The 56,232-nt window shown below is 60.8% G+C and carries 53 protein-coding genes (2 of these 53 running past the window's edge); 36 read left to right on the top strand and 17 right to left on the bottom strand.

The window, feature by feature from the left end; all coding sequences use genetic code 11:
- From Q4S41_RS23675 to Q4S41_RS23635, 9 genes are all read left to right on the top strand, one after another.
- Positions 1-438: the 3' portion of a hypothetical protein gene (locus tag Q4S41_RS23675; RefSeq protein WP_305033596.1), read on the top strand. The gene continues 93 nt to the left of window position 1, outside the view; the window shows 438 of its 531 coding nt (coding positions 94-531); its start codon lies off the left edge, out of view; its stop codon occupies positions 436-438.
- A gap of 107 nt (positions 439-545) precedes the next feature.
- Positions 546-2,210, top strand: a complete 1,665-nt coding sequence (locus tag Q4S41_RS23670; RefSeq protein ID WP_305033595.1) for a site-specific DNA-methyltransferase — start codon at positions 546-548, stop codon at positions 2,208-2,210.
- Positions 2,211-2,222: 12 nt separating this feature from the next.
- The gene (locus Q4S41_RS23665) at positions 2,223-4,883 is read left to right on the top strand and encodes a DEAD/DEAH box helicase (protein ID WP_305033594.1); all 2,661 of its coding nucleotides are present in this window, start codon (positions 2,223-2,225) and stop codon (positions 4,881-4,883) included.
- A gap of 204 nt (positions 4,884-5,087) precedes the next feature.
- Entirely contained in the window at positions 5,088-5,342 is a 255-nt protein-coding gene (locus Q4S41_RS23660) for a hypothetical protein (RefSeq protein ID WP_305033593.1), read from the top strand.
- On the top strand, positions 5,339-6,397 hold the full coding sequence (locus Q4S41_RS23655) for a type II toxin-antitoxin system antitoxin SocA domain-containing protein (protein WP_305033592.1): 1,059 nt from the start codon (positions 5,339-5,341) through the stop codon (positions 6,395-6,397). The genes Q4S41_RS23660 and Q4S41_RS23655 overlap by 4 nt, the downstream gene beginning before the upstream one ends.
- A gap of 279 nt (positions 6,398-6,676) precedes the next feature.
- Complete coding sequence (locus Q4S41_RS23650) at positions 6,677-6,898, top strand: DUF2188 domain-containing protein (protein ID WP_070747130.1); 222 nt, start codon at positions 6,677-6,679, stop codon at positions 6,896-6,898.
- Positions 6,899-7,080: 182 nt separating this feature from the next.
- Positions 7,081-7,752, top strand: coding sequence for a multiubiquitin domain-containing protein (locus Q4S41_RS23645; protein ID WP_305033590.1), 672 nt, complete (start codon positions 7,081-7,083; stop codon positions 7,750-7,752).
- Entirely contained in the window at positions 7,727-8,929 is a 1,203-nt protein-coding gene (locus Q4S41_RS23640) for a ThiF family adenylyltransferase (RefSeq protein ID WP_305033589.1), read from the top strand. The genes Q4S41_RS23645 and Q4S41_RS23640 overlap by 26 nt, the downstream gene beginning before the upstream one ends.
- The gene (locus Q4S41_RS23635) at positions 8,926-9,390 is read left to right on the top strand and encodes a DUF6527 family protein (protein WP_305033588.1); all 465 of its coding nucleotides are present in this window, start codon (positions 8,926-8,928) and stop codon (positions 9,388-9,390) included. The genes Q4S41_RS23640 and Q4S41_RS23635 overlap by 4 nt, the downstream gene beginning before the upstream one ends.
- 141 nt (positions 9,391-9,531) lie before the next feature.
- Here Q4S41_RS23635 and Q4S41_RS23630 read toward each other — a convergent pair whose 3' ends face one another.
- From Q4S41_RS23630 to Q4S41_RS23595, 8 genes are all read right to left on the bottom strand, one after another.
- Positions 9,532-9,894: a hypothetical protein gene (locus Q4S41_RS23630; RefSeq protein WP_305033587.1), complete on the bottom strand. Its 363-nt coding sequence runs from the start codon at positions 9,892-9,894 to the stop codon at positions 9,532-9,534.
- Positions 9,864-12,188 (bottom strand): type I DNA topoisomerase, encoded by a 2,325-nt coding sequence (gene topA, locus Q4S41_RS23625; RefSeq protein ID WP_305033586.1) that lies wholly within the window; start codon positions 12,186-12,188, stop codon positions 9,864-9,866. Before topA ends, Q4S41_RS23630 begins: the two co-directional genes overlap by 31 nt.
- Before the next feature lie 151 nt (positions 12,189-12,339).
- The gene (locus tag Q4S41_RS23620; RefSeq protein WP_213019121.1) at positions 12,340-12,627 is read right to left on the bottom strand and encodes a hypothetical protein; all 288 of its coding nucleotides are present in this window, start codon (positions 12,625-12,627) and stop codon (positions 12,340-12,342) included.
- 83 nt (positions 12,628-12,710) lie between these two features.
- Complete coding sequence (locus Q4S41_RS23615; RefSeq protein WP_305033585.1) at positions 12,711-13,205, bottom strand: hypothetical protein; 495 nt, start codon at positions 13,203-13,205, stop codon at positions 12,711-12,713.
- A 72-nt stretch (positions 13,206-13,277) separates the two neighbouring features.
- Positions 13,278-13,613 carry a hypothetical protein gene (locus tag Q4S41_RS23610; protein WP_305033584.1) on the bottom strand — a complete coding sequence of 112 codons (336 nt, stop codon included), beginning with the start codon at positions 13,611-13,613 and terminating at the stop codon, positions 13,278-13,280.
- 28 nt (positions 13,614-13,641) lie between these two features.
- Positions 13,642-13,977, bottom strand: a complete 336-nt coding sequence (locus tag Q4S41_RS23605) for a hypothetical protein (protein ID WP_305033583.1) — start codon at positions 13,975-13,977, stop codon at positions 13,642-13,644.
- Positions 13,978-13,987: 10 nt separating this feature from the next.
- Positions 13,988-14,278, bottom strand: a complete 291-nt coding sequence (locus tag Q4S41_RS23600; protein WP_305033582.1) for a hypothetical protein — start codon at positions 14,276-14,278, stop codon at positions 13,988-13,990.
- A 10-nt stretch (positions 14,279-14,288) separates the two neighbouring features.
- Positions 14,289-14,633: a hypothetical protein gene (locus Q4S41_RS23595; protein ID WP_196294820.1), complete on the bottom strand. Its 345-nt coding sequence runs from the start codon at positions 14,631-14,633 to the stop codon at positions 14,289-14,291.
- Positions 14,634-15,824: 1,191 nt separating this feature from the next.
- Between Q4S41_RS23595 and Q4S41_RS23590 the strand changes: the two genes are divergently transcribed.
- From Q4S41_RS23590 to Q4S41_RS23580, 3 genes are all read left to right on the top strand, one after another.
- Positions 15,825-16,799 carry a replication initiation protein gene (locus Q4S41_RS23590; protein WP_044518262.1) on the top strand — a complete coding sequence of 325 codons (975 nt, stop codon included), beginning with the start codon at positions 15,825-15,827 and terminating at the stop codon, positions 16,797-16,799.
- 508 nt (positions 16,800-17,307) lie between these two features.
- The gene (locus Q4S41_RS23585) at positions 17,308-18,171 is read left to right on the top strand and encodes a sigma-70 family RNA polymerase sigma factor (protein ID WP_305033581.1); all 864 of its coding nucleotides are present in this window, start codon (positions 17,308-17,310) and stop codon (positions 18,169-18,171) included.
- A gap of 252 nt (positions 18,172-18,423) precedes the next feature.
- Entirely contained in the window at positions 18,424-18,750 is a 327-nt protein-coding gene (locus Q4S41_RS23580; RefSeq protein ID WP_044518266.1) for a DMT family transporter, read from the top strand.
- A gap of 11 nt (positions 18,751-18,761) precedes the next feature.
- On the opposite strand, the gene Q4S41_RS23575 is transcribed toward Q4S41_RS23580, so the two are convergent.
- A complete protein-coding gene (locus Q4S41_RS23575; RefSeq protein WP_048826613.1) occupies positions 18,762-19,337 on the bottom strand; it encodes a Crp/Fnr family transcriptional regulator in 576 nt (191 codons plus the stop codon).
- Positions 19,338-19,413: 76 nt separating this feature from the next.
- On the opposite strand from Q4S41_RS23575, the gene Q4S41_RS23570 reads away from it, so the two are divergent.
- From Q4S41_RS23570 to Q4S41_RS23560, 3 genes are read left to right on the top strand one after another with little or no spacing between them, the layout of a single operon-like run.
- Positions 19,414-19,944, top strand: coding sequence for a GNAT family N-acetyltransferase (locus Q4S41_RS23570; RefSeq protein ID WP_044518268.1), 531 nt, complete (start codon positions 19,414-19,416; stop codon positions 19,942-19,944).
- A gap of 11 nt (positions 19,945-19,955) precedes the next feature.
- A complete protein-coding gene (locus Q4S41_RS23565) occupies positions 19,956-20,885 on the top strand; it encodes a DMT family transporter (protein ID WP_305033580.1) in 930 nt (309 codons plus the stop codon).
- A 10-nt stretch (positions 20,886-20,895) separates the two neighbouring features.
- Positions 20,896-21,402: a GNAT family N-acetyltransferase gene (locus tag Q4S41_RS23560; protein ID WP_048826615.1), complete on the top strand. Its 507-nt coding sequence runs from the start codon at positions 20,896-20,898 to the stop codon at positions 21,400-21,402.
- A 452-nt stretch (positions 21,403-21,854) separates the two neighbouring features.
- Here Q4S41_RS23560 and Q4S41_RS23555 read toward each other — a convergent pair whose 3' ends face one another.
- The 5 genes from Q4S41_RS23555 to Q4S41_RS23535 all read right to left on the bottom strand — a co-directional run bounded on the left by Q4S41_RS23555 (position 21,855) and on the right by Q4S41_RS23535 (position 25,586).
- Positions 21,855-22,541 (bottom strand): hypothetical protein, encoded by a 687-nt coding sequence (locus Q4S41_RS23555; RefSeq protein ID WP_305033579.1) that lies wholly within the window; start codon positions 22,539-22,541, stop codon positions 21,855-21,857.
- Positions 22,542-22,568: 27 nt separating this feature from the next.
- Positions 22,569-23,792, bottom strand: a complete 1,224-nt coding sequence (locus Q4S41_RS23550) for a hypothetical protein (RefSeq protein WP_305033578.1) — start codon at positions 23,790-23,792, stop codon at positions 22,569-22,571.
- Positions 23,793-23,832: 40 nt separating this feature from the next.
- Positions 23,833-24,252, bottom strand: coding sequence for a hypothetical protein (locus tag Q4S41_RS23545; protein WP_305033577.1), 420 nt, complete (start codon positions 24,250-24,252; stop codon positions 23,833-23,835).
- A 36-nt stretch (positions 24,253-24,288) separates the two neighbouring features.
- Entirely contained in the window at positions 24,289-24,426 is a 138-nt protein-coding gene (locus Q4S41_RS23540) for a hypothetical protein (RefSeq protein ID WP_156126578.1), read from the bottom strand.
- A 248-nt stretch (positions 24,427-24,674) separates the two neighbouring features.
- On the bottom strand, positions 24,675-25,586 hold the full coding sequence (locus Q4S41_RS23535; protein WP_198076891.1) for an ArdC family protein: 912 nt from the start codon (positions 25,584-25,586) through the stop codon (positions 24,675-24,677).
- A gap of 425 nt (positions 25,587-26,011) precedes the next feature.
- Between Q4S41_RS23535 and Q4S41_RS23530 the strand changes: the two genes are divergently transcribed.
- The 12 genes from Q4S41_RS23530 to Q4S41_RS23475 all read left to right on the top strand — a co-directional run bounded on the left by Q4S41_RS23530 (position 26,012) and on the right by Q4S41_RS23475 (position 40,623).
- On the top strand, positions 26,012-26,314 hold the full coding sequence (locus Q4S41_RS23530; RefSeq protein WP_044518280.1) for a hypothetical protein: 303 nt from the start codon (positions 26,012-26,014) through the stop codon (positions 26,312-26,314).
- Entirely contained in the window at positions 26,311-27,090 is a 780-nt protein-coding gene (locus Q4S41_RS23525) for a Fic family protein (RefSeq protein ID WP_305033576.1), read from the top strand. Before Q4S41_RS23530 ends, Q4S41_RS23525 begins: the two co-directional genes overlap by 4 nt.
- Positions 27,091-27,179: 89 nt before the next feature.
- Entirely contained in the window at positions 27,180-27,506 is a 327-nt protein-coding gene (locus Q4S41_RS23520; protein WP_044518284.1) for a DUF6660 family protein, read from the top strand.
- Positions 27,507-27,682: 176 nt separating this feature from the next.
- Entirely contained in the window at positions 27,683-32,131 is a 4,449-nt protein-coding gene (locus tag Q4S41_RS23515) for a CusA/CzcA family heavy metal efflux RND transporter (RefSeq protein WP_305033575.1), read from the top strand.
- A gap of 48 nt (positions 32,132-32,179) precedes the next feature.
- The gene (locus Q4S41_RS23510; protein WP_305033574.1) at positions 32,180-33,358 is read left to right on the top strand and encodes an efflux RND transporter periplasmic adaptor subunit; all 1,179 of its coding nucleotides are present in this window, start codon (positions 32,180-32,182) and stop codon (positions 33,356-33,358) included.
- A gap of 21 nt (positions 33,359-33,379) precedes the next feature.
- Positions 33,380-33,712 carry a YnfA family protein gene (locus tag Q4S41_RS23505; protein ID WP_198070578.1) on the top strand — a complete coding sequence of 111 codons (333 nt, stop codon included), beginning with the start codon at positions 33,380-33,382 and terminating at the stop codon, positions 33,710-33,712.
- Positions 33,713-33,749: 37 nt separating this feature from the next.
- Complete coding sequence (locus Q4S41_RS23500) at positions 33,750-35,864, top strand: heavy metal translocating P-type ATPase (RefSeq protein WP_305033573.1); 2,115 nt, start codon at positions 33,750-33,752, stop codon at positions 35,862-35,864.
- Positions 35,861-38,032 (top strand): CHAT domain-containing protein, encoded by a 2,172-nt coding sequence (locus tag Q4S41_RS23495; RefSeq protein WP_305033572.1) that lies wholly within the window; start codon positions 35,861-35,863, stop codon positions 38,030-38,032. Before Q4S41_RS23500 ends, Q4S41_RS23495 begins: the two co-directional genes overlap by 4 nt.
- Before the next feature lie 81 nt (positions 38,033-38,113).
- A complete protein-coding gene (locus tag Q4S41_RS23490) occupies positions 38,114-38,761 on the top strand; it encodes a DUF305 domain-containing protein (RefSeq protein WP_305033571.1) in 648 nt (215 codons plus the stop codon).
- A gap of 20 nt (positions 38,762-38,781) precedes the next feature.
- Positions 38,782-39,585: a ZIP family metal transporter gene (locus tag Q4S41_RS23485; RefSeq protein ID WP_305033570.1), complete on the top strand. Its 804-nt coding sequence runs from the start codon at positions 38,782-38,784 to the stop codon at positions 39,583-39,585.
- A 25-nt stretch (positions 39,586-39,610) separates the two neighbouring features.
- The gene (locus Q4S41_RS23480; protein WP_305033569.1) at positions 39,611-39,877 is read left to right on the top strand and encodes a hypothetical protein; all 267 of its coding nucleotides are present in this window, start codon (positions 39,611-39,613) and stop codon (positions 39,875-39,877) included.
- A 164-nt stretch (positions 39,878-40,041) separates the two neighbouring features.
- Complete coding sequence (locus Q4S41_RS23475) at positions 40,042-40,623, top strand: DUF305 domain-containing protein (protein WP_305033568.1); 582 nt, start codon at positions 40,042-40,044, stop codon at positions 40,621-40,623.
- A gap of 61 nt (positions 40,624-40,684) precedes the next feature.
- On the opposite strand, the gene Q4S41_RS23470 is transcribed toward Q4S41_RS23475, so the two are convergent.
- Positions 40,685-40,855 (bottom strand): hypothetical protein, encoded by a 171-nt coding sequence (locus Q4S41_RS23470; RefSeq protein WP_198070568.1) that lies wholly within the window; start codon positions 40,853-40,855, stop codon positions 40,685-40,687.
- 640 nt (positions 40,856-41,495) lie between these two features.
- On the opposite strand from Q4S41_RS23470, the gene Q4S41_RS23465 reads away from it, so the two are divergent.
- The 8 genes from Q4S41_RS23465 to Q4S41_RS23430 all read left to right on the top strand — a co-directional run bounded on the left by Q4S41_RS23465 (position 41,496) and on the right by Q4S41_RS23430 (position 50,031).
- A complete protein-coding gene (locus Q4S41_RS23465; protein WP_305033567.1) occupies positions 41,496-41,891 on the top strand; it encodes an HYC_CC_PP family protein in 396 nt (131 codons plus the stop codon).
- 157 nt (positions 41,892-42,048) lie between these two features.
- The gene (locus Q4S41_RS23460; RefSeq protein ID WP_198070566.1) at positions 42,049-43,401 is read left to right on the top strand and encodes an efflux RND transporter permease subunit; all 1,353 of its coding nucleotides are present in this window, start codon (positions 42,049-42,051) and stop codon (positions 43,399-43,401) included.
- Positions 43,394-45,286: an efflux RND transporter permease subunit gene (locus tag Q4S41_RS23455; protein ID WP_305033566.1), complete on the top strand. Its 1,893-nt coding sequence runs from the start codon at positions 43,394-43,396 to the stop codon at positions 45,284-45,286. Before Q4S41_RS23460 ends, Q4S41_RS23455 begins: the two co-directional genes overlap by 8 nt.
- Positions 45,287-45,298: 12 nt before the next feature.
- On the top strand, positions 45,299-46,555 hold the full coding sequence (locus Q4S41_RS23450; protein ID WP_305033565.1) for a TolC family protein: 1,257 nt from the start codon (positions 45,299-45,301) through the stop codon (positions 46,553-46,555).
- Positions 46,533-47,936, top strand: a complete 1,404-nt coding sequence (locus Q4S41_RS23445; protein WP_305033564.1) for an efflux RND transporter periplasmic adaptor subunit — start codon at positions 46,533-46,535, stop codon at positions 47,934-47,936. Before Q4S41_RS23450 ends, Q4S41_RS23445 begins: the two co-directional genes overlap by 23 nt.
- Entirely contained in the window at positions 47,929-49,317 is a 1,389-nt protein-coding gene (locus tag Q4S41_RS23440; RefSeq protein ID WP_305033563.1) for an efflux RND transporter periplasmic adaptor subunit, read from the top strand. Before Q4S41_RS23445 ends, Q4S41_RS23440 begins: the two co-directional genes overlap by 8 nt.
- 73 nt (positions 49,318-49,390) lie before the next feature.
- Positions 49,391-49,645: a heavy metal-binding domain-containing protein gene (locus tag Q4S41_RS23435; protein WP_305033562.1), complete on the top strand. Its 255-nt coding sequence runs from the start codon at positions 49,391-49,393 to the stop codon at positions 49,643-49,645.
- A gap of 56 nt (positions 49,646-49,701) precedes the next feature.
- A complete protein-coding gene (locus Q4S41_RS23430) occupies positions 49,702-50,031 on the top strand; it encodes a four-helix bundle copper-binding protein (RefSeq protein ID WP_305033561.1) in 330 nt (109 codons plus the stop codon).
- Positions 50,032-50,330: 299 nt separating this feature from the next.
- Here Q4S41_RS23430 and Q4S41_RS23425 read toward each other — a convergent pair whose 3' ends face one another.
- Complete coding sequence (locus Q4S41_RS23425) at positions 50,331-52,406, bottom strand: toprim domain-containing protein (protein WP_305033560.1); 2,076 nt, start codon at positions 52,404-52,406, stop codon at positions 50,331-50,333.
- 103 nt (positions 52,407-52,509) lie between these two features.
- The gene (locus Q4S41_RS23420) at positions 52,510-54,720 is read right to left on the bottom strand and encodes a DUF3945 domain-containing protein (RefSeq protein WP_305033559.1); all 2,211 of its coding nucleotides are present in this window, start codon (positions 54,718-54,720) and stop codon (positions 52,510-52,512) included.
- Between the two features lie 480 nt (positions 54,721-55,200).
- On the opposite strand from Q4S41_RS23420, the gene Q4S41_RS23415 reads away from it, so the two are divergent.
- A protein-coding gene (locus tag Q4S41_RS23415) for a KAP family P-loop NTPase fold protein (protein WP_305033558.1) crosses the window boundary here: on the top strand, positions 55,201-56,232 show its 5' portion. The gene runs 876 nt beyond the window's last position; only the first 1,032 of its 1,908 coding nucleotides appear in the window; it begins with the start codon at positions 55,201-55,203; its stop codon lies beyond the right edge, outside the window.

The raw sequence follows: 56,232 nt of genomic DNA, 5'->3' as shown, positions 1-56,232 counted from the left end.
ATGCTGGGCGGGCGGCGCGAGCGGAGCAAGTTTCGGCAGGACCTGCTGTTGCAGAACTACAATTCGATGGAGGACTTTTATGTGAGCCTACTGGAAATGCTGCACGAAGGCATTCGCTACACCGAATCACGGCTGAACTACGACGAGCATTATCGGGCTATGTCGCCGCTGCTGTCGCGGGCCATGCTGAAAGCGCCCGAAGAGGTACTGGAGCATCTGCAATTGGCCTGCGACGCCCTATCGGCTTGGTCATCAGAATACCGACAAGGCTTGCCCGCCAAGATTGGTGATACGGGCTATGCCATGGTATCGACGCAGGATTTTCCGCACCAGGAAAAGGCTCGGGAGCTGCGGCCACTGCTGAATGATGAGATGCACAAGCTGAACGCTGTGATGAAAAAAGACCTCGACATCCGCCGCAAGCAGCTGCGCACCTAGCCCTACCCTTGCCACGTGGACGTGGCCACCATCCTCCCCCGCATTTACAAAGACCAGCGCCCGCCTTCGGGCGGCTTTCTTTGCCTCACTTCCCTTACGCTCGCCGCATGCCCACCCTCCACTGGATTGGTAAAGACAAAGTCATCAACCACCACCAGGACGTTCCGTTTCGCCTCCTCGACCACCAGTACGGGGCTCTGGCCGACGGCACCCAAACCACCGAGCCTACCGGCAGCGGCAACCAGATTATCCACGGCGACAACCTCGAAGCCCTGAAAGCGCTGCTGCCCGAGTACGAGGGCCGGGTGAAGTGCATATATATCGACCCGCCCTACAATACCGGTAAAGAAGGGTGGACTTATAACGACAACGTATCGGACCCTAAACTCCGGAAATGGCTGGAGGTTACGCTACAAGCAAAGTCGACGGGCAAAGATGCCGGTATCGGAGTTGATGACCTCTCGCGTCATGATAAGTGGCTCTGCATGATGTACCCACGCTTAAAACTGCTGCATAAGCTGTTGAGTGATGATGGGAGCTTGTGGGTTTCGATTGATGATACCGAGTGCTTCAATCTAAAGATGGCGCTTGATGAGATATTTGGCCTCGATAATTTTATCGCTGACATCATCTGGAAGAAGCGGGATAGTCCACCGAATGACCGGACTATTGGCTCTATTCATGAGCATATCTTGGTGTACGGGAAAGCAAAATCAGGACCAGGTAAAAAGACATTGGCGGAAGAGCAATTCAATTTGCTGCAACGCACGGAGAAGTCGAACGCTGACTACAAAGTATTCACTGAACCCAACGGTCCAGACCCAAAAGGTCCTTTCCGCAAAATTGATACGACTGCCAATGGAAAAGGCGGGCGCTTTGTAGCAAGCCTTTTTTATGGCATTATCAATCCCTACACTAAGGAAGAAGTCTTCCCACGGCAGGGCACTTGCTGGCGTCATAACCAGGAAGACATGAAGCAGTTGGAAAAGGAGAATCGGCTGTACTGGGGAGTAAAAGGTGAGGCGAAAACGCCTATGCGTAAGCTTTACCTGTTCGAAACTCGCCAAGGCATGACCATTCCATCTATTTGGTATGACATTGCGCTTAACCAGCATGGCTCAGGGGACATTGAGAAGATATTTGGCGAAAAGGCAGCCTTTGACACACCCAAACCAGTCGACCTAATTCAACAGATTGTTCATATCGCCACTGACAAAAACGCCATCGTTCTCGACAGCTTTGCTGGCAGCGGCACCACGGCCCACGCTGTGCTTAAGCTCAATAAAGAGCAGACGGACAGTAACCGTAAGTTCATCGTGATTGAGATGGAAGACTACGCCGAGCACATCACGGCGGAGCGGGTGAAGCGCGTGATGCAGGGCTACAGCGGCCAGCCCGGCACTGGCGGCAGCTTCGACTACTTCACGCTGGGCGAGCCGGTGTTTACCGATAGTGGCGAGCTGAATGAGCGGGCCGGCCTACCGGGCCTGCGCCAGTATATCTACTACGCCGAAACCAAACAGGCCCTCCCCTTCCTAGCCGAGGCCGAGGCTGACAACGCGGCATTTCTGGCCCTCTGCGACGATACGGCCTATTACTTCCACTACGAGCCCGATGCTGTGACCACGCTCAGCCACGACTTCCTGGCCACCATGCGCACCCGCGCCGGGCAGTACATCATCTACGCCGACAACTGCCTGCTACCAGCTGAGTTTCTGACCCAGCACGGCATCATTTTCAAAAAAATCCCCCGCGACATTTCGCGCTTCTAGCCCCTGGCCGATATGGAGCTTAAACCCTACCAGCAAGAGGTTATCACGGACCTCGCTCGTTTTCTGGACTGCGTGCAGGCCACTAAGCGCCTGCCCGATGCCTTCCACGACTTCTGGGCCGCGCACCCGCGCACGCCTTTGCAGCCGTTTCCAGGCACGGCCATCGAGCCTTACAAAAACACGGTGCCGGGCGTGCCGCACGTCACCATCAAGGTGCCCACGGCCGGCGGCAAAACCTTCCTGGCGGCCAACGCGCTGCGCACCATCTTCGCCGCCTTCCCGGTGGGCCGGCCCAAGGCCGTGGTGTGGCTGGTCCCCTCCATCACCATCCTCGACCAGACACTGCGCAACCTGAAAGACGCCGGCCACCCCTACCGGCAGAAAATCAACACCCATTTCGCCGGCCGCGTGGAGGTGTACGACAAAGCGGCCCTGCTGCAAGGCAGCGGCTTTTCGGCCAGCAGCGTGCAGGAGCAGCTGAGCCTGGTGGTGTTGAGCTTCGACAGCCTGCGGGCCAAAAACAAGGAAGACCGCAAGGTGTACCAGGAAAACGGCAACCTACAGTCCTTCGGCACCCTGCTGGGCGACGACGAGGATATCACGCTCATGCGCGTGATTCAGGCCCTGAACCCGGTGGTGGTGGTGGACGAGAGCCATAATGCAGAAAGCGACCTGAGCGTGGACATGCTCAAGAATCTCAACCCCTCGTTCATCCTCGACCTGACGGCCACGCCCCGCAAAAACAGCAACATCATCAGCTTCGTGGACGCGCTGGCGCTCAAAAAGGAGCACATGGTGAAGCTGCCCGTCATCGTCTACAACCACAACGACCGCACGGAAGTCATCAACTCGGCCCTGCAGCTGCAGCGCAACCTGGAGCTGCAAGCCAAGCAGGAGCAGAAAGCCGGCGGGCGCTACATCCGGCCCATCGTGCTGTTTCAGGCCCAGCCCAAAACGGCCGACGATAACACCACCTTCGAGCTGCTGAAAAAGAAGCTCATCGACCTCAAAATTCCCGAAAGCCACATCCGTATCAAAACGGCCGGGCTCAACGAGCTGAAGAACGAGGACCTGGCTTCGCCCAAGTGCGAAGTGCGCTACATCATCACGGTGAATGCCCTGAAAGAGGGCTGGGACGCGCCTTTTGCCTACATTCTGGCTTCGCTGGCCGATAAGTCGTCGGCCGTGGACGTGGAGCAGATTCTGGGCCGGGTGCTGCGCCAGCCCTACGTGGCCCCGCACGCCGCGCCCATGCTCAACATGAGCTACGTGCTGACGGCCTCCGGCAAGTTTCTGGAAACGCTCGATAAAATCGTGGTGGGCCTCAACAAAGCCGGTTTCAGCGCCCGCGACTACAAAGTGGCCGACGCCGCCACTCTGGCCGCGCCCGACCCGCTGGCCACCTTCGTGCAGGCCCCGCTCAACTTCGACGCGCCCACGCCAAGCCCGGCCGCCGATGACCTGGCCGACATCGACACGAGCCGCATTGCGCCGCTAGCCCCCGCCACCGACGAAGCCGCCGCGGCCGTGTCAGTTGCCGACCCGCTGGCCAGCCTGCCGGCCGCCGTCGGCTCGGTGCAGGCCATTGCTGAAGCGGCCCTGGCCCAACAGGCCGAGTTTGAAAAAACCGTGGCCGCCAGCACCGCCGGCGGGGCCACGCCCCTACCCACCGTGCTCCAATCGCTCGTGAAGACCTACCCCATCAAGGAAATATTCCGCGAGCAGGCCGCCGCCCTGGTCTTGCCGCAGTTCTTCTGGAAAAAGCCCGCCGCCAGCCTTTTCGATAGCGGCGAGGGCAGTCAGGCCGTGCTGCTGGAAAAGGAATACCTGCTCGAAGGCTTCCCGCTGGGCAAGGCCGATACCAACATCAAGTTCGACGGTGTGTCGGCCGAGCTCTACCGCGTGGACCTCGACGAAACCAAGAAGGAAGCCACGCCTACCTTCACTCGCATCGACGGCGACGCGAAGGAGCGCATCATGGCGTTCATTCTGGACCCTAGCCGCAAAGACAGCCGGGTGAAGAACTTCACGCGCCGCATCCTCGACCTCATCGGCAACCTCTACCCCATTGCCGACAAGGAGATTGAGCGCTACGTGAAGCGCATTCTGGAAGACTTTAGCGACGAGCAGTTCACCGACTTTGCCAACCACGAGTATACCTACACCGGCAAAATCAAGGACAAGATTAAGCTGCTATCGGAGGAGTACGCCTACAAGCAATTCCGCAACTTCCTTGACCAAGACAAGGCATTCATCCAGCCCGCTTACGTCTTCCCCACCCAGATTTCGCCCGGCGACACTAGTAAGGACATCACCAAGTCGCTGTATGAACAAGAGGGGAAAATCAACGGCTTCGAGGAGAAGGTCATCAACGAAATAGCCAACCTGCCCAACATCGCCTTCTGGACCCGCAACCCGGAGCGCGGCAAAGGCTTTCGCATCAACGGCTTCCTGAACCACTACCCCGACTTCATCATCCAAACCAAAAGCGGCAAAACGCTGGTGGTCGAAACCAAGGGCGACCACCTCGATGCGGAGCAGAAAATCAAGCTGGGGGCCACCTGGGCCCAAAAAGCCGGCAACGCTTTCCGCTACTTCATGGTGTATGAGCGCCGCGTGGTAGACGGGGCCTACAAGCTGGATGACTTCCTGAATACCCTACGGGAGATATAGCCACTGAATCCTTTCCTTCCATTTCGTTAATTCAACTTTAAAGTTGAATTTCGGCAGGCTTTACTACCTTTGAAGAACTTTACCGCAACATCTGCCGTTACGAGTGCAGGCATCTTTCTGACCGAGTTCAAAGCCCGGCTGGTAACGCCGCTGGTCTTCTTCTGTACTGCCCCCGTTTGCAAAGGGTTAAAAGCCTTGTGTAAATTGGGTTTCACTAACCATAACCTCACCGAGCACCTGCTCGCCCTCGAACCCACCGACTTTGTGCAAGGCCCCACCCCCGTCGCCGATGATATGCCGCCCCTCTGGGTGTTCGGGCGTAACATCTACACGTCGGAGCTGCGCGTCGAAGTATCCCTGGGCCCCATTCACCACCCGTATGCCGGCATCGCCTACAGCGTATCAGAACGCCCCATGACGTACCCCCTGCGCCAGCTTGCCCCGAAACGCAAACCATGATACCCCAGCAAATAGACAGCCCCACGGGCCCGGCATTGCTGCGGACTGAAACCGCTACGGAAATTTTCCGCAAAGAATCGTTTACCTACACCAAGCACTTTTACGAATGCAAAAAAACGCATAAGCAGTACCACACGGCCGAAGTTGAGAACCTGAATATCACGCAGATTTACAACCAGTACCGCGCAGAGCACCGCATCCTTTTTCCGGAGCAGATACGGCAATTACGTCAGCAATACGACCTAAGCGCCAGCAAAATGTCGATGCTGATGGACTTCGGGACCAACCAGTACCGGCAGTATGAGGACGGAGAAATCCCCAGCACCTCGAACGCTGCGCACCTGCGCCTAGCCCGCGACCCACGCATCTTCTGCCAGTTGGTACAGGACAAGCAGGATGAATTGAAGCCCAACGAATACGAGCGCCTCATCAAACGGACCGAGGAGCTAAAGCGAGAGCAGAAGGCCACCACCGGTTTCATCATCTCCAAGCTGCTGCAACGCAACCTCTGGAACCAAGATGAGATACCCTCGGCCCTGACCGGCTTCGCGGTGCCGCGTTTCGACAAGTTTGCGCAGATGGTGCTCTACTTCTACCACCATCTGGACCACGTGTTCACGGTGCGCCTGATGAAGCTGCTGTTCTACGCTGATTTTCTGCATTTCAGCCGCACCGGCTGCTCCATCTCCGGCAATAAGTACAAGGCCATCACCTACGGCCCGGTACCGCAGGAGTACCAGATGCAGCTGGGCATGCTGATTGACGAAGGCTACCTCAGCCAGGACCTTGACCACACCAAACGACGCTCCGACACCAACGAGCCCGTTGTTGTGTACGAGCCTCTCAAGAAGCGTGAAAAAGAATTACTAACCGATGCCGAGTGGGAAACGCTTGATGCAGTTGCCACTTACCTCGGCCGGCTCAAAACCAACGACTTGATTGACCTGAGCCACCAGGAAGAAGCATGGAAGAAGAACGAAGCCGACCGCAACCTAATTGATTATCAGAAATACGCCTTTCAACTATATGCGGCGACTAAAATCCCTCACCACTAAGCTTATACCTATAATGTAGAAGTGTCTTTAAAACCAAAAAGCAGCCGCCACTAGGTGACGGCCGCTTAGGAACTGAGAAGCGAGCATGTAACGAATTGAGCCCCGTACCGTGCCGCGCTCTTCCGAGTGGACCTGGAGTTAGCCACCGGGTCACACTGCTTACAGGAAAAATTCTGTGCGAAAGTAGCTGCTTTTTTATTAGCGGCGAATGAGTGCGTGGTTTTCCGGCTCGGTCGGCCTCACGGTTTGAGGCCACAAGCTTACCAAAATACCACGACCATGGGCAAAAACGTCCACATCGTCTCCCGGCCAAACGGCTGGGCAGTCAAGACGGCCGGCGCCGAGCGCGCGGCCACTATTGTTCCTACCCAGGCTGCCGCGGCAGCCATCGGCCGCCAGATGGCGATTAACCGGGGGAGCGAACTGCTCATTCATGGGCGCAACGGCCAGATTCGGGAGAAAAACAGCTACGGCAACGACCCCGAGTCCTCGAAAGGCTAATTCATTTTCTAATTGGAATGCGCCTCGCTAGTAGTAGCGAGGCGCACCTCCGCTTGCTGCCTTTTGCCCGTCCGGCGAATGGAGAACGGGGCTGCTCATGCAGTTTTCGCAGCAAACCAAGATTGAATTATGCTGGCCTGCGCCTGTCACTTTCACACACCTAAAACCAACATTCCAGTAACATGGACACTAGTAACAAAGGCTCGAATAAAGAGCCCGAAACAAAAAACACCCCCCCCGCCAACGGTAACGCGGGAAACGCTGCCGGCAACGGTAATAATGGCAACGGCAATTCCGGCAATGGAAACGCGGGGGCTGGAAATCCTAACCCCGGTAACGGCAACCCTGGCGCTGGTAACAGCGGCGGTAACGGAAACGGTAATTCTGGCGAAAATCCGAGCAACGGCAATGCTGGCAACTCCGGCAACGGAGGCGGTACTCCGGGCAACGGCGGCGCAGGAAACGGCGATTCGGGTGCAAACCCAGGTAACGGAAATTCTGGCAACGGCAACTCCGGGTCAGGTAACTCTGGCAGCGGTGGTGCCGGTAATGGCAATTCCGGTGAAAATCCTGGGAACGGCAATCCGGGCAGTGGCAACAATGGCAGCGGCAATGGAGGTCCTAAAGACATCACCATTATCGTAAACGGGACTCCGCATGTGGTGGCGAAGGAGGAAATGACGTTCCGAGAAATCATCGCGTTGGCCGAACTGGCCAGCGGACCGAACGTGAGCTACACGCTTACTTACCGCAGGGGCCACGGCAATAAGCCGGAGGGCAGCCTGGTAGAAGGAGATGTTGTTAAGGTTAAAGACGGAATGATTTTCAATGCAACAGCAACTGATAAGTCTTAGTCCCGACCTGCAGCGCCTTCGAAACGAAGGCTATGACGTGGAAATCAGAGCTGGTTTCCTGCTCGCCAAAGGCATTCCGTACGTGAATTCGAGCCGAGCAATTGGCTTCGGAACATTGGTAACGCACTTATCAATGGCAGGGAATATCGCCACGAAACCGGCGACGCACGTGGCTTATTTCACGGGTGGGTATCCTTGTGATAAGGATGGCACCCCATTGAGCAAGCTCGTCATCGGAAGCCAGCCCCAGCAGCCATTGGCTGCTGGGGTACTGGTTGACCATACGTTTTCCAGCAAGCCCTTTCCTCTTCAAGCGGGCTACTCGGACTACTACCAGCTAGTGACAACGTACGTTGCCATTATTGCGAGTGCGGCTGAGGCGCTCGACACTTCCGTCACCGCCAAATCATTCCCAGTGATTGAGCCAACGACCGACGAGTCGGTTTTCCATTATTACGACACGGCCTCCACCAGGGCGCGGATTTCGATGGTTACCGATAAGCTAGCGTCTGGTAAAGTAGCCATCGTGGGCCTGGGTGGCACGGGAACCTATGTGTTGGATTTAGTGGCCAAAACACCGGTGCAGCAGATTCATCTCTTCGACGGCGACGTATTTTCCCAACACAATGCGTTTCGCTCACCAGGGGCTCCGTCGGTGGCGGCACTACAAGGCAAGCCGCAAAAAGTCAATTACTTTGCGAGCTTGTATGGCAACATGCACCGTCACATTTTCCCGCATGACGGCTACCTGGATGCCACCAATGTCGAGCAGCTGCGGAGCATGAACTTCGTATTTTTGTGCCTCGATAAGGGTAGTGCAAAGCGGGCAATCGTCGCGGCTTTGGAAGCATTCGCCATTCCCTTTATTGATGTGGGTATGGGCATTTACCTGAATGAGAAAACCAACTCTTTGGGTGGTATTGTGCGGGTAACAGCTAGTAGCGCTCAGCAACGCGCGCATGTGCATGACAAGCAGCGCATTTCCTTCGGTGATGGTGACGAGGGCAATGAGTACCGGCAGAACATTCAAATCGCTGACCTGAATGCCCTGAACGGAGCGTTGGCGGTGGTAAAGTGGAAGAAAATGGCCGGGTTTTATCAGGACTTGGAGCACGAGCTGCATAGCACCTACACTATCGACGGCAACATCTTGCAGAATGAGGACCAGCCAGCATGAAGAGCGCCGTCCTCAACCACGAATTTGTAGAGTTCATCCCCAAGGTGTTGGAAGATGGCATTCTCTATGTGTCGATGACCTACGCCACAGCAGCACACAATTGCTGCTGTGGCTGCGGCAACAAGGTTATTACGCCGCTGACGCCGACCGATTGGAAGCTCATCTATGATGGCGAATCAATCTCCATTACCCCTTCGATAGGAAACTGGAGCTTTCCGTGCCAGTCACATTACTGGATAAAGCACGGGAAAATCAAGTGGTCGGGCCAATGGTCATCGGGAGAAATTGCCGCAGGCAGAACTAGGGACCGATTGGCCAAGAAGAAGCAGTTCAAGAGTGTTGAAACTGCCATTGTTGATGAGGTAATTGTAGCTCCTGAGCCATTGCTACCAGTGAAGCCCCCCAAAGGGTTCTGGCGTAGAATGTGGGATAAACTGACCTTTTCAAATGAAGCGGATTAATCAAAATCCGCTTCGGCTGCTGTCAGCGAGCACCAATCTCTCAATGTAATCTCACTTTTAAGGCTCGCAGTCCGTTTCAACAAACGGACTGCGAGCCTTATTTTTTTGTCCAAAAACCGCAATACTGGATAGTAAGTAGCTTCAACAAGTCTCTTTGAAATAAGCCATCTGAGTCTGGAAGGTGGCCAGCGCCTCCCCGTCCGGCAGCAAAAACCGCTGGCTGGGGCTATCCGGCGGAAACTGCAGCAGCTCGTTGGGCACGTCGAGGCTGCGCAACAAGCGATGTAGCAGCCGAGGCTCCTCCTTCTTCAGGTTGCCATTTTTGAGGTTGATGATGGTGGTATAGGGAAACCTGTGCGCCTCGCAAAACGGCAGCAGCCCACCGCGCGCAATCATCTTCAACCGGTTCTGGGCGTAGAGCAGCGCGTCCTGATAGGGCAGGGCCAGGCTTAGGTCGGGAAAGGTCAGGGGCGCTACTTCCGGCCCGCGTTTTTCTTCTTCCATGCTTTGTAGCTTTTAATCATTTCGGCGGCCTGTTCGGCCGTGGTGGCCCGGGCCTGCTCCTCCGTACAGTCGGGCTTAAACTTAGCTTTTACCTCCCCATCGGTGACATAAAGGCCCCACTCGTTGCGGCCGATGGTGTACTTGCCCACGGTGGCCAGCACGTTTTTGGCAGCCTCCGCCTGGGCTTTGATGAGGTAATTGACGGCCAGCGCCGGGGTAACGGCCGTGGCCGATATGCCGGCCGGCACGTTGAAATACTGCTCGCGCCACTTCAGGTACACGCCTTTCGGCCCCTGTCCCACCACCACCGGCTTGCCCTCGTGCTGGCCCACCTCGCGGGGAGCCGACGCCCGGCGCTGGGTAATGAGGTCCTGGGCCTGTGCCTCGCTCAGCTGCGCGGGGCTGATGCTTTCGGGAATGTTGTAGTATTTCTCGGCGTGCAGGATATAGGGGCCGTTTTTACCGGTTCCCACCAGCATCTCTGCCCCTTCAAAGTGGCCGACGAGGCGCTTTTGCAACTCAGCCCGGTCCGGGGTGAGCTGGTCGGCGGCGGCCACCCAGCCCAGCAGGTTCTTATCGAACATCGGCACGAACTGCTGGTAGGTCTGCTGACCCCGGGCAATCTTATCGAACACGGCCTCGCAGCCGGCGGTGAACTTGTAGTCCATCACCTTGGGGAAGTTGCGCTCCAGAAACTCCGTGACCTCTGTACCAGTGGCCGTGGGCAGCAGCTTATCCTTATCCGCGCCCAGCGTCTCGCTTCGTTGGCTGGTGGTCAGCTGGCCGCCCTGCCAGGTCAGCACCTGCGCGGTAAGCTTCTTGCCCGCCACGCTACCGGTGCCGATGTACTTCCGGGCGAAAATCGTGCGCAGGATTGACGCGTAGGTGCTCGGCCGGCCAATGCCCTGCTTTTCTAGGTCCGCGACCAGGGTGGCCTCGTTGTAGCGCTTGGCGGGCCGGGCAAAGCTCTGCCGCGCCTCCAGCTTGACCAGCGTCAGCGCCTCGCCCTCCTGCACCGGATGCTGGAGGGTCGTTTTCGCCTCATCGTCGGGCTCCTCCCCTTCTTCCTCGGCGTCCTGGTACACGGCCAGGTAGCCGGCGCGGGTGAGCACGCGGGTGGAACTGGTGTAGGTGTCAGCGGCATCGGCCGCCGGCGCGAGGATTATCGTGGTCTGGTCGTACCGCGCGGCCAGCATCTGCGAAGCCAGGGCGCGGGTGTAAATCAGCCGGTAGAGGGCTTGCTCGTCGGGCGTGTCGCCGGCGTGGGCCTGCTCCCAGTGGGTGGGGCGGATGGCTTCGTGGGCTTCCTGCGCGCCGTCCTTGTTTTTGGTCTGGCGGGCCTGGAACTGGCCGGCTCCGAACTGCGCCGTAATCTGCGCCTGGGCCTGCTGGGTAGCCTCCTCTCCCAGGTTCACGCTGTCAGTGCGGATATAGGTGATGTGGCCGCCCTCGAACAGCTTCTGGGCCAGGTCCGACACCTTCTGCACGGTGAACCGAAGCTTTTTCACGCCTTCCTGCTGCAGTGTCGAGGTCGAAAAAGCCGGCGCGGGCTGGCGCTCCACCGGCTTTTTCTCCACGGCCAGCACGCCAAAGCCCGCACCGCGGCCGACCTGCAGCAAGTAGGCCTGCGCCTGGTCGAGCGCGGCGAAGGGCAGGGCCGTGCGACGGGCCCGCAGCTGCTCGCCGTGGCTGGTCTGCAGCGTGGCCACCACCGGCACGGTGAATGCGTCGCTGAACTGCTGAATCTGCCGCTCCCGCTCCACCACCAGGCGCACGGCCACCGACTGCACCCGGCCCGCCGAGAGGCCGGCCGCCAGCTTGCGGTTGAGCACGGGGCTGATGGTGAAGCCCACCAGCCTATCCACGGCCCGGCGGCCCTCCTGGGCGTGCACCAGGTGCAGGTCCACCGTGGTGGGCGCAGCCAGCGCGGCCCTGATGGCCTTCTCGGTGATTTCCTGAAAGGCAATACGCTTGGTTGTGCGCGGGTCGAGGCCCAGCACCTCGCAGAGGTGAAAGGCAATGGCCTCGCCCTCCCGGTCGGGGTCGGTAGCCAGGTACACGCCCTGGGGGCCGGCGGCTTTGGCCAGGCGGCGCAGATTGGCCACCACGGCCTTCTTGTCGTCGCTGACGACGTATTTCAGGGCGTGGCCGTGCTCGCGGTCAATCCCAATGTCGCCCCCGCCCACGGGCAAATCCCGAATGTGGCCCACGGAGGCGGCCACCTCGTAATCGGGGCCCGCATAGCCCTTGATTTTCTTAATCTTGTTGGGGCTTTCGACGATAATAAGCTTCATGCTGGGTAGCTAGTACGCAGCGAAACTACCCAGCCCGATTAGCCCTCTGGAGAAAAAAGGATGAGTGGTAAAAAGTCGCGGGTGAAGTGCAGAAACTGGCTACGAATGGTAGTGCAGCTGCTGCCTGAGCTAGGCGTTTGCTGACTAAAAGCTAGCTGGCGTCTGGCTGGTTCTTCTTGAAGCGCGGGCGGCCCAGCGCCGGCGCGGGCGGCTCCACGGGGTTGTCCATCTGTTTCTGGGCCAGCCTGGTCATGGTGAGCAGGTCGGACTTGGCCAGCTCGGCCACTTTCACCAACTCATCCAGCGTGAAGCTGCCGGGCTTGGCCATGCGCACGTTCAGGGTGTTGTGCGAGATGCCGATGTGCCGGGCCGTGTCGCTGCGCATACCCAGGGCATGAATGAGTTCGGCCAGCGAATTATAGGAACTTGGTTTGAGCATAGCCGGGGCTGCAAAGAGGTCTAACACGAGCAAAGATTAGTCAATTTTTGCAACATTACGGCCCCCGCCGCCCCGTAGTTCGGCTATTCAAAAAAGCTGGGTGCCTGGTAACGGAGTATCTCCGCCCCGTCCGGCTCGGTGATGCGGTCGAGGTAAACCAGCACGTTGCCCTCGCGGGCTTGGCGCTCCTCGGCCCGCTGCCAGACAGCGTATAACTCGGCGTAGGGGAAAAAATTCATCTGGTCAAAGCCGCTGGCGAAGCCTTGCACCATTTCCTCCACCTGCTCGCGCTGTTCGTGGGAAACCTCGTTGTACACCCAGCGCAGGAACTCGTCCGAGTCGGCTGGCAGGTCGAAGTAGGCCACCGTCTGCGGTACGGTGTGGCTGCCCATGTAAAGCAGCAGCTCCCAGAGCCGGTAGTGGCTTTTCTCTCGCTGCCAGTATTCCACGATGTCCCGGCGGCCGGTTCCCATGGCCTGCCCGCCAAACTTCATGGTGCCGGGGTCGGCTGCGAGCGCTTTGCGGAAGCCGTAGTCGGTGACCCAGTCCTTTTTTGTGAGGCTCTGAAAGTTGTACATGGGGGGCGTAGTCAGGGTTGGAGAGGCAAGTTAAGGCAAAGCCGGAACTGAAAAACCACTTTTTATAAGTGGCTATTCCGGCCTCGGGGCCTGTTGCGGGCTGTTCCATTCGCGGTAGGCGGTGGTGTAGCGGTCGGCCACGATGGCCAGGCGCTCGGGCTGGTCGTCGCGCTTTATCCAGATGTGCGAGCTGCCGCAGTGCACCTGGTAGCCGGGGCCTAACAACTGGCGGGTGGGCTCGGCGAACCCGCGCAGGTCGGCCGTATCGGGGGCAGCCTCGATAAGCTGCCGCAGCTGCTCCAGGCGCTGCGCTTCGGTGGAATCGGCCGGTTGTTGCTCAACGGCCAGATAGGCCAGCTGCGGGGCGAAAATGGGGCAATTCAGGGGGTATTGAGCAGTCGGGGGCATGGCAAAAAGAACAAAAGGGCGAGAATGACTACTTCGTGGGCGGGCCGGGCCTAGCCAGTTCCCGGGCGAGCAGCAGCACCTGAGCGTTGTGGAAGGCCTGGCCGAACACGCCGTGCTGGTAGTCGCGGGCCAGCTGACCCACGTTGGCAAACTCGTAGCGCAGGCCCGTATCGCCTAAAGGCTGCAAAAACCGGTCGGCCTCCTCGGCGCTGAAGCCGCTCAGGTCGCGGCCGTCACTGAGTAGCAGCTGCACACCCGGGCGCTCGTGGCGGCCCCGCTCGTAGGTGGTGTAAATCAGGCCTACCGCCCGCTCCCGGGCGTAATACACGGCATCGCCAACAACTAAATCCTGGGCCTGGGGCATGGCATTGGGGTTAAAGAAGCAGGAGGGAAAACTGGCCGCCCTGGTCCTCACGGGTGGCCCGCAGCGCTTCGAGGCCGATGGGGCGCACGGCCCGCACTAGGGCACTGAGCACGTCGAAATCGGCCTGGGTATCGATGCGCAGCCCGAGCCGTTGGGCCACTTCGGCGGTCAGACCGTCGCTGTCCAAGCCTTTGCCCAACTGCTGCATCAGCATTTCCACGTCGGTAATGGCGGCGATAACCCGGCGGCGGTACTGGTTCCAGCCCGGATGGATGATGATGGGGGCTTCGCTGGCTTGCATCCGGCAGGCGCTAAAGGTGGGTATCGTAGCCCGTGACCGAGGTGAAGAGGGCGGGCAAATCCTCCCCGTACACCATTTCAAACGTCTGCTGGTTGGTGATAACCGGCTCCCAGTCGACCAGCTTCTGGTGGTAAAACTCCACTTTGTAGGTGTCAGTGGGCATGAGCGTAATTTTCAGCCGGTTCACCTGGGCTTGGTTGCGGCGCAGGTCCATGCGTAGCCAGGGGTTCGGGTTGCTGGCCGTCCGGCCGGCGGCCATGAGCTTGTCGGCCCCGGTCATCACTAGGAAGCGGCGGCCTCCCAGCTGGGACAAGATGGTGTAAGCTTCCTCTACGACTTCGGGTTTAGCGCTCATAAGCAAAAGGCTGTTTTATTGCGTTCCTGACAGTTATTAAACGCAAAATAGCCTGTTAATGTTTCAATTTTATTTAAATTATATTGTCAATTATTGACTAATTAGAGGTGTAAGGAGGCTCTCTGAATAGCTTTTCCCCTCTCGTTTTTTCGGAAATCCACTGTGGTACTGGCCACCGGTCTGGTGCTTACGTGCTCAGCCGGATTTGCCTCACTGCTTCTAACCCCTGGTCTATGCTATCTTGAGCAGAGCTTTAGTGGCCTGTTGCCTGTCTTTGCTCTGGGAACAGCCTAGTTGATGCCCCGCGAGTATGTTCACGAGGCTCATGCTCGTCTTGGGATTTGATATGGGCCTGGAAAAATGGATTTCCTGTCACGCAAGGAAAGCAGGCGGCTGGTAAAGTCCGGAATATCTTCGTCTATGGCGTTCAAACAGCACTTTTGGCTTATAAAACCTTTCCCTTAGCATAGTAAAAGCTGGGCGAAAAGCTGAGCAAATGCTTGCAATCGGCTTATAAAACCTTTCTTTTAGCTTGCTCAAATGTTAGTGAAAGCCTATTAGTGGGCTTATAAAACCTTTCCTTTGGAATCCGGTCCGCGTCTGATGCCCCAGATGCGCCGGAATTTGCGGCTGTGAGTAATGTCTCAATGAGGTGGCAACAGACTTATAAAACCTTTCCTTTCGTCATCGCTAGCTCTTTTAGGTAGTTGATACACTTACAGCGGGTTGGGAGTCGTGACAGAAAGGTTATTTGAAGGATAAAGGGGGGTATCCTGAGTTTATATTACATTTAATATTAGTAAAGTGCAATCACTGTTTTTAATGAGTGCCCATACCCTTTTGTTGTTTTCTGTTTTGGGTTGCCGGTCCACCCGAAATCAGACCTTCTAAAAGCCTTTTTTTGTTCTCATCACAAGCTTGTGAGATTTGTTAGTTATTTGTCTTATTTGTAAGGCCTGTAACGTGTTGATTTTCATTGTCTAGGAAGGTACTTAGGAAAGGTTTTATAAGTCAAAGGAAAGGTTTTATAAGTCTAAAGGGAAGGGATTATAAGCGAAGGGAAAGGTTTTATAAGTCCAGTGGAAAGGTTTTATAAGTGAAAAGAAAGAACCTAGAGGGAAAACTTTCTTTTGAGCTTTCCTTTTGTTTTCCACTTGTTATCTTCGCCTATACTACTGCCTTCCCACCCCTATGCAAGTTCTTGACAATGCGGCTACTATAGCCAATTCCACTGGCCTCGAAATCCGGCAGCACAACGCCATCACGACGGCGCGCTACGAGATGACGGCCTGCGAGATGGACATTGTGTTCTATCTGCTCTCGTTGCTGAAGAAGGAAGACCGCATCGGCACCTTCTACCGGGTGAAAGTGCTGGACCTGCAGCACCTAACGGGTCGGCAGTGGAACTACCAGCAGTTCCTGGAGGCCACTTCGGCGCTGCGAACTCGGGAATACGTGATTGAGGATAACAAGCGCATCCTGCAGGTCGGCCTGCTGGCTTCGGCCGAGTACATGAAGGGTGAGGGTGTTATTGAGTTGGAAATCTCGGAGAAGATTCGACCCTATCTTATCGACTTAAAGCGCAACTTCACCTCGTTTCGCCTGCAGGCGGCCTTCAGCTTGAGCAGCAAGTACGCCAAGCGCATCTACCAGATTGCTTCGCAGTGGAAGGACAAGGCTGAAACCCGCACTTTCAGCCTGCACGACTTGAAGGTGATGCTGGCCCTGAAAGACCCCAAGGGGGTCGAGCCGGAGCAGTACACCAAGGTGTCCATGTTTCAGAAGTACGTGCTCGACGTGGCGGTGACTCAAATCAACCAGAATACGGACCTGCACATCGGCTACGAGCTCATCAAAAAGGGCCGCTCTTTCGAGAGTATCCGCTTTCAAATCAAGCAGCAGGAGCCTCATCAGCTGCCCCTGCCGTTTGAGCAGCCCCTGGATGACTCCCGGCTACAGATGGCGCGGCAGCGGCTGGCGGAACTCGATATCCGGGATACCCGGCTGATTGAACAGATTCTTGGCGAAGCCCGCATGGTCGATGAGCTTTTCTCCTTCTGCTACAAACTCAAAACCGGTAAGATGAAGGCTTCTACCAACCCCGGGGGCTTGTTTTTGACCGTAGTGGGACTGCGTAAAGCACAGGCTGCACCGGCCAAAAAGTAACCTCGACAGTATAAGTTTTAGTATAAAGGAGGTGAGGGTTTGTGAAGCTCATCATTGGGTGTTCTCAACAGTAGAAAAAGGTACAAATTCTGAACGGTTTTTGTGCCTTTTTATGCTGATAACAGGTGTTTTATTAACTTGGTACTGTTGAGTTAATTCTTCTTGACCGGAGCTATTATCAGACCCGGCTCGGAGTGCTGCTTCATGCGTGAGTAGCAGTACTAGAGTCCCGCTGGCGGTGGCCGCGATGCCTGCCACAAAGCTGCACTTTTTGAAATAGGACGCCCCGGCAACTAGGCCCGCACCTCCACGCACGCACTGGGCAGCCCCCCGCTGATTCAGTGACCTACCGACGCCGGCAGCTACCAGCCGGGATGGGACTTTGCCCCTTGCCGTGAACCTTTCCGCCGGCCAGCATCTTGATACTCATTGGACCCAGCCGCAGCGCCAAGTGCCAGGGGTGGGTTCTTCCTCGTTTAGAAACCAAAACAAGTAGTAGCGTTACCGCATGAGACAGCTCAAAATCAGCAAGCAGATTACCAACCGCGAAAGCCAGTCCCTGGATAAGTACCTCCAGGAAATTGGCAAAGTGAGCCTGGTGTCGATAGACGAGGAAGTAGAACTCGCCCAGCGCATCCGCGAGGGTGACCAGATGGCCCTCGAAAAGCTGACCAAAGCCAACCTGCGTTTCGTGGTTTCGGTGTCCAAGCAGTACCAGAACCAGGGCCTGACCCTGGGCGACCTCATCAACGAGGGCAACCTGGGGCTGATTAAAGCGGCCAAGCGCTTCGATGAAACCAAGGGCTTCAAGTTTATTTCCTACGCCGTGTGGTGGATTCGCCAGAGCATCCTGCAGGCCCTGGCCGAGCAGAGCCGCATCGTGCGCCTGCCCCTGAATCGGGTGGGCTCGCTCAACAAAATCAGCCGCTCGTTCTCCGAGCTGGAGCAGAAGTTCGAGCGCGAGCCCTCGCCCGACGAGATTGCCGAGTTGCTGGAGCTGAGCACTTCCGAAGTGACAGACACGCTGAAAATTTCGGGCCACCACGTCTCGATGGATGCGCCCTTCGTGCAGGGCGAAGAAAACCGGCTGCTCGACGTAATGGAGAATGAGGATGCCGAAAGCCCGGATGCCGGCCTACTGAACGACTCCCTGCGTCGGGAGGTCCAGCGGGCCCTCTCGACCCTCACGATGCGCGAAGCCGATGTTGTGACGCTCCATTTTGGGCTGAATGGAAACGCAGCGCGGACGCTGGAAGAGATTGGCGAGCAGTTCAGCCTGACCCGTGAGCGGGTGCGGCAGATAAAGGAAAAAGCCATTCGACGCCTCAAGCACACCACCCGCTCGAAGGCTCTGAAACCGTACCTGGGCTAGCGGTTCCGGTCTGTTATATGGCCCACTTAAGTCATTAGAGATTAGATAACACCCTGGTTTCTCCTTCTGTCGCCGGCCACCGGTGCCCGAGCAAAAGCGCCCCGGTCAATTGACCGGGGCGCTTTCGTTTAGGCCTTCTTATAACCGCGGGGAGATAAAATTACGCTAAGCGCTTTGTAGCGTTTTTAACATTGGTAAAAAGAAGCGCGTGTGCTGGACCGGACCTTTGTGCCAGTACCTTTCTTATTCGTCATGCAGTGGTTGTTGTTGGTCCTGGCCGGGTTGGCCGAAGTCGCGTTTGCCTTTTGTCTCGGCAAGGCGAAGCTGGCGATTGGAGCCGAAGCGGTCGGGTGGTACGCCGCCTTTGGGGGGTGTGCGGTTCTGAGCTTTTACTTGCTCAACCTGAGCCTCGTGCAGATACCCTTGGGCACGGCCTACGCCGTCTGGACCGGCATCGGGGCGGTAGGTACGGCGGTGGTCGGTGTCGTCGCATTTGGGGACCCGCTGACCGCGCCGCGCCTGTTTTTCCTCACCACCCTCATCGGGTCGGTGCTGGGCCTGAAAGCCGTAGCGCACTAGCGATGTGGTGCCTACTTGAGTTTGGCGCGCACGCGGCTTAATGTGACCTGGGTAATGCCCAAGTACGACGCCAGGTGTCCCAGCGCCACGCGGTGTAGCAGGTGCGGGCTGTGGCGCAGCAGGTCGGCGTAGCGTTCCTCAGCGGTGCGAAACTGCCGGGCAATGAGTTGCTGCTCGGTTTGCTGCCACACGCGCTCGACGAGCACCCGCCCCCAGTTGGCCAAGTGGAGGTCCTCCCGGTACAGGGCGTGCAGCGCCCGCATGTTAAGGCGAAACAGGCCGCTGTCTTCCAGCAGCTCCATCGTCTCGTAGCTCACGGCCTGCTCCGTATAGCCCCGAATTGAAGCTAAGACCGACCCCTCTTCGGAAAACCAAAACGTAACCTCCCGGTCCGCTCGGCGGGCATACACCCGCGCCAGGCCCCGCTGCACCACATAGACGTGGTGGGCCAGCACGTCGTCCCGAAACAAGACGGCCCCCTTCGGCAACTCCACATACTCGGCCAGCGCCAGCAGCTTCTCCAGCGAAGCGGGCGGCAACGGGTACGTGGCCAGCAGAATCTCGGAAAGGGTCAGGTTGGGGGTCACGCCCGCAAGATAACCGCTGCTTTTTCTGGTAGGGCTCCGCCTTGCCGCCTTTTTTACCATTCAACAACTCCTCCCTATGGAACCCATCACCCTCCGCCAAGTTACTCCCGCTGACGTTCGCCAGTTGCAGCACATCGGCCGCCAAACGTTTTTCGAGACGTTCGCCGCCAGTAATTCCGAAGAAAACATGCGCGCCTACCTGGAAGAAGGCTTTGCGGCCGAAAAGCTAACGGCCGAACTGCAAGAGCCGCACTCCACCTTTTACTTCGCCGAGCAGGCCGGCCGCGTTATCGGTTACCTGAAAGTGAACACCGGCCCGGCGCAAACCGAGCAGCACACTCCCCATGCCCTGGAAGTCGAACGCATTTACGTGCTGCAGGAATTTCACGGCCAGCGGGTGGGGCAGCTGCTCTACGAGCAAGCGCTGCACCTGGCCACGCAGGCGCGGGCCGAGTGCCTATGGCTCGGGGTGTGGGAAGAAAACCCGCGCGCCATCCGCTTCTATGAGAAAAACGGCTTTGTGGCTTTCGACAAGCATGTGTTCAAGCTCGGCGAGGACGAGCAGACCGATATTATGATGAAGCTGCCCCTGCTCAGCAACCAGTAGCGATAAGGGCTATGCCAAAGAAACCGCTTTTTCTGGGCCTGCTGCTGCTGGGCACGGCTTTTTGGGGCATCTCCTATTCGGTGGTGAAGGCCGGCGTAGGCTACGCCGACCCCTACAGCTTTCAGACCTACAAATTTTTGATGGCCGCGGCTGCGGTGGCCCTGCTCTTTCCCCGCCAACTCGCCCGCCTGACGTGGCGCGCGGCCGGGTGGGGGCTGCTGCTGGCCCTGCCGCAGTTTCTGGGCAGCACCCTGCAAACCATCGGCCTGCAAACCACCAGCGCCGCCAATGGGGCTTTTCTTACCGGGCTCAGCGTGTTGCTGGTGCCGCTGGGCAAGGCCCTGCTCTACCGGCAATCCGTGGCGCCTAAGATGTGGGCAGCGTGCGTGCTGGCCCTGGTTGGCCTCTACGTGGTGGCCGTGCCGGGGGGCTGGCACCTGCACGCGGGAGATGGCTGGATACTCGCTTGCGCCGTGGCCTTTGCCGGGTACGTGTTGCTGGGCGGGCGGACGGCCCGGGAGCCGCACTTGATGGCGATGCTGGTGGTGCAGCTGCTGGGCTGCGCAGGGCTGGCCCGGCTCTCGGGCTGGGGCGCGGGCTACGCGCTGGCCGTGCCCACGGCCGGCGCATTCTGGCAGGCCGTGGGTTTTACGGCGCTGCTGGCCACGGCCTATGGGTACGGGGTGCAGCACTATGCCCAGCACTACCTGAGCGAAGAAAAAGTGGCCCTCACCCACTTAGGCGAACCCCTTTTCGCGGCCCTCGCGGGGGCCGTGTTGCTGCACGAGGCGTTTACGCCCCGCACGGTACTGGGGGGACTGCTTATTTTCGGGGCGATGGTGCTGGCGGAGGTACAGCTGCGCGGCTGGGGTCGTCGCCCAAAGACCGCCAAAGCGTCCGTTCCGCCCCTTCCAAATGCTACCCTACCCTCCTACCCGTAACCTGCCCAGCATGCCTACTTCCCTTTTCCGCGTGGACTTGGCCACGGCCGCCGACATTCCCGCCCTCTTACCGCTGATGGAGGGACTAGCCGACTTTGAGCGCTACCGCGACACCTTCGCCATCACGCCTGAAATACTCTACCAGCAGGGTTTTGCCCAGCAGCCGCCCGATTTCTACTGCCTGGTGGCCCGGCACGTAGATGGGCAACTGGGGGGCATGCTGGTGTATTACTTCCTCCCCTTTACGGCCAGCACCAAGCCGACCCTCTTCATCAAAGAGCTATTCGTGGCCGAAGCGTATCGAGGCCATCGATTGGGCGAGGAATTAATGCGTGCCGCGGCGCAGGCCGCCGTAACGCACGGCTGCGGCGCGATACGCTGGGCCGTGGCGGCCTGGAACGAAGCCGGACGACGCTTCTATGAGCGCTTAGGTGCGCAGGCCAACCCCGTTTGGATGGACTATAGTCTCAGTGGCGACGCGTTGCTGTCTCTCAGCGGCTCACCATCTGGTAGCTAGACGGCCTTCTAAGAGCAGCGGGGGATACTATTGCGCATAACCCTTTGGGCAGTCGTGCTATTAGGTAAGCACGGCCTGCGTGTCGGTGAAGATGCTCAACAGCCCGTCGCCCAAGCGCCGGGCCGTTACGCGGAAGTAGTTGTCAAAGCCGTCGGCGTCGTATTAAAACGCAAACCGCTGGGGCTCCTGGGTTAGCTAGGCGCGGCGGTGAAAGTCCCAGGCCCCGTTCTCGTCGGTGGTCGGCGTCCATCCAAAACGCCTGCACTTGGCCGTTAATATTGCTGAACTCGCGGATGGGCACCGCCGCGTCGGCGTTCCGGGTACTCATGTGAACGTAAGCGCCGACGCGAAAACCTTTGGCAGCGGCCTGAGCCGTGATTTCCTGGGGGTTGAGGTAAGCTATAACAAAAGGGAGAAATGAGCTGCTGGTTTTGCAATTGTAAAACGATAGGCTACGCGGCTAGCTCTGCTGGCGCGGCCGTGGTGTTGGCCTCGCTTATGGGGCGGTGAGTACCTTGGGCTCCTTCGTAGAAATAGTGCCACTGCGTCTTGCAATAGTTCAGCCGGTCCTTGTACAAAGCCAGCCCGCTAATCGTGTGGGTCGTATGGGGGCTGAAAAAATGCACTTGGTATCCCACCAGAAACCTGGGGGCCGGGTGCTGCTTGCCAGAGCCGGTGCTCACGTAAGCGAGCTGGCCAACGATGCTGCCCACGGCCTGCCCACGCCAACGCAGCTCGTCCACCGGGCCGGCCGCGGCCCGCTGCTTCAGGTACTCGACTTCGTGGGCTTGGTCGCGCAGACCGATGGTGGCCGCGAGCAAGGCAATGGCCTGCTCGGCGGTGTCGGCAAAATATATCCGGTCGCCCTCCCCCGGCAGCAGCACCTCAAACTGGCCGCTTAGCACCTGCTGGGTATTCGGATTGACGTAGTTAAAGCCCTGATGGGTATTTTCAGAAAGTAGCTCGTACTGGCCCGCGTCGTCGCTGTGGCGGTCGTTTACCTTGATGGCGTAGTGATAGCCGTTCCAGTAAATGGCGGTCACTAGGCCCTGCACGTCGCGGTAGCGGGTGCTGCGGACGGTAGCTCCAATGGCAATGCGGCCGGCGTGGGTTTCGATGGCGGGGAGGTTCGGTAGCATAAGATTTTGCAATTGTAAAAAGTGTGGTTAGTCGCGCTGCTCGTCGGCCGGGTATTCCGGGTACTCGGTGCTGTCCTGGTTGTCGGCCGACTCGTCGCCCTCCTGGGGCGGGTACTCGGGAATCCAGTCGCCGTGCTCGGCCGGCGCGGGCTCCTGGCCGTTGGGGGTGAAGTCGAAGGCATACCGCGCCTGCACCTGGGCCAGCGTTAGCGGGGTCAGGGTGGGGTAATTCGGGCCGTAGTGAAAGCGGGGCTCGATTTCCACGTAGTACTGCCCGCTGGGCTGCTGCCACAGCGTAACGCGCCCGTTGCCCTCCCCTTCTTCGGCCGTGGCCCGCCGGCCCGAAATGTAAGCGTAGCTGTCCAGCGGCAGCTGGCCCAAATCAAGCTCTACCCGCTCCCACGGGCATTCCCCGCTGCCCCCCATTTCTTCCTCAAACGCTACCCACGTCCGCCACTCGTTTTTCTCCACGATGCGGCCCCGGTACTGCTGGCCCTGCTCCTTCATGGCCTCGGCCAGGTCCCTCACCGTGTCGTACTGGTCGAATGAGTAGGGCACAGCGGCGGGGATGCGGAACGGGCCGGGGAACTGCTCGGTCAGGTAGTCCACCTGGTCCGCCGTGCCGGCGCGAAGGGCAAAAAGCTGTGGCCCCTTGCGCTCGTGGCTGGCCTCGTGCACTTCCAGATAATGGTGCTCGGGAATCTCCTGCCAGTTGACCAGGTCAGCCAGCTGGGCCTCGTCCTGGCGGTCCGTGCCGACGAAGTGGTCCACATCATAAAAGCCGTAGTAGTCAGCCAGCCCGCCGTACACCACCGTAATGCGGCCGGTGTGCAGGTTGCGGTAGTACAGCGGGGCCGGAATAACTCGGTACTCCTGCGAGCTGATTTCTACCACTTCGGGCACCTGGGCCGGCGCGGCGGGGCCGGGCGTGTAGGGCTCCAACTCACGGCCGAAAAAATGGCCTAGCGTTACGCCGTGCTTCGCCAGATGCTCGGGCATCTTGTCTGGCTGGCAAAGCACCCCTACATAGCCCTCCGCGTGAAAGTACGCTTTCACCTCGGCCGGGCCGATGCTGTTCATGTAGATGTGAACGCGGGAACCAATGGCGGGCACCTCACCGCTGCCCGACCATTGGAGGCCGGCCGGTAAGCCGGTGCGGGTGGGAAATCCTACCCACTGCGGGCACTGCTGCGGGTCGCCGGCCCAATCGATGGGGCTGATTTGGGGCTGCTTGGGGGCGGGGGTTATCATATTGAAGGGGAAAGGAAATAGTGAGAAGATGAGCCTGGCGCTAGGCGGCAAGGGCCAGCTGGCTGCCGAATACCACGCCGGCCCGGGGGCTGATGCGCTTGCGGCGGCTGGCGGTCTTGGCGTGGTGGGTGGTTTCGGTCACCAGTCCCAGAAAGCCGGCGGCGTGGGTGTAGCCCTTCACCTCGGCCCGCTCCTGTTGGCCGTCGCGGTTCACCGTTACCGTGGTCCCTACCGCTGGCACGGGCTGCTGAGCCGACCAATGCAGCCCACCGGGAAGCATCGTTAAGCGGGGCGCGGCCGCGAACTCGGGCACCGGATTGGTCAGCTGCTCAGCGGCATCTTGGTTGGCTTGCCAGGCATCCTCGCGGGCCTGACGCTGGGCGGCATTGGCAGCGCGGAGCCGAACTAAGCGGGCGGCGGGAATGCGGCGGGCAGGGCGAGTGGCAGGAGCGTTTTTCATACTGCGGCAAGGGGGATGAAGTGAGAAATGAATCGGCTAGAACCAAGGGGCGGCTTCCCAAGCGGCCAGCTCGGCGGCGGACACTGCCGGCAGGGTGGCAAGCGCTTCGTCGGCGGGGTCAAACCGGTCGGCCCACACCTCGCCGGGCGCTAAATCAAAAGCTTCGTCAACCATGAATAAAGGGTTGTTTTATCGTTCGTTGCTTATACTTATTAAACGCCAAAACAAGTATTAATGTTTCAATTTTGTTTAAATTAAAGTTGTAATTATTGACTATTTAAGCAGCCGCTAAGGGTATTGCCACGGACGGATTTTTCCCTTTTGTACAACTTTAGCAGCTGTCTTTTTGCAATTGCAATTTCCTTTTGTGGCCCGCCCCGGTGGCCGCCCGACGGAATGGCTCCATCGGGCGGCCGCTGGCCTTACTGCGGAGTGGCTTCGGTGCCGGGGACTTCCTCCGCTTCGTAGCTGGGTACGATGCCCAGAATGTGGTTGGCGGCTTTCTGGCCTTGGCTGGCGGCGGAAATTATCAGCTGTTTGTCGTTGCGCAGGGCTTGCAGCCAGTTGGCGATATAGCTGGCACTGCTGGGCTCGGTGCGGGTCAGGTCCAGCCCGGCCGCGTGGCTCAGGAACGAGGCCCCCAACTCGGCCACCAGCTCCTCCTTGGCGTAGGTTTCACTGCCAAAGGCGGCTAATTCGGTGAGCGTGGCCCGGTCCAGCCGCTTGGCGTGGCCGGTGGAGTGGGTCAGCTCGTGAAACAGGGTGTGGTAATAGTCTTCGGCCGTGTGGAAGTTGCTGGCCTCGGGCATGGTCACCGTGTCGATGCTGGTGCGGTACATGGCTTCGCTGCCCTTGTGCAGCACCCGGGGGCCACCCACGTAGCCGGCCAGCACCTGCTCGGCGGCCTGCTCGGGCGTATGCTCGCGGCTGGGCAGCTCGGGGAACGTCCACGCTACGCCGTCAATCTGGGCCACGTTAAACACCGTGGAGTATTTCAGGAAGGCTTTTTTCTTCTCCTCGCCCTTGCCGTCATCCTTCTTGGTCACGGTGAAGAACACCACCGGCATCCCCTTCTCGCCCCGGCGCACCTGCCCGCCCAGCTCCTTGGCTTGGTTGTAGGTCAGGAAATACGGGTGCTCATACTCCAGCATCCCCAGCAGCAGGGCATTTACACCCTGATACACGTGCTTGCTGCGGTAGTTGCGGGGCGCGCCGTGGGCGGCGTTCCACGGCTGCTTCCACGGGGTCACGCCGTTCTCCAACGCCAGAATAATGCGGTTGGTAATGATTTCGTACACGTCGGGACGGGGAGCGAAGGGAGCGGGCTTTTTCATGGCTTAACAGGTTGGTTTTATGCTTGCTGCTTATATTATTTAAACGCAAAAATCCGCATTAATGTTTCAATAATATGTAAATTAAAGTGTCAATTATTGAGTATTATTTTGTGCCATTTGGCACGGATTCTGATTTTTCCCTTTTGTACTTTATTCGCCCCGCTCAGGCATTATCCGCCCGATGCCCACTGAGTTCGCCATGAATTGGCCTCCCGGCTTTTTCCTGTGGTTCGCGAAAGGGATGGGAGGGGTTTAGTCCGCAGGACCGCAGGCAACGCCGGAGCCCCGCACAGCCCGGCCCGGAGGGGTTCGCCCCCGTGTCCTCCTCCGCCCTGGCGGCAACCGCATCGCCCGGCATAGGCATTAGCCGTGGATTTGCTACTTTTGGTAACGCTTTAAGCCGTGTGCTCATTTTCCTTCAATCCATGACTTCTGCCAGCCAAGCTGCTTATCAGGCCCTGCGGGACTACCTGAACTCGCTGCTCAGCCCCACCCACCCCGACCAGGCGCTGGTGGAGGTGCCGGCGGCGCTGCGGCCGAGTCTGGAAGCTTTCATGCGCGGTAAAACCGAGTACCAGGACGAGGCCGGGCGGCGCATGATTTACGCCCACGACCTGGCGGCCTGGGCCGGCGATTTGATTCACGGCGCGGGCCTGGCCACGCCCCTGCCCCTGGCCACGGTGGACGTAGCGGCGCTGCGGGCGGCCACCCTGCGCCAGGCCGCATGACCTGGACCGAGATTGAGCGCCTGACCGAACTGGTGCAGGAGTTGCCCCCGGTGCGCCAGCAATCCAGCCAGCAGCTCAGCCAGGTGATGGTTTCGGCCCACTCCACCATGATTGAGGGCTCCCGCGTGACGGTGCTCGAAGCCATGGATTTTCTCCTGGGCGAGGCCCCCGTGCTGGGACCGGGCAAGCCGTTGGAGGGCTACGACATGCTGGGCGACCATGCCCGCGCCCTCGACCTTGCGTTGGAGCGAGCCGACGCGCGGCAGCTGCCCGGCCCGGCCTTCCTGCGGGAGCTGGCGGCGGCTGTCATGCGCAGCACCGGCCGGCTCACCAATACGGCCCTGGGCACCGTGGACCCCACGCAAGGCGACCTACGCCGCAACAACGTGTTCATCGTCGGGGCCAGCTCGTTTCCCAACGCGCAAAAGGTGCCGGCCCTGGTCGCGGCCCTGGTCGGGGAGCTGCGCGAGCGGATGCCCGCGGCGGCCACCCTGCGCGAGCAGCTGGAGCTGGCCTTTGAAGCCCACCAGCGGCTGGTGAGCATTCACCCCTTCAACGACGGCAACGGGCGCACCTCCCGGCTGCTCATGAACTACGTGCAGCGCTACTACGGCCAGCCGCTGACCATCGTGTTCCGCGAGGACCGCCAGGCGTATTTCGAGGCCCTGGAGCAGAGCCGGGTGGCGGAGGACCTGGCGGTGTTTATGGACTTCATGCGGGGTCAGCACGGAAAATCTCTGACGTATCAGCTGTCCGCATCGGTTCCCCGTATCTAGCGGTGAGCCCCCCTTTGGAGACGTTGCGCGGTAAGTGAGCGGCCCCAGAATTCCGGCTCGTTACCCGGATTCGCTACCTTTGCCAGCACATGCGCCTGCTAGCCCTGTTTTTTGCTTTCTACTTTGCCTGCCTCTCGTGCCTTTCCTGCACGGACGAGGCGACCGTGTGCAAAGACCAGCAGCAGACAACCGTGGCCGCTTCGCACTCCGATTGCGGGGCCGGCGCGCTGGGCGACTGGTGCTCGCCGCTGTGCCAGTGCCACTGCTGCGGCGGGGCCGTAATGCCCCTGCCCCTGGCAAACCAGGTGGCGTATTCGCCGCCCACTGAGTGGGCTACCAGCCCCCGGCACGGCCGGCTGGTCGTGGCCGCCCCGACGCGGGCGCTCGGGTCCGTGTGGCAGCCGCCCCAGGCCTAACCCTTCCCCCTTTTTTCCTGCTGACCACTCCCTCCGGGTGGCCCGTCGCGGTGCGTGACGGGCGATTTGGCGCTTGGCGCTGAATCGGTTATGCCCCTTGTGCTCCCGCCACCCGTGCCGGAGCCAGCGGGCCGCAGGGTTTCACGGAAGCGTTAGACCAAACCCCCAACCAGCGGATGTTCGACCGGCTGATTCATTTTTCCATTCACAACAAGCTCATCATCGGGCTGCTGACCCTGGCCCTGGTGGCCTGGGGCAGCTACTCGCTCAGTCGGCTGCCGATTGACGCGCTGCCCGATATTACCAGCAACCAGGTCGTGGTCTACACGGTGGCCCCCTCCCTGGCCGCCCAGGAGATTGAGCGGCTGGTGTCCTTTCCGGTGGAGCAGGCCATGGCCACCATTCCCGGGCAGGTCGAGGTGCGTTCCTTCTCGCGGTTTGGCCTCTCGGTGGTCACGGTCGTATTCGAGGACCAGACCGACATTTACTGGGCCCGCACGCAAGTCTCGCAGCGGCTGCAGGAGGCCGAAAGCCAGATTCCGGCCGGCACGGGCCGTCCCGAGCTGGCCCCGCTCAGCACCGGCCTGGGCGAGGTGTACCAGTACCTGGTGCGCGCCAAGCCCGGCTACGAAAAGAAGTACAACGCCACCGAGCTGCGCACCATTCAGGACTGGATAGTGCGTCGGCAGCTGCTGGGTACGCCCGGTGTGGCCGACGTTTCATCCTTCGGCGGGCTGCTCAAGCAGTACGAAGTGGCCCTGGACCCCGAGCGGCTGCGCTCGCTGGGTGTGACCGTCAACGAAGTGTACCACGCCGTAGCCAGCAACAACCAGAACGCGGGTGGGGCTTACCTCGACCAGAACCCCACGGCCGCCTTTATCCGCACCGAGGGCCTGGCCACCTCGCCCGCCGACATCGGCAACATCGTCGTCCGCAGCACCAGCACCGGCCTGCCCGTGCTCGTGCGCGACGTGGCCGAGGTGCGCTACGGCGCGGCCGTGCGCTACGGGGCCATGACCCTCAACGACCAGGGCGAAGTCACCGGCGGGCTGGTGCTCATGCTCAAGGGAGCCAACGCGGCCGAAGTCATTAAGGACGTGCAGAAACGCATGGCCACTATCCGCAAAACCCTGCCCGAGGGCGTGAGCGTGGAGCCCTTCCTCGACCGCTCCAATCTGGTGGACCGCGCCATTCATACGGTGAGCAAAAACCTGCTGGAAGGGGCGCTGATTGTGGTTTTCGTGCTGGTGCTGTTTCTGGGCAACTGGAGGGCCGGGCTGGTCGTGGCCTCGGTTATTCCGCTGGCCATGCTCTTTGCCGTGAGCATGATGCGCCTGTTCGGCGTGTCGGGCAACCTGATGAGCCTCGGGGCCATCGACTTCGGGTTGATTGTCGACGGGGCCGTCATCATCGTCGAGGCCATCATTCACCGCCTGCACGGCGGGCAGCTGCAGGTGCCGGGCAACCGCCTCAGCAGTGAGCAGATGAACGAGGAAACCTACCACGCGGCCAGCAAAATCCGCTCCTCGGCCGCCTTCGGGGAAATCATCATTCTCATCGTGTACCTGCCGCTGCTGGCCCTGGCCGGCATCGAGGGCAAGATGTTCCGGCCCATGGCCGAAACCGTGGCCTTCGCCATTCTCGGGGCTTTTATCCTGTCTCTGACTTACGTGCCGATGATGTCGGCGCTGGCTCTGAGCCGGTCGACGGAAAACAACAAGACCTTTTCCGACCGGATGATGGCCTTCTACACCCGCCTCTATCACCCGCTGCTCAAGGGGGCGCTGCGCCACCAGGCGGCGGTGCTGCTCACGGCGGCGGGCCTGCTGGTGGGCGGCTTTTTCCTGTTTCGCACCCTGGGCGGCGAGTTCATCCCGACCCTGACCGAAGGGGACTTTGCGGTGGAGATGCGGGTGCTCACCGGTTCCTCGCTGAGCTACACCATCGAGCAGGCCCAAAAGGCCGGCGGCATTCTAAAAAAGCAGTTTCCCGAGGTCAAGGAAGTAGTCGCCAAAATAGGGGCCGGCGAGATTCCCACCGACCCCATGCCGGTGGAAGCGGCCGATGTGATGGTCATTCTCAAGGACCAGAAGGAATGGACTTCCGCCCCTAACCGCGAGGAGCTGGCCGATAAGATGGCGAAGGCGTTGAGCGTGATGCCGGGCGTCACGTTCGGCTTCCAGCAGCCCATTCAAATGCGCTTTAACGAGTTGATTTCGGGGGCCAAGCAGGACGTGGTGCTCAAGATTTATGGCGAGGACCTCCAGCAGCTGGCCGACTACGCCCAGCAGGCCGGGCGGCTCGTGCGCCAGGTGAAGGGGGCCGAAGATGTCTACGTGGAGCAGGTAACGGGCCTGCCCCAGATTGTGGTGGCGCTCGACCGCAACCGCCTCGCCCAGTTCGGGCTGAACGTCTCGGACGTGAACCGCACCGTGCAAACGGCCTTCGCCGGCGAAACCGCCGGGCAGGTCTTCGAGCAGGAGCGCCGCTTCGATTTGGTCCTGCGCCTGCGCCAGGATTTGCGCAAGGACATCAACAGCGTGCGCCGCCTGTTCATCGCCGCCCCCAACGGCCGGCAGGTGCCCCTGGAGCAGGTGGCCACTGTCGAGCTGCGCGAAGGCCCCAACCAGATTCAGCGCGACGACGCCAAGCGCCGCATCAGCGTGGCCTTCAACGTGCGGGGCCGCGACGTGGAAACCGTCGTCAAGGAACTACAGGGGAAAATTGACCGCCAGCTCAAGTTCGCCCCCGGCTATTACACCACCTACGGCGGCCAGTTTGAGAACCTGCGCCAGGCCACTGACCGCCTGAGCGTGGCCGTGCCGGTGGCGCTGGTGCTCATCTTCGTGCTGCTGTTTTTCACCTTCCGCTCCTTCAAGCAGTCGGTGATGATATTCACGGCCATTCCCCTCTCGGCCATCGGTGGCATCGCGGCCCTGTGGCTGCGGGGCATGCCGTTCAGCATCTCGGCGGGCGTGGGCTTCATTGCCCTGTTCGGGGTGGCCGTGCTCAACGGTATCGTGCTCATCGGCTATTTCAACCAGCTCAAGGCCGAAGGGGTAAACGACCTAATGGAGCGCATTCTGCGCGGCACCGAAGTGCGCCTGCGCCCGGTGCTGATGACCGCCACCGTGGCCTCGCTCGGCTTCCTGCCCATGGCCCTCGCCACCTCGGCCGGAGCCGAAGTGCAGCGCCCGCTGGCCACCGTGGTCATTGGCGGGCTGGTGTCGGCCACGCTGCTCACGCTGCTGGTGCTGCCGGTGCTCTACGCCCTGTCCGAGCGCGTGAAAGCCGGCGCCCCCCCTGAGGAACCGCAGCCCACCGCTACCCAGTCGCCCCCCGCGCAAAGCCTGTCCGTGGCCCCGGCACTGCTTCTGTTGCTGCTCGGCCTGCCCCTGCCGGGCCGGGCGCAGGGTCCGCTCACCGCCGCGCAGGCCGTAAGCCAGGCCCTGCAAACCAACGGCACCGTGCTGGCCGGCCAGCGCGCCCTCGAAGCCCAGCAGGCCATTCGCCGCACGGCCTACGACTTCGGCCGCACCACGCTCACCGGCAGCTACGGGCAGTACAACTCCCTGAACCGCGACAACCAGTTCACCCTCACGCAGTCGCTGGCCCTACCCGGCGTGTACCGCAGCGCCGCCGGCTTGGCCGATGCCCGCATTGCCGGTCAGCAGGCGCAATTGGCGCAGGTGCAGGCCGAGCTGCGCCGGCAGGTGCGCCGGAGCTACGAGCAGGCCGTGCACGCCCGCCACCGCCTGCGGGTGCTGCGGGGCCAGGACAGCCTCTACTCGGAATTTCTGCGCTCGGCCAACCTGCGCTTCAAGACCGGCGAGGCGGCCCGGCTCGAACCCGCCACGGCCCTGGTGCAGCAGGGCGAAGTCCGCACCCAGCTGCGGGCGGCCCGCATCGACTTCCGGGTGGCCCAGCGCCAACTGCAGGCGCTGCTGCAAGTGCCGGCCGCCGTCGCCCTGGCCGACAGCGTGCTCCGGCCGCTCGCGCTGCTGGGGGCCGCCCAGCTGGCCGACACCATGGCCCCGGCGCTGGCCGATACGCTGCTGAAGCGCACCAACCCGCAGGCGCGGGTGCTGGCCCAGCAGGTAGCCGAGCGCCGCGCCGAAACCCGGGTGGCGCAGGCGGCCGGGCTGCCCGAGTTCACCGTGGGCTACTTCAACCAGAGCATCATCGGCTACCAGCGCCTCGACGCGGCCGGCACCGAACGCTACTTCGGCGGGGGCTCCCGCTTTCAGGGCGTGCAGGCCGGGGTGGCCGTGCCGCTGTGGCGGCGGCCCCAGAAAGCGCGGGTGCAGGCCGCCCGCCTGCAGGAGCAGGTGGCCCAGGCCGGCTACGAGCGCTACCGGGCTGAGCTGGCTGGCCAGCTTGATGAGCTGCTGCTGCGGCGTAGCGAGCAGCAGCAGCGCCTGGACTACTTCGAAAGCACCGCTCTGCCGCAGGCCACGGTTATCACCCGCCTTTCCACCATCGCCTACAAGGCCGGCGAAACCGGCTACTCCGAATACCTGCTCAACCTGGAGCGCGCCCGCCGCCTGCGCCTCGACTACCTCGACGCGCTGCTGCAACACAACCAGACCGTTATCGAGCTGGAATACCTCCTGGGCAGCCAGTAGCCCGGACCCCGCCGCGCTACTCCTTCTCCCTTCAACTTCAGAATCATCATGCGCTATATCCCCCTCTCCCTGGTGCTGCTCGGCCTGCTAAGCGGCTGCGGCTCCCAGGAAGCCCCCACGGACAAAGAAGAAACGGCCGCCGCCCCCAGCGGGGAAGCAGCCGAAAAAGGTCCCGCCGACCGCGTCACGCTCACCGCTGCTGAGCAGCAGGTGGGCGGCGTGCGCCTGGGCACTTTCACCCAGCGCCCCATGAGCGGGGGGCTGAAAGTGAACGGCGTGCTTGACGTGCCGCCCGAAAACCTGGTATCGGTCAGCGCCCCGCTCGGTGGCTTCGTGGACCGGACCGACCTGCTGCAGGGCTCGCGGGTGCGCGCCGGCCAGGTGCTGGCCGTCATTCGCAACCCCGATTTCGTGCAGCTCCAGCAGGACTACCTCGAAACCCGCAGCCAGCTCAAGCTGGCCCGCGCCGAGTACGAGCGGCAGGGCGAGCTGTACCGGCAGGAGGTCGCGCCCCAGAAGAACTTCCAGCGCGCCCAGGCCGAATACGAGGCCCTGCAAGTGAAAACCAACGCCCAGGCCGCCCGCCTGCGCCTGGCCGGCCTGCCCATCGGCGGGGCCATCGTGAGCACGGCCACGCTGCGCGCGCCCAAAGGCGGCTTCGTGAAGGCCGTGAACGTGAGCATCGGCCAGAGCGTGACCCCTACCGACGTGCTGTTTGAAATTGTGAATCCCGAGCACCTGCATGTCGAGTTGACGGTGTTTGAAAAGGACATCCCGCAGGTGAAGGAAAACCAGCTGGTGCGCTTTTCGCTGGGCAACGACTCGCTTAGCCGGGAGCGCACGGCCCACGTGTACCTCATCAGCAAAACCATCAGCGACGAGCGAACCGTGCGCGTGCACGCCCACCTGGACCGCGAGGATGAGCAGCTATTGCCGGGCACCTTCGTGCGGGCCGTCATCGAAACCAACCGCGTGACCGTGCCCACGCTGCCCGAAAAAGCGGTGGTGCAGTACGGGGCCCAATCCTACGTGTTCGTGGCCGCCGATTCGGCCGCCGCGGCCGGCCGGGCCACCTACCGCCTCGTGCCCGTGACGCGGGGCGTGAGCGAAGACGGCTACACCGAATTCCACCTGCCGGCCACCGAACAGGGCAAACCGCTGCGCTTTGTCGTAGAGGGGGCTTACGCCCTGCTCGGCAAGCTCAAAAACGCCGAGGAGGAAGAATAAGCTGCTTTTGCCCAAACGCCCATGCTCCACCTGCTCAAACCGCTGCTGATTTTCTTCCTCGCCGGCCTCTGCGAAATCGGGGGCGGCTACCTCATGTGGCAGTGGTTGAAGGCCGACCGCCCCGGCTGGATGGGGGTCGTGGGGGCAGTATTGCTCATGCTCTACGGCTGGATAGCGACCTGGCAGCTCACCTCGTTTGGCAAAACCTACGCCGTGTACGGCGGCATTTTCATTGTCATGTCCATCGCGTGGGCTTGGTACTTCGACGGCTTCCGGCCCGACCGATTCGATGTCATCGGCGGGGTTGTCTGCTTCGTGGGCATTGGCATCATCCTGTTCTGGCCCCGTGCCTGAACCGGTATTTTTCTTATTAACATTCTGACCGACTTTCATGCTTGAACCATCATCCGACCAACTCAGCGAGGAGCTGAACACCGCCAAGCAGGTGCACCCCGAGAACGTGGGCGCACTCAGCCGCGACCAGCTCACGCCCGAAGCCGCCGCCGCGCCCCAGGGCCACGACGTGCCGGGCCACGACCACGCCGACAACGAGGACCACGCCGGCCATGACCACGACCCCGGTGAACTGGACCTCGACAACGACGGGCACGACCACGGCCCGGCGGAACAAAATCCCTACCTGGTGCCGGGCATCAGCTTTGCGCTGCTGCTGGCCGGAATCGCGCTGGACTATTATAAAGTCGGCTTTTTCAGCGGCTACGTGCGCCTGGCCTGGTACGGGCTAGCCTTCGTGCTGGTGGGCTGGAAGGTCGTCAAAGCCGCCGTGCTCAGCATTCCCAGCGGCAACATCTTCAACGAGTTTCTGCTGATGAGCATCGCCACCATCGGGGCCTTTGCCATTGGTGAGTACCCGGAGGGCGTGGCCGTGATGCTGTTTTACACCGTGGGCGAGCTGTTTCAGGACGCGGCCGTAAACCGCGCCAAGCGCAGCATCAAGGCCCTGCTCGAAATTCAGGCCACCGAAGTGACGGTGGTGCGCAACGGGCAAAGCATGGTGCTCGACCCCAAAGCGGTGCAGGTGGGCGACGTAATGGAAGTAAAGCCCGGCGAGAAAGTAGCCCTCGACGGCACGCTGAACACCACGGCGGCCAACTTCAACACGGCCGCGCTCACCGGCGAGTCGGCCCCGCAAACCAAGCAGCCGGGCGAGGCCGTGCTGGCCGGCATGATTAACCTGGAGTCCCTGATTCAGGTGACCGTGACGGCGGCATTTAAGGATACCAAGCTCTCGAAAATCCTGGCCATGGTGCAGGACGCCGTGGGCCGCAAGGCCAAGACCCAGCAGTTCATCACCAAGTTTGCCAAAATCTACACCCCCATCGTGGTGGGGCTGGCCGTGCTGCTCATCGTGGTGCCCTACTTCGTGGTGAGCGACTACGTGTTCCGCGACTGGCTGTACCGGGCGCTGGTGTTTCTGGTCATTTCCTGCCCCTGCGCGCTGGTTATCAGCATTCCGCTGGGCTACTTCGGCGGCATCGGTGCAGCCTCGAAAGCGGGCATCCTGTTCAAGGGCTCCAACTTCCTGGACGTGCTGCGCGAAATTGACACCGTGGTGATGGACAAAACCGGCACGCTCACCCAGGGCGTATTTGCCGTGCAGCAGGTGCAGCCGGCGGCCGGCACCACCCCCGAGCAGCTGCTGCGCCTGGTGGGAGCGCTGGAAACCAAATCGACGCACCCCATCGCCAAGGCGGTGGTGGCCCACGTCGGGGCGGCGGCGGCGGGCGTTTCCGTCGATAACGTGGAAGAAATCGCCGGCCACGGCCTGCGCGGCAAGGTGGACGGCCGCGACGTGCTGGCGGGCAACACCAAGCTGCTGGTCAAGTTCAGCGTGGCCTACCCGCCCGAAGTCGACCAGGTGGTGGACAGCATCGTGGTGGCGGCCGTGGACGGTCAATACGCCGGCTACCTCACCGTGGCCGACGCCCCGAAAGAGGACGCGGCCCGCGCCGTGCAGGAGCTGAAAGCCGATGGCATCAGCAAGGTGGTTATGCTCTCCGGCGACAAGGACAGCATCGTGCAGCGGGTGGCCAAAGAGCTGGGCATCACCGAAGCCCACGGCGGGCTGCTGCCCGAAGACAAAGCCAGGTACGTGCAGCAATACCTCACCGAGGGCCGTAAGCTGGCCTTCGTGGGCGACGGGGTGAACGATGCTCCGGTGGTGGCGCTGGCCGATGTGGGCATTGCCATGGGTGGGCTGGGCTCGGACGCCACCATTGAAACCGCCGACGTGGTCATTCAGACCGACCACCCCAGCAAGATTGCTACCGCCCGGCGCATTGCCCGTGCCACCCACAACGTGGTGTGGCAGAACATCTGGCTGGCCTTTATAGTGAAGGGCATCGTGCTGGCGCTGGGGGCCGGCGGCGTGGCCACCATGTGGGAAGCCGTTTTTGCCGATGTGGGCGTGGCGCTATTAGCCATCCTCAACGCCGTGCGGATTCAGCGCATGGACTTCACCCGCAAAGCAGATTATCAACAATGAAGATAAGAGACGTTTTCCCAGCGGTATATGCTGGTCGTTATAGCCAAGAAGTTGAAACGTTTTGGGAACAGGACTACCATCCTGCTGACCAACATCTGGTTTTTGTGCTTGAAGACATATTTACTGTAGAGTGTGCTCTTGTTCATGAGTTAACACTAGACGAATTCAGAAAACACATCAACCTCATTTTTGATGATATAATCATCGCGAAGAAGCACTCGGCGATGGTGCTTCCGTTCGCTGGACTTGATTTGCTTCTATTGATTCACGGGGCGAAAGCAGCCGGCACTTATAACCAGCGGGGCGCCATGCTCGATGTGTTCGACTGTTTAACAAAGTCGTTGTATGGCAGAACCATGAAAAATGGGGAGCAATATGAGTCGCAACCGGAGCGGCTCTGGCGATTTGCAAATCCACAATCATGGCAGTTTGCGCTTGGCGTTGACGTTTTGCAAATCATCACGCTGTGGCTGGGCCAGCTCTTTTACTATTCACGTTCCTTTAGCGGGTTATCCCAATTGTGCCAGGATTTTCTTGAACTGTCCATTAAGTGGGCAGCTGAAGTCATACGCGCAACTACGATGGATGGAGCCTTTCTGCTCACACAGCTATACGCGTGGACAACTGAATACCAACAGCCTGACAAAGCCAAAGACATATTGGATATTATCAGCACTGTATACAGCGAGCTTAGCTGGGGGCCGCTTAGCGCGGAGAAACAGCATTTAGGTGTCCATTTGGTGCTAACAAGCAAACAGCCTGCTCAACGCGAGTCTATCTACGCAGAGTTAAAAGCTCAGGGCACACTTTCCGCCCAAGATAAGATGCAGATTGCCTGCGAGATGGACAACAGCATTTATGCTATCAAAACGAATTTCGACGCCATTCTTTCAGCAGTCAGAGAATTTAGCCATGAAGTAGAAGCCAGAGCTAAGACCTTGATTGACATTACGTACGAGAAGTCACGTTTCTTCAAAGTATTAAACAACGTCATTCTAACCCTATGCCAGCAAGCCGCCACTACGGAACTGGCGACTTTGCTGACAGCCTACTACCATCCAGATGCTGATTGGGCACCACAGGATTCCATCCTTTTCATCTTACCGAATGCTAAGGACGGAGTACTATACTGTGCGAAGGGAGGGTTGGCGGTTCATGAACAGGATAATGTCGTTGCCGTGCCCGTTTTGGTGGATATTGCTAACCAGGCATTGAGTCAGTTGCATATACTCAGGGGAACGCCGGGCCAGATTACGCCAGTGCCAGAAAGAACAATAGGCTTTCCGGTACTGCCACTCGGCCGCGAGTTTGAACGAATAGTTTCTAGCTTCTACAATCTTAGGAAGCTCGGGCAACTAGATATATCTGGGGTAACTGCTTTGTGTCCCTTTAATTTTAATCAACTGCCATTGCAGGCGTTGATGTTAAAGGAGTTGCGGGCCACATTCCCCATTTATACAAGCCTGCAAATTAAGGGGACCTACCCAGGCACTCGTAACGTACTATTCTGGCAAGGCAGCAGTGTCACCTCGGAAATGGAAGGTAACGCGCTCGCCTACATTTTTGAAAAAGCCGGAGTGAAACTGACTGTATTGGTAGAGGGCACTGCGACAAAGCAGGACTTTATGGATGCCTACCGTAGCCCCGATTACGATATCATCTGGGTTTCTTCACATGGGGAAAGGGGTTACTACGAGCCCGATAATTCCAGCTTTGCCCTGTCTCATACCGAAGCGGTGAGTCTCACCGAACTCGCGGCCATTACGGTTCAGCACCCGCACGTTCGGCTGTTGTTCCTAAATGTGTGTGAGGGCGGAGCCAACACGCAGATTGGTGAGTTCCTAAATGTGGGGTTTGGTCATGTTGTAACCAGCGATAATCAAGACGTTCTCTCGCACTTATGGATGGCTGACTCGCTAGTAGCTATGCTGCTTGGTGCTTTGGTGGCTGAGGGATTATGCCAGTCAGGGGCGAACTATTTCAGTGCCTATCAATCAGCACTGCTCACCTTGATTGCTGGAGAAGCGGGCATAATCGACAAGCTCACTTCCATCGAGCCGGAAACACAGCATCCAGCAATTACCGCCTTGATTGATAGGCTACAGTACAGCTCTAATGCTGACTTGTCCAATATTTTGAAATGGGGCAGCGCCGTGTATTTCTCCTAAATGTTTGAGGGTTTTTCTAATTAGCTTATGCTGCACTGCTTATCACATACCTCCCTCCGTGCTATTAGCCCGTGGCTCGTAATGCTTATTCCCAGCATAATTATCAGTTGCAGTTCCCGGCACGACACCGACGAGCACGAGCAGGAAGTGCACGCCGGAACTAAGCCGAAGCCGGCTCCCGTGGCCACGCCCCCGGCCCTGGGCGACACCTTGCGGCTACTCGCGCAGCAGCTCGATACGGTGCGCCGCCTCGGGTGCTGGGATGAAGACTTTGTCCGCCTGATGAGCGTGCACCACGGCGGGGCCCAGCGACTGGCGGCGGTGGAAGTGGCCCAAGGCCAGGACTCTACCCTGCGCGCCCTAGCCCAGCACGTGCTCAAGGGACATAAGCGCGACAACCATGTGCTGACGCTGGCCCTTACCCGGCAGCCGCCGGCGGGCCAGGAGTACCGACCGGATAACGACAGGGACCCGTTTGTGCGCCGCATCACGGCCGCACTGGCTCCCCTGCGCCAGCCGCCGTCCCTGCCCGGTACCCTTGATGCCGATTTTGCCACGCTCATGCAGGTGCACCACCAAACCGGGGTGGCCCTGGCCCAAACCGAGCTGGCCTTTGGCAAAGATGCGGAAGTAAGAAACGCCGCCCGCCAGGTTGTGCGCGACGAGCAGGCCGAAATCAAGCAGTACCAGAGCTGGCTCAAGACCCACGCGGTAACCTCCTCCCACTAACATTTTAACCTGCTGCTTCTATGCTGCTTACTATTCCCACCGCCGTCACGCCGCCCTGGTCCACCATGCTGGGCTTCTCGCTGCTGCCGGCCGTGGTCATGATTGCCGGCGCGGCCCTGGCCGTGTGGCGAGCCCCTGGCCCGAAGCTGCGCAGCGCCATTCTGCATTTCGCGGCGGGCGTCATCTTCTCGGTCGTGGCCGTCGAGCTGTTGCCCGACATTGTGCAGCACCATGCGCCCTACGAAGTGGCCCTGGGCTTCGGGCTGGGCGTGGCTACCATGCTGGGTTTGCGCTACTTCACCCAGCGCCTCGAAAAGAAAGAGGAGCTTGGAGATGCCGGCAATGAGCCAGCGGCTGGCACTCGTGCTACGGCGCTACCCGGCGCGGCCTCCCTACCCTGGGGCCTGCTGGTGGCCATCGGCATTGATATCCTCATCGACGGACTGCTGCTGGGCATCGGCTTTGCGGCGGGCGCGAAGGAAGGCACCCTGCTGGCCATTGCCCTCACCATCGAGCTGCTGTCGCTGGGCCTGGCCACGGCCATTGAGTTGCGGCAGGACGGCCACGGCAAGGGCCGGGCCGTCGCTATTGTGGCCGGCACTTCGCTCATGCTGCTGGTCGGGGCGGGCATCGGCACCACGGTGCTGGGCGGGGCCACCGGCAATATGCTGGAAATCGTGCTTTCCTTTGGCTTGGCCGCGCTGCTGTTTCTGGTCACCGAGGAGCTCCTGACCGAAGCGCACGAGGAAACCGAAACGCCGCTGCTCACGCTGGCCTTTTTCGTGGGCTTTCTCCTGTTTCTGATTCTGGGCATGGTCGCCTAACCCACCCTTTTCGAATACGCTACGCATGCACACCGCCAAAATTGACCTGACCCTGGAGCCTACCGGCCGCCACCTGGCTTTCTCGAAGGAGCTACTGGAAGTCGCCCACGTCTTTCGCCGCGTCGGGGGCGAGGCCTCCACCTGGCAGCGGGTGGCCGTCAACGCCCGCTCGCCTTTCCTTGATGCCGACGCTTTTGCCCCAGGAACCCTACTGGAATACTATGTGCAGCACGAAACCCAGCAGGGCGAGCCCGAGGCCCGTAGTCACATCGTCAGCACGACTACGGTATGAGCGGTCCATCCATGGGCCACCGGTTATCCCTGACAGTCCGCGCATTCGCGCGCGCGCTACCGGCCCTTGCCCTGCTGACAAGCAGTTGCCACGGGTCGGCTGACGAAACCAACGGGACCGGAATAAGTGAGCTGCCGCCGACTATGATGGCTGCCCTGCATACCATGGTGCAACGCTCCCGGGCCTTGCCGCTGACCGACAATCTCGACCTGTACTTTGCCTTGCTGCTGCGGGAAAACCACCGGGCCGCGGTGGCCATGTCGGCCCTGGAGCTGAACAAAGGGCAGGACCCGGCCTTGCGTGCTGAGGCAGAGAACCTCAACCACGACCACCAGCAACTTATCCTCCGCTTAGACTCAGCCATCATGAGCCTGCGGGCGCTGCCGCCCTCTTTTCCGGAGCATACCATGCAAAGCGAACGGTTTAGCCGCTTGCTGGACGCAGCCACGAGCGGCTTGCACCCCGCCGCCCACCGCTTCATTGCCCGACTGAAGTCCGGCTCAGACTCCCTCCACGCGCGTAGCAGCCCAAAGCAGGAATATGCCGGCACGGGCAGCATCGACCGCGACTTTGCCGCGCTGCTTATTACGCATCACCAAAACTCTATTACACTAGCCCGTGCTGAACTGGAGCTGGGCCGGGATGAGCACCTCCAGCAAATAGCCTACCTCGTACTGCAGGACCAGCAGCGGGAAATCGACCAGGTCCAGGCCTGGCTGAATCAGCACCCCGAAAAAGTTAAATAAACTCGCCTTAACGCGTGGCTCTCGGGTCCTCGTAGGCACCTAGCTACCAAGCCCGCAGCACTCAGGGCTTCTTGCTCGCCCACAACGAGCTCAACTGCTGCTCGGCCTTCTCGTACTGCCGTTGCAGCAGCTTGTGCTTGCGCTGCAGGGCCAGGTAGCGCCGTTGAGCCGCAAGGGCCAGAGCGCACGCCGCCAGCAACAAGACGCTGAGAAGTTCTTCAATCGCGGTCATGGCAATTAACTGAATGGCAGTGCCCCAAAATAGACGAAGGAGAACCGTCCGAGTGGCCGGTTCTCCTTCTACTGCACCCGGTAGGTATCCCACCGCTTAACAGGTAAACAAAGGTAGCGGGAATGCCCAGAAACACAACCCGCCCCGGCTTACCGGGAGGAAGCTGAACGGGTGGCAACTTTTTCTGTAGCAGCGGGGTACACGGCTCATCTGCTCCGGGTGAGCACTCTCTGCGGCCGTATTCATGAGTTTGTGCGTCTTATTCGGGTTGCTGTTCTGCTGTCTAGCCTGCTTTCGGGAAGGCGTCTGGAAAAAGTATACGCCGCAGGATGTTGCCCGCTGGCAGGCGGAAACGCCTGCTCATCCCCCTGTGCTGCCGGCCATCACCCGGCCCGCCAGCACTACGCGTGAAACGGGCATAGCCCCGGTCCGGCGGGTGAGCCAATCTAACGCCCCGGAATTGGCTTACGCTGAATCCGAAGTTGCCGCGTGAACCACCAACTATAACTTGCCGGCACTATTGGGCACTAGCCGAGGTGTTGCGAATGTTATACCTTTTGGCGCGAATGGTGTAAAACCTTCTGGTTAGCCACTGCCGTACTTTGCAAATCCCTTTGGCCCGTCTGGGCCCGTTCTCCACGTGAAGCGTTTCGTCAGCCTGTTTCTGCTCTTTAGCTACTTGCTGTCCAGCCCTGGGCTGGTCTACAGCATGCACTTCTGCGGGCAGGAGCTGACGGCGGTTTCAGTGGCCCAGGGCAGCGACACCCACTGCTGCTGCCAGGATACGGGCAAGCCGGCTTCGGGCTGCTGCCACGACCAGAAGGTGAGCAGCGCGCTCAAGGACGTCAAACTCTCGGCCGCCCACTTCCAGCTGCAGGCTCCTGACGCGGTGCCGGCCCCGGCCGTGCTGCGGCTGGTATGGCAGCTCGCGCAAGTAGCTTACCCGGCCGATGAGCCGGCCGCCAACTTGCTGGCCCACGCGGCCCCGCCGCCCGAATGCCCGGCCTACGTGCGCGGACATGCCTTTTTAGTCTAGCCTTTCGGGTTGCTTAGTTCCCCACGCCGGTTGGCGCTGGGGCTTTGGTGCGTCCAGCCCCCTGTGGCCGGCCGCCCCCGCGTTCGTGCCCTTGGGTCCATTGGTACCTGCCGGGGTTTTCGGCCTGCCGACGCTTCTCCTTTAGTGCTGTTTCTTGATGATAGAGCAACTCATTTCCTTTTCCCTGCGGAATCGGGTGCTGGTGCTGCTGGTCGCCGCCGGGCTCCTCGTGTGGGGCGCGTTTTCGGTGCGGGCCAGCAAGATTGACGCCATCCCCGACCTGTCCGAAAACCAAGTCATTGTCTTCACCGAATGGATGGGCCGCAGCCCGCAGATTATTGAAGACCAGGTGACCTACCCGCTGGTGACCAACCTGCAGGGGCTGGCCCAGGTGAAGGCCGTGCGCGCCGCCTCCATGTTCGGCATGAGCTTCGTGTACGTCATCTTCACCGACGACACCGACATCTACTGGGCCCGCGAACGGGTACTGGAGCGGCTTAACTACGCGCAACGCCTGCTGCCGGCCGGCATCACGCCCACCCTCGGGCCCGACGGCACCGGCGTGGGCCACGTGCTCTGGTACACGCTCAACGCCCCCAAGCTCGACCTGGGCGAGCAGCGCGCCCTGCAGGACTGGTACGTGAAGTTCGGCCTGCAAACCGTGCCTGGTGTGAGCGAAGTGGCCAGCTTCGGCGGCTTCCAGCCCGAGTACCAGGTGACGGTGGACCCCACCAGACTCACTTACTATAACGTGACGCTGCCGCAGGTGCTCGCCGCCGTGCGCAGCAACAACAACGAGGCCGGCGGCCGCAAGTTTGAGCAGGCCGGCATCGGCTACATCATCAAAACCAGCGGCTACATCCAAGACGTGGCCACGCTGGAAAACGTGCCGGTGCTCACCCGCCCCGGTGGGGTGCCGCTGCGCCTCAAGGACCTGGGCACGGTGCAGATGACCGGCGAAAGCCGCCTGGGCATCTTCGACCACAATGGCGAGGGCGAGGCGGTAGGCGGCATCGTGGTGATGCGTTACGGCGAGAACGCCGACGACGTGATAACCCGCGTGAAGGCCAAGATGACCGAAGTGGCCAAGGGACTGCCGGCGGGCGTGTCGTTCAACATCGTCTACGACCGCAGCGGGCTGATTGAGGAGTCGGTGGCCAACATTAAGCACACGCTGCTGGAGGAAATGGCCGTGGTGTCACTGGTGGTGCTGGTGTTCCTCTTCCACTGGCGCAGCGCCCTGAGCATCCTGCTGCAAATCCCGATTACTATCGCTGCGAGCTTCATTCTGCTCAACGCCTTCGGTATTTCCTCCAATATCATGTCCCTCACCGGCATTGCCCTGGCCATCGGCGTCATCGTCGACAACGGCATTGTGATGGCGGAGAATGCCTACCGCAACCTGGCCCTGCACCAGGCGGCGGAAGAAGCGGCAGCTGGTGGGCTACCCGGTGCGCCATCCGTGCCTGCCCCTTCCCTTTCCACTCCTAAACCCGTCCGCCATGACTAACGACGAGCGCCTCGCCATCATCGAGAAGTCCAGCCAGCAGGTTTCGCGGGGCATCTTTTTCTCCACCATCATCATCGTGGCTTCCTTCCTGCCGGTGTTCCTGCTCACCGGGCAGGAGGGTAAGCTGTTCCACCCGCTGGCCTACACGAAGACCTTTATCCTGCTCATCGACGCCGTGCTGGCCGTGACGCTGGCCCCGGTGCTGCTGTCCTTTTTTATGAAGGGCAAATTCAAGACCGAGGACCAAAACCCCATCAACCGGGGCCTGGAGCGGGTATACGCCCCGCTCATCAACTGGTGCCTGACCTGGCGCAAAACCACTATCGCCATCAACCTGGCGCTCCTGGCCATCAGCATCCCGCTGCTACTGAGCCTGGGCACCGAGTTCATGCCCCCGCTCGACGAGGGCTCGATTCTGTTCATGCCCATCACGCAGCCCGACGTGTCCAACACGGAGGTCAAGCGCATCCTGCAGGTGCAGGACAAGATTATCAAGCAGGTGCCCGAAGTGGCCGGGGTGCTCGGCAAGGCCGGCCGGGCCAGCACGGCCACCGACAATGCCCCGCTGAGCATGATAGAAACCATCATCCAGCTCAAGCCCCGCAGCGAGTGGCGGCCCGGCATGACCAAAGCTAAACTCATTGCCGAGCTGAATGAAAAGCTGCAGATTCCCGGCGTGGTGAACGGCTGGACCCAGCCCATCATCAACCGCATTAACATGCTGAGCACCGGGGTGCGCACCGATGTGGGCGTAAAAGTCTACGGGCAGCAGCTCGATACCATTGAACGGGTATCGCAACGAGTAAGGGCCGCGCTCACCGGCGTGCCCGGCGTGCAGGACCTCTACGTGGACCCCATCACCGGCGGCAAGTACCTACAAATTGACATTGACCGCCCGCAGCTGGCCCGCTACGGCCTGAGCGTAGACCAAGTCAACGAAGTGGTGGAAACAGCCATCGGCGGGGCGCCCGTGGCCACCACCGTGGAAGGGCGTCGGCGCTTCAGCATCAGCGTGCGCCTGGCCGAGGACTTCCGCAACAGCGTGGCCGCCCTGGACCGCATCCCGATTCAAACCACGGCCTACGGGCCGGTACCGCTCTCCGCGGTGGCGCGGCTGCGCTTTGTCAACGGCCCGCCCATGATTAACTCCGAGAACGCGCAGCTGCGCGGGGCAGTACTCTTCAACGTGCGCGACCGGGACCTGGGCGGCACGGTGAAAGAGGCCATGCAGCGGGTGCAGAGCCTGCAGGGCAAGCTGCCGGCCGGCTACTACCTGGAGTGGAGCGGGCAGTACGAGAACCTGATAAGCTCGCAGCGAACACTGCTCTTTATCCTACCCATCGTGCTTTTGGTGATATTCGGCTGCCTGTACTTCGCCTTTCACTCGGTGCGGGAGGCGCTACTGAGTCTGGTCACCATTCCCTTCGCCCTGATTGGCGGGGCCTACATGGTGTATTTCTACGGCGTACACCTCTCGGTGGCCGTGGCCGTGGGCTTCATTGCCCTGTTCGGGCTGGCCGTGGAAACGGGCGTCATCATGGTCATCTACCTCAACGACGCCATGCAGCAGCTGGTGGCCGCCAAGGGCAATTCCAGCGAGACGATTACCAAGCAGGACCTGCGGGATGCCGTGTTTCACGGGGCGGCCAAGCGTTTGCGGCCTAAGCTGATGACCGTTTCGGTGGCCCTGTTCGGACTGGTGCCGGTGCTGTGGGCCACGGGCACGGGCTCGGATGTGATGCTGCCCATCGTGCTGCCCATGATTGGTGGGGTGTTCACCTCCTCAACCCACATTCTGCTGGTCACGCCCCTGATTTTTCTGATGACCAAGGAGTACGAGCTGCGCAAGTTCGGCAAGCTGGACGTGCTGGACGTGAAGCATTAAGCCATGAGAATCATGAAGAAAGCAATAAACCTATTCTGGTTCCTCGCCCTGCTCACGTTGGCTACACGGCCCATTCAAGCGCAGCAGGTGCTGCCGCTGGACTCGGTGCTGCGGGCCGTGGAGGGCCGCAATCCGGCGTTGCGCCAGTACGGCTACCGCGCCCAGGCCAAGCAGGCCGCCGTGGCGGGGGCCCGCAGCTGGGAAGCGCCCAAGGTGAGCGCCGGCTACTGGATGACGCCCTACAATCAGCGGCCAATCAAGGAGATGAACAACGGCCAGGGCGAGGGCATGCAAATGGTGTCCGTGGAGCAGATGCTGCCCAACCCCGCTAAGCAGCGCGCCAAGCGCGAGTACCTGGCCGGCCAGGCCGCCGTGGACCAGGCCGACCAGACGGCCATGTTCAACCAGCTACGGGCCCAGGCCCGCAGCCTCTACTACGGCCGCGTCCTGCTGGAAAAGAAGCTCGGCGTCCTCGACCAAAGCATCGGCCTGCTGGAGTTCCTGCTCAAAATTGCGCAAGCCCGCTACCCCTACAACCAAAGCACGCTCGCCAGCATCTACCAGGCCCAGGCGCGGGTGGCCATGCACGGCAACGACCACCAGCAGCTCTACGGGCAGCTGCGCCAGAGCACCATTGCCCTCAACACCCTGATGGCCCGCGACCCGGAGGGCGAGTTTGCCGTGGACACCCTACTGCCCACCGCGTTTGCCGGACCCTACCCGGACACGGCCGCGCTGGCCCGCCGGCGCAGCGACGTGCGCAGCCTCGACCGCTCGCTGGCCGTGGTTCGGCTCAACCAGAACGTGGAAGCCAACCGCCGCCGGCCCGACTTTGGGGTGCGCTACGACCACATGAACGGCCTCGGCGTCACGCCCAACCAGTTCACCGTAATGGGCATGGTGTCCATCCCCATTGCCCCGTGGGCGTCCCGCGAGTACAAGGCCAACACCGCCGCTCTGGGCTACGAGGCGCAGGCCGTGCAGCAGCAGCGGGCCAGCCTGCTCACCGAAGCCGCCGGCCGCATCACCACCCTGCAATCGGACTTGCGCACCAAGCGCCAGCAGGTCGAAAACTTTGAGAAGGGCATCCTGCCCGCCCTGCGCAAGAACTACCAGGTCACGCTGCTGGCCTACCAGCAGAATACGGCCCAGCTGCCGGCCGTGGTCGAAGCCCTCGAAACCTGGCTGCAGGCCCGCCTGCAGTACCTCGACACCCAAACCGAACTCCTAAACTTACACGTGCGCTATGACCAGGAACTGGAGCAATAAGTGGCGCTACGCGACGTGGTGCGTGCTGCTGCTTACGCTGCTGGCCGGCTGCAAGGGCAAGTCACATGGCCCGGCCGCGCAAGCCCCCGCGCAACCCGTGTCCACGGCTGCCGCTCAACTGTACACCTGCCCGATGCATCCGCAAATCGTGCGCGACGCCCCTGGCCAATGTCCTATCTGCGGCATGGACCTGGTGCCCAAGGCCAGCGGGGATAACCAGGTCGCCGCCGATACGGCCGGCGCGGGTTTAACCCATTTGGTTACCTCGCCCAACGGGTCCGTGGTGTCGGGCATTGCCACGGTGCGACCTACCTCCGGGGCTGCAGCCGACACCCTCACCCTGCCCGGCGTGGTTGACTACGACCCGCGCCGGAGCCGGGCGGTGGCCGCCCGCGTAAGTGGCCGCATCGAGCGGCTGCGGGTCCGCTTCAACTATCAGCCCGTGCGCCGCGGCCAGACCCTGCTGGAGCTCTACAGCCCCGAGCTGGTGACGGCCGAGCAGGAGTACATCTTCCTGCTCGGTAATGACGCCGACAACCCGGTTTTGGTCAACGGTGCCCGGCAAAAGCTGCGGCTGCTGGGCCTGAGCGAAAGTCAATTGCGCGCCCTTGCCCGCACCCGCCGCCCCGACTACCGGGTAGCCGTGTTCAGCCCTTACGACGGGTACGTAGTGGAAAACACGGTGGCGGCATCATTCGCAACGCCGTCCCCATCCGGCATGGCCGAAGCCAGTGCCTCAGCGGAAGGTGGTGACATGAGCAGCGCATCAGCGATGGGTTCAGGAGCCGAATCAGCAACTGCAACTGCTCCAACTGCTGCCCCCACCACCGGGCTAAAGCTACAGGAAGGCGGCTACGTGAGCACCGGGCAAACCCTGTTTCAGGTGATGAACACCGCACAGGTGTGGGGCCTGTTTCAGCCCGGCCCCGGCGAAGTCGCGCAGCTGCGCCCCGGCCAGATGGTGCGGGTGCTTGTGGATGGCGACCCAACTCATCCCCTCACCGCCCGCGTGGAACTCGTCGAGCCCACCTACCGGGCCGGAGCCAGCACGCCGGCCGTACGCGTGTCCCTGCCTAATGCTCAGGGACTGCTGCGGCGCGGCACCCGACTCACGGCCCACGTAATCAGCTCGGCGAATGAGGGCTGGTGGCTGCCCCGCGCGGCCGTCGTGGACCTGGGCACCCGGCAGGTAGCCTTTGTGCGGCGCGGCCGCACCTTCGTGCCTATCACGGTGCAGGTGGGCCAGCGCACGGCCGCGCAAGTACTGGTACGGCAGGGCCTGACCGGCACGGAAGATGTGGCTGCCAATGGCCAATACTTGGTCGACAGCGAAAGCTTCCTGCAAACCTCGTCCACCACAAATTCCACTCTCCATGACTAAGCCACACCCATTTGCGCGTTGGGCCGGCCGCTGGCTGCTGGTGCTATTGGTAGCAATGAGCAGCGCGGCTTGCCAGAAAACCAAGCCCGCCAGCCCGGGGGCAGTGGGTGAGAAAGTATATTACACCTGCTCCATGCACCCACAAGTCCACGCGGAAGCCCCCGGCCCGTGTCCTATCTGCGGCATGGCCCTGATTGCAATAAAGTCGGCCCCGGCAGCCAGAAAGCCCGCCGCCAGCGCCGCCGTGTACACCTGCCCGATGCACCCGCAGGTACACCAAGCCAAACCCGGCCTCTGTCCCATCTGCGGCATGGACCTGGTGAAGCAGGCCGCTCAACCGACCCCTGCGGGCAGCGCGTCGGCTAGCAGCGCGGACCTGACGCTGACCGCGCAACAGGTCTTATTGGGCAACATCCACGCGCAGGTCATCGGCACCCACCCTGCGGAAAGCCCCGCACCCACCGTGCTAACCGGCACCATCACCGCCGATGCTTTGCAAACTGAGAGCGTGAGCAGCCGGGTGACCGGGCGCATTGAACACTTGTACGTGCGCCAGACCGGACAGCTGTTGCATCGGGGCGCGCCCCTGTTTTCCGTATACAGCGAACAGCTGCAGGCCCTGCAGCAGGAATACCTGCTGGCCCGAGCCCAAAGCCGCGAGCAGGGCGGGGCTTATCATCAATTTGCCGAGGCCGCGGGCCAGAAGCTACGGCTGCTAGGTATGACAACTGGCCAACTGCAGCAACTGGCCGCCCGGGGCCGGCCCAACCCGGTAGTCACGTATTTCAGCCCGACCACCGGCACCGTGCAAACCCTCGACGTGGTGCAGGGCCAGTACGTGACCGAGGGCAGCCCGCTGGTCACGCTCACCAACCTGTCCACCGTCTGGGTCGAAGCACAACTCTATCCACGGGACGTGGCCCGGCTGCCGTTGGGCAAGGCCGTCAGGGTGCAGGTGGCCGGGGAGTCCGGCTCGTTTCGGGGCAACGTCGTCTTTCTCAGCCCCGAGCTTAACGGTGGCAGCCAGGTTACGCTCGCCCGCATTCAGCTGGCCAACCCCAACGGCCGCCTGCTGCCGGGGGCGCAGGCCAACGTGCTGCTCGATGCCCCAACGACGGCAGCCACCGCCCAAACCATGCTGCGCGTGCCCGTGGAAGCCCTGATTCGGGATGGGCAGGCCAGCTACCTCTGGACGCAGACCGGCGAGCGGCAGTACCGCCGCGTGCGGGTGAGCACGGGCGAGGGCTCGGCCAGCAGTGTACCCATCACAACGGGTCTGCGGGCTGGAGAAAAGGTTGTGGTGTCCGGGGCCTACCTGCTGCAAAGCGAGTACTCCCTGCGCCAGGGCGCCACCGACAGCATGAACGGCATGAGTATGTAGGCTTCCAATCCAAACAGTAATCCGTTGGGGGCCGCGGTCCGGCACCTGTTTTCAATCACCCCATTTTAATCCCATGAAAAAGCTTCTGTTTCTAGGCCTTGTGCTCACCAGCTTCGCCGTCACCACGGCCTGCTCCGATAATAAGGGCAGCGCCGAAACCGCCACATCGGCCACTTCCACCGTCGCCTCGGATAGCACGGCCAAACCGGCTGGTAACCCCGGGCCGGGCGTGGCCGCCGAAACCTATACCTGCACCATGCACCCGGAGGTCATCGCCAACGAGCCCGGCAAGTGCCCCAAGTGCGGCATGGACCTGGTAAAAAAATAAAGACCCGGTCCACGCACTTTTTCATTTCATTTTTTACGCTCTTATTCTCCCAACCCATGAACAATCAACATCAGAATCTGCTCGACGCCCTCACTGCCTGCGTGGCCGCCTGCGAGTGGTGTGCCACCGCCTGCTTGCAGGAGCCCGACGTAAAAATGATGGTGCCCTGCATCAGCCTCGACCGCGACTGCGCCGACATCTGCGCCCTCACTGCCCGCTTGGTTGCCCGCGGCTCCGTTCACGGCCAGCACCTGCTGCGCGAGTGCGCCGAAGTCTGCAAGGCCTGCGGCGATGAGTGCGAAAAGCACGGAGCCCACATGCAGCACTGCCAGGAATGCGCCGCCGCCTGCCGTCGTTGCGAGGAGGCTTGCCGCGCCGCTTTGTAATAATCGGCCCTTAACTGACAGTGAAAAGGAGTGCCCGAACAAGTCTTGGGCACTCCTCATTTTCTTCTGCCCAGTTGCTCCGTCGTGGCGGGTTATTGCCCCCAACCTTTCCCACAGCTACTTGCGACGTCGTTGCGGGCGGTGGGGTAATACAGGTAGTGTCAGCGGCACCACCCTTAGCTACTGGCCCTACTTCTACCACCGGTCACGGAGGGGACTATCTTGCCGGGTATAAAAAAATACGCCCCGTTATGGAGCGGCTAACTACGGGAAAGCCCGCATTGCCAGCGTTGCCGGGCTTACAAGCGGGGACCAGGTCGGGGCTTTTGCAGCACTTGCTGCGTCTGGACAGGCTGCTCCAATTGCTGCACGGCTTGGCGGAGCTGCTGCACGGCGGGATTATCCTTCAACGTGTCAAGCTTATCGACCACGGCCAGCACCTTCTCCACGTTTTCCCGGTTCAGGCCTTCCAGCGCCGGCTTGGTCAGAAGCTGCCGGCTGACCTCCTGCAAACGGGCCGCGTTCAGTGTGGCAGCGCTCTCACGCAGCTCCCGGGCCACCAGGCCCGCCGCTTCGATAAACGATTGCCGGGCCTGGTCGTGGGCGGGCGAGTCACTGGGCACCAGCTTGGGCCGGGCCTGCCGCAGCTGCTCCTGCGCGGCGGCAAGCTGCCGGCGCTCCATTGCATCCGGCAGCGGCTCAATCACAGTGGCCCTGGGGTTTAGCCGCAATGCATCCAGCGCGTCGCTGATGGCCAGCAGCTGCGGCGAATCCAGCCGGTAGCGCAGGGTAAGCTCCGTGGCAATTTCCCGGGGCGCATTGGTTTCCAGCTTAACGGCGTGGTCAATGGTGAGCCCGACCCTTTCGAGGTTCTCCCGCAGGGCGGGCAGCAGCGCGATGGCATCGCGGCTTTCCCGAAACTCGACTACAAGCAGCCGCTCACCCTGGTTGCGGGCTAGGACTTGGGCCTCATGCTGCTGCGTGATTTTGCCCTGGCCTTCGATGGGTGGGTTGTCCCAGTGCTGCTGGCCGAAGCCATACTGGTCCTCGTCAATGTCATCCAGCTCGCGCTGCACCACCCGCTGCAACTGGTCGTGCTTGAGGTCCTGGTTCCAATCCTTGCCCTGGCTTTTCACAATCTCCACCCGGTGCTCAAAGCCCAACGTCTGGCTGGCTGCCTCATTAAAGGCCCCCAGCGCCTCCCGGCTCATCGGCACGTGAAACTGGTAGGTGTGGGCCCCCAGCTTGTTGGAGTGAATCAGCTCGTCGCGCAGGGTCTGGCTACTGGCCGGATTGCCCGGCTCCCCGTTTTCCTGGGCGTACTGCCGGGTAGCCTGGTCGTTGTAGCTTTTGAGGTGCTGGCTGAGCGCCTGCACGCCGGCCGGGTGGACGGCGGTGATTTCGACGGTCAGCAGGTGCTCGTGCTCCCGGACTACTTTCATCGGGTTTTGCTCGCTGGCCAGGCCCGCCAGCAGCCGGGTATCGAAGTGGTGGCCCTGCGTATCGTTGTCAAAAGCGGCCCGAATGACCGGAATGCCTTCCTCGCTGAGCAGCCGCTTCAGCTCGAAAATCTTGTTCTGGGTGAGTGTGCCGGCCGTCGAGGCATATAGGGCGCTTTCACCGGGATGCAGCTGCGCGTAGGACAGCGTATCGAGGGCCGATTCACTTACGACCAGCACCGCCGCCGGCCGGCCCTCGGGCAGCCTGCTCAGCCATAGCGAGCGGGTGAACTGGCTTTCGGGAGCCTGCCCTTTGAAGCCTTCCCCTTTCAGCTCCAGTCCCACTACGCGCCCCTCGTGGTAGGCAGGAAAGGCCGTATTGACGTAGGTCTTGGCCGGTAGTCCCTCCTTCTGCACCGTGTAGAGCTGGTTGAGGATGCGGCCTGCAAATTGCGGGTTGGCAATCGTGCTTTTGGTAATACCGCGCCCTTCCAGGTAGGCCGTGTTTTCGAGCGGCCGGCAGTGCTGGGTGTAGATGCTATGGAATTTCTCCCCCGGCGCGGTTTCCACGATGGGTGGCAGGTCGAGCCGGGGGCGCTGCTCCTCGGGCAGGCTGAGGTAGGCGCGGAAGTGGTCGTTGACTGACTGCCAGAGGTTGCGGCCCGGCAGCGGGCCAAGGCCGACGATGCGGTCGGAGCTGACCCGGTTCTTCATCCAGTCGATGACGCTGCCCTTGTCGCGGTCATCCTGGGTGTTGAAATACATCCAGTCGCCGCCCCGGCCCTTGAAGACCACCAGCGTATCATCGCCCTCAAAAACGCGCCATTTGCCTTTGCCCAAATGCTCGCCTTTTTTGAGGTTGTAGCCGAAGTGGCTTAGCAGCTCGGGCAGCTCAACCTGCTCCTTAATCTTCTGGAAGGTGAGTTCATGTTCCATGGTAATGCGGATTAATTCGAAGGATGGAAGGCAGAAAAAAGAAGCCCGGAAGCGGGCTTCCGGGCTTTTGGAGTGAGGAAAAGTGGGTTTGGACCGGGCCGACCTAGTGGCGGGGGCCCCGGGTTTTCACCTGGGGCGCTTCGGTTTTGACCGGGGCCGGAGCCACGGTCTGGGTGGTGGCCTTCACCGTCTGCTCGGCTTTCAGCGCTTGGCGCTGGGCCAGCTCGTGGGCGGCGGGTATTACCTCGATGCAGGCCTTGGCGGCATTCACCTGCACGGTGCCGTCGAACTTCTGCCCGCCGCTGCCGCTGGCCATGTTGGCCAGCGCTACTACTTTGCCCTCGCGCAGGTCGTGGCTTTGCTCGGGGGTGAGCTTAACGCCGGCCACGGTGTCGTGCAGGGTCACTTTGCTTTCGGGCAGCACTACGACCTTGTTCATGGCCTTATCCACGGCTACGTAACCATTGAACTCGCGGCCCTGCTCATCCTTAAGGCCGCGAACCAGGCCGGCGTTGCCTTCAGTTTCGAGGCGCTGGCGCTGCTCGGGCGTGAACGGCTGGCCGCCAATCTCGTTGGGAATAACGAGCTTTTCCTGGGGCAATTCCATTTTGAGCGTAGCCGTGCCGTCGGCCTCGCGGTGGAGCACCATCTTCCCCTCGAACTTCACGGGCTCCTGGCCTTCCTTGCCCGCTACCTGCATGGGCAAAAGGTCCGTTTTCTCGCCATTAAGCAACTTTTGCAGCTGCCCGCTGTCGGCTAAATCCGCCGTATTCAGGCCGAGGGAAGCCAGCACCTTTTGCGGCACTTCATCGGCTTTGAATAACGCAGGCTCCGACGACTGGGCGACGGTCTGACGGGTGGCATTGCCAATGACGGGTTCCGCCGCCACGCTGAGCGGCTTTTCACTCTGCGCTGGCGGGCCGGGCGAAAGCTCCGGCTGGGCCGCCCCGGCGTGCCGGGTCAGGCGGGCCTGCAAATCCTGGCGGGTTTTCTCGTAGTCGACTTCCAGATTCTGCCGGGTCTTTGGGCCGCCGTTCAGGTGGGCGTAGAAGTTTTTCAGAAACGCCGATGCGGGGTTGCCGCTCGTGTCGATGTCAAAGATGCTCTTGCCGTCACGGATGACCTGCTCAGTTGTTTTGCCCTGCTGCTGGGCCAGCTGCTGCACCCGCTGCCCGGCCGCCGCCTGCTGCACCTGCTCCGGGGCGGTGAGGGCGTGCTTGGGCACGGCCGAGAGCTGGGCGCTGAGCGCATCCCACTGCTTCACGCCGAAGGCTTCGCGCACCTGCTTGCTGCGCTGCGGCTCGTAGTCATCATCGTAGCCCGCTTCCTGCCGCCGGGCTGCCGCCTGCTCGGGCTTCTCCATGACGGCCACGCCATTCCCCACTTGCCGAAACCCCTGCAGGGCCGCTTCGAGCTGGCCCAGCTTGTGCGACTCGGGGTCGTAGCTCACCGCGAAGCCGCCGCTGAGCTTGCCCGCCGGGTCGCGCTCCAGCTGCAAAGCGCCCACCGCCACGCCGGCTTCCTTTAGTTGGTCGAGGTAGGCGCGCATTTCCAGCAGCGGGGCCACCTCTTCGCCTTTCTGCTGCCAGGTAATGCGCAGCTCTCCGACCGGCTCCGCAGTGGCCGCAGCATCCGGGACGGGTGTAGAAACCAGGGACGGCTGCTCGCTGCCTGGCCCCTCCCCTACCGGTTGTCGCCGCTCCGGTGCTGCGACATCTTCTGCTACTTCTGCCCGGGCCTCGTCTCGTAACGCATCCGCGTAGGTGGCCCGGCTTTCGTCCGGTCCTTGCTGCGCGCCGTTGGCCACCCCTTCCAGTTCCGCTTCTGCCTCGGCACGAACTGCCCCCCTAGTGGTGGCTACCTCGCCAGCCAGTTCCTCGGCCCGCGTCGTCAATTCAGCTTGCTGGGCTGATTGTGGGGTTGCCTGGCCAAATACCTGCAACCGCTGCTCGGGTTCGGTTGCGCTGTAGCCCACGCGGCCCTGCTCGGTGATTTTCCAGTTATCGCCCACCTTTTCCAGCAGCGTGGGCTTTTCCACCGTGAGAAACTTATCCTCCCGGCCGGGGAGGCGGTTGGTGGTAAAGGCCCGCATCAGGGCGTGGTCAAAGGCATTCAGCAGTCGGCCATCCGCGCCGGGGGCCGGCAGCAGCGCCGCCTGGTTGGGGTTGGCGGGATTAATCTGAATCTCATAGAGGGAGTGCCCGGCGGGCTGCCGCTGCAGGCTCTGCCCGCTGAGGTTGCCGTTGGAGGTCGGCACCGCACTCAGGTACCAGCGCTCCGGCGTGGGGGTATTCACTTCATCTTGCTCAGCCATAGGAGAAATGGGTAGGTGAATAAAAGCTGTCCTTCCGGCCGGCGCAGGCGCGACCGGCCCGGAATTCGACCCTGCAAACCTACCGGCCCCCATCAGGCCCTGGGAAGAAAGTTGACGAGTGGCCGGAATTGGACCGTGAGGTGCAAACTCAGCACACGAATGGTATATGACAAGAGCGTTAAAACCGAGGCGGAAATTGTCCTCACGAGCGGGTAAGAACCGGCACACTATTAAGCGCAGAAGTCCCTGCTATTTGACAAATTGTTGCTGAACAACAAGTAATAAACCTCAGTGTGAGTAAGGGCACTAATTGTTGATAGTCTTACAATTACGGCTTAGTCACTTCTCGACTGTTACTGAATCGAAGATTGGACGCCAGCCTGAACGGTAAAAATGAATTAGCTTCCCATCAGCATCCTTAAGCTCGGCCTCATACATTGAGCTTTTGGTGATTATAAGCCGCTTTAAAACCTTGCGTAGATGTGGGCTGATAACGAAACCACCACTGACTTACTAGGCTTCTCAATTCACACCGACTTGGTTCGTTCCGTTATTTTGGAGCCTGGGCTGCTGCCTGTCACGATTGGGGTGTACGGCGACTGGGGAGGCGGAAAAACCAGCGTGCTCAAGATGCTCCAACGGGACTTAAATCCGGAGGAACATGCGGAAGGTTCTCCTGAACATACTAGCCTCCAGCGCGTTGCTTGCCTGTACTTCAATGGCTGGCTATTTGAGGGATACGACGATGCCAAGTCTGCACTTCTCAGCTCTATTTTGGTGGAGCTAGGTGAGCACAAACGCTTCGGCCCTAAGATTCGCGATAAGGCGTTGCAACTCATCAAATCGGTTAATTGGATGCGCGTCGCGCGTCTCGGCCTGAAAGAAGTTGCCTTACCGGCCCTGTTGGCTACAGCTACTGGTGGTGCCAGCTTATTGCCTTCTGTGGTAGCCAATCTAGCTGGCTTCGTTGGCCTGGGCAATAAAGAAAAACCCAAAGAGGAGGGTGCTACTCTGGAATGGGACGACCTATTTGGTGAAAAAGCGAAAGCAGAAGGCAGTGCCGACGTCCGCACATTCCGGGAGGATTTTGCCAAGTTGATTGCGGATAGCGACATTGATACGCTCGTCATTCTTATTGACGACCTAGACCGTTGCTCTCCCCAGCGCATTGTCGATAATTTGGAGGCCATCAAGCTATTTCTGAGCGTTGACAAAACCGCTTTTGTAATCGGGGCCGACCCGCGGATTGTGCGACACGCCGTCCGCACCGTCTACGGGCAGGCAGCTGGTAGCTCCGAGCTTGAAGGCTATGCCGACCTGGTGACAGAATACCTGGAAAAAGTAATTCAGGTACCCTACTACTTGCCGTGGTTGTCGCCCTCCGAAGTAGAAACCTACATCTCGCTGCTATTTTGTCAGCAGCACCTTCAGCCAGCCCAGTACACGGATGTATGCACCGTCTTCACACAGCACAGGGCACAGGACCGATACAGTGTTTTTGGACTTGCTGCT

The sequence above is a fragment of the Hymenobacter convexus genome (assembly GCF_030580955.1).
In the GTDB taxonomy this organism is placed as follows: Bacteria; Bacteroidota; Bacteroidia; order Cytophagales; family Hymenobacteraceae; genus Hymenobacter.
The sequence above is the reverse complement of the archived record's forward strand: the minus strand, read 5'-3'. Positions and strand labels throughout refer to the sequence as shown.

Bases quoted from the DNA above. Each gene is read 5' to 3' on its own strand.
- Q4S41_RS23460 (WP_198070566.1), top strand. From the start codon at position 42,049: ATGATAGAGCAACTCATTTCCTTTTCCCTGCGGAATCGGGTGCTGGTG.
- Q4S41_RS23445 (WP_305033564.1), top strand. From the start codon at position 46,533: ATGACCAGGAACTGGAGCAATAAGTGGCGCTACGCGACGTGGTGCGTG.
- Q4S41_RS23650 (WP_070747130.1), top strand. From the start codon at position 6,677: ATGGGCAAAAACGTCCACATCGTCTCCCGGCCAAACGGCTGGGCAGTC.
- Q4S41_RS23615 (WP_305033585.1), bottom strand. From the start codon at position 13,205: ATGTACAACTTTCAGAGCCTCACAAAAAAGGACTGGGTCACCGACTAC.
- Q4S41_RS23655 (WP_305033592.1), top strand. From the start codon at position 5,339: ATGATACCCCAGCAAATAGACAGCCCCACGGGCCCGGCATTGCTGCGG.
- Q4S41_RS23585 (WP_305033581.1), top strand. From the start codon at position 17,308: ATGAGACAGCTCAAAATCAGCAAGCAGATTACCAACCGCGAAAGCCAG.
- Q4S41_RS23450 (WP_305033565.1), top strand. From the start codon at position 45,299: ATGAAGAAAGCAATAAACCTATTCTGGTTCCTCGCCCTGCTCACGTTG.
- Q4S41_RS23520 (WP_044518284.1), top strand. From the start codon at position 27,180: ATGCGCCTGCTAGCCCTGTTTTTTGCTTTCTACTTTGCCTGCCTCTCG.
- Q4S41_RS23600 (WP_305033582.1), bottom strand. From the start codon at position 14,278: ATGCAAGCCAGCGAAGCCCCCATCATCATCCATCCGGGCTGGAACCAG.
- Q4S41_RS23555 (WP_305033579.1), bottom strand. From the start codon at position 22,541: ATGCTACCGAACCTCCCCGCCATCGAAACCCACGCCGGCCGCATTGCC.
- Q4S41_RS23665 (WP_305033594.1), top strand. From the start codon at position 2,223: ATGGAGCTTAAACCCTACCAGCAAGAGGTTATCACGGACCTCGCTCGT.
- Q4S41_RS23425 (WP_305033560.1), bottom strand. From the start codon at position 52,406: ATGGAACATGAACTCACCTTCCAGAAGATTAAGGAGCAGGTTGAGCTG.
- Q4S41_RS23480 (WP_305033569.1), top strand. From the start codon at position 39,611: ATGCACACCGCCAAAATTGACCTGACCCTGGAGCCTACCGGCCGCCAC.
- topA (WP_305033586.1), bottom strand. From the start codon at position 12,188: ATGAAGCTTATTATCGTCGAAAGCCCCAACAAGATTAAGAAAATCAAG.
- Q4S41_RS23610 (WP_305033584.1), bottom strand. From the start codon at position 13,613: ATGCCCCCGACTGCTCAATACCCCCTGAATTGCCCCATTTTCGCCCCG.
- Q4S41_RS23540 (WP_156126578.1), bottom strand. From the start codon at position 24,426: ATGGTTGACGAAGCTTTTGATTTAGCGCCCGGCGAGGTGTGGGCCGAC.
- Q4S41_RS23485 (WP_305033570.1), top strand. From the start codon at position 38,782: ATGCTGCTTACTATTCCCACCGCCGTCACGCCGCCCTGGTCCACCATG.
- Q4S41_RS23670 (WP_305033595.1), top strand. From the start codon at position 546: ATGCCCACCCTCCACTGGATTGGTAAAGACAAAGTCATCAACCACCAC.
- Q4S41_RS23525 (WP_305033576.1), top strand. From the start codon at position 26,311: ATGACCTGGACCGAGATTGAGCGCCTGACCGAACTGGTGCAGGAGTTG.
- Q4S41_RS23515 (WP_305033575.1), top strand. From the start codon at position 27,683: ATGTTCGACCGGCTGATTCATTTTTCCATTCACAACAAGCTCATCATC.
- Q4S41_RS23620 (WP_213019121.1), bottom strand. From the start codon at position 12,627: ATGCTCAAACCAAGTTCCTATAATTCGCTGGCCGAACTCATTCATGCC.
- Q4S41_RS23590 (WP_044518262.1), top strand. From the start codon at position 15,825: ATGCAAGTTCTTGACAATGCGGCTACTATAGCCAATTCCACTGGCCTC.
- Q4S41_RS23580 (WP_044518266.1), top strand. From the start codon at position 18,424: ATGCAGTGGTTGTTGTTGGTCCTGGCCGGGTTGGCCGAAGTCGCGTTT.
- Q4S41_RS23570 (WP_044518268.1), top strand. From the start codon at position 19,414: ATGGAACCCATCACCCTCCGCCAAGTTACTCCCGCTGACGTTCGCCAG.
- Q4S41_RS23435 (WP_305033562.1), top strand. From the start codon at position 49,391: ATGAAAAAGCTTCTGTTTCTAGGCCTTGTGCTCACCAGCTTCGCCGTC.
- Q4S41_RS23535 (WP_198076891.1), bottom strand. From the start codon at position 25,586: ATGAAAAAGCCCGCTCCCTTCGCTCCCCGTCCCGACGTGTACGAAATC.
- Q4S41_RS23530 (WP_044518280.1), top strand. From the start codon at position 26,012: ATGACTTCTGCCAGCCAAGCTGCTTATCAGGCCCTGCGGGACTACCTG.
- Q4S41_RS23505 (WP_198070578.1), top strand. From the start codon at position 33,380: ATGCTCCACCTGCTCAAACCGCTGCTGATTTTCTTCCTCGCCGGCCTC.
- Q4S41_RS23470 (WP_198070568.1), bottom strand. From the start codon at position 40,855: ATGACCGCGATTGAAGAACTTCTCAGCGTCTTGTTGCTGGCGGCGTGC.
- Q4S41_RS23635 (WP_305033588.1), top strand. From the start codon at position 8,926: ATGAAGAGCGCCGTCCTCAACCACGAATTTGTAGAGTTCATCCCCAAG.
- Q4S41_RS23640 (WP_305033589.1), top strand. From the start codon at position 7,727: ATGCAACAGCAACTGATAAGTCTTAGTCCCGACCTGCAGCGCCTTCGA.
- Q4S41_RS23475 (WP_305033568.1), top strand. From the start codon at position 40,042: ATGGTGCAACGCTCCCGGGCCTTGCCGCTGACCGACAATCTCGACCTG.
- Q4S41_RS23500 (WP_305033573.1), top strand. From the start codon at position 33,750: ATGCTTGAACCATCATCCGACCAACTCAGCGAGGAGCTGAACACCGCC.
- Q4S41_RS23440 (WP_305033563.1), top strand. From the start codon at position 47,929: ATGACTAAGCCACACCCATTTGCGCGTTGGGCCGGCCGCTGGCTGCTG.
- Q4S41_RS23630 (WP_305033587.1), bottom strand. From the start codon at position 9,894: ATGGAAGAAGAAAAACGCGGGCCGGAAGTAGCGCCCCTGACCTTTCCC.
- Q4S41_RS23430 (WP_305033561.1), top strand. From the start codon at position 49,702: ATGAACAATCAACATCAGAATCTGCTCGACGCCCTCACTGCCTGCGTG.
- Q4S41_RS23560 (WP_048826615.1), top strand. From the start codon at position 20,896: ATGCCTACTTCCCTTTTCCGCGTGGACTTGGCCACGGCCGCCGACATT.
- Q4S41_RS23420 (WP_305033559.1), bottom strand. From the start codon at position 54,720: ATGGCTGAGCAAGATGAAGTGAATACCCCCACGCCGGAGCGCTGGTAC.
- Q4S41_RS23495 (WP_305033572.1), top strand. From the start codon at position 35,861: ATGAAGATAAGAGACGTTTTCCCAGCGGTATATGCTGGTCGTTATAGC.
- Q4S41_RS23455 (WP_305033566.1), top strand. From the start codon at position 43,394: ATGACTAACGACGAGCGCCTCGCCATCATCGAGAAGTCCAGCCAGCAG.
- Q4S41_RS23595 (WP_196294820.1), bottom strand. From the start codon at position 14,633: ATGAGCGCTAAACCCGAAGTCGTAGAGGAAGCTTACACCATCTTGTCC.
- Q4S41_RS23550 (WP_305033578.1), bottom strand. From the start codon at position 23,792: ATGATAACCCCCGCCCCCAAGCAGCCCCAAATCAGCCCCATCGATTGG.
- Q4S41_RS23545 (WP_305033577.1), bottom strand. From the start codon at position 24,252: ATGAAAAACGCTCCTGCCACTCGCCCTGCCCGCCGCATTCCCGCCGCC.
- Q4S41_RS23605 (WP_305033583.1), bottom strand. From the start codon at position 13,977: ATGCCCCAGGCCCAGGATTTAGTTGTTGGCGATGCCGTGTATTACGCC.
- Q4S41_RS23490 (WP_305033571.1), top strand. From the start codon at position 38,114: ATGCTTATTCCCAGCATAATTATCAGTTGCAGTTCCCGGCACGACACC.
- Q4S41_RS23645 (WP_305033590.1), top strand. From the start codon at position 7,081: ATGGACACTAGTAACAAAGGCTCGAATAAAGAGCCCGAAACAAAAAAC.
- Q4S41_RS23565 (WP_305033580.1), top strand. From the start codon at position 19,956: ATGCCAAAGAAACCGCTTTTTCTGGGCCTGCTGCTGCTGGGCACGGCT.
- Q4S41_RS23510 (WP_305033574.1), top strand. From the start codon at position 32,180: ATGCGCTATATCCCCCTCTCCCTGGTGCTGCTCGGCCTGCTAAGCGGC.